The following is a 41,644-nucleotide window of genomic DNA, read 5'->3' on the forward strand; positions in this document are numbered from 1 at the left end:
CCGTCCCACCGCACCACCGCGCCCCACCGCACCACCGCGCCCCACCGCACCACCGCGCCCCACCGCACCCCCCCGCCCCCCCCCCCCCCCCCCCGCCCCCGCGCCCCCCCCCCCCCCCCCCCCCCCCCCCCCCCCACCCCGGTGTCACGTTGTCGGCGACGCCCGCCCAGAGGACACGATGCGTCAGGCCGGGGCGGCCGGGCAGCTCGCGCCGACCGGTGGCAGGACTCGATCGATGAGGTACCTGTCGACGTTCCCGCGGGTGCACTCCGTGCGTGGGTAGCTGGCGTGACCCGACCCCTCGTAGGTGAGGAGGCGGCCATGCGTGCCGAGTTGGCGCGCCACCCGCTGCGCCCCGTCGTACGGGGTGGCTGGATCGTGGCGACCGTTGAGCAGCAGCACCGGGGTGCTCGTCCGTACCCGCAGCTGATGTTGCGGGTTGACCGCCGTCCACCCCAGGCAGATCGCGGCGAAGCGGACGGCCAGCGGGGAGGCCCGCAGGTGCGGCGCCGCGTCGCGGGACACCTTCAGATACCGGTTCCACTCGGCGAAGTCGTCGACCGGCAGCGACCAGTCCTGGCAGAACGCGGGTAGGGCGTACTCGGTCAGGTCCTTCCCGCTGTCGACCGGGACCATCGGGGACGCGAGTGAGGCGGGCTCGCCCCGCTCCACGGCGAGAAGCATGGTGGCGAGGTCGGCCCAGGTCGCGTCGAAGAAGTTGACGAACGTCGCGAACCCCAGCTCGAACCAGGTGAGCGTCTCGCCGGTACCCGCCTCGACGAGCGTGCCGGCGTCGGCACGGCGCAGCAGGCTGTCGTACAGCGCCGGTACGTCGCGTCCGTGCAGCGCACAGCTCGGGGTCCGCTCGCACCAGCTCACGAACTCGTGGAACAGGGCCTCGTTACTGGCTGCCCCGCTGCGGAAGTAGCCCCGGACCCCCTGGCTGTGGTCCATCACGCTGTCCATGGCCAGTGCGCGGACGCGGTCGGGAAACAGCTCGGCGTAGGCCTGCCCGATCAGGGTGCCGTAGGACCACTCGTAGAAGCTGAGCTGCCGCTCGCCGAGTGCCGCCCGGATCGCGTCCGTGTCACGCGCGACGCTCACACTGTCGAGGTGGTCGAACAGGGGGCCACTCTGCGCGCGGCAGTCCTCGCGCAACTGGCGGTTGTAGGTGCGGAGTCGCTCGAACTCCGCCGCGGTGGTGGGTGTCAGGGAGGGGTGTTGGGCCAGCAACGCTGATGAGCAGCGCACCGGTGCGCTGCGCACCGTACCCCGGGGGTCGAAGCCGACGATGTCGAAGCGGCGCAGCACGTCCGGTCCGAGCTGGCTGGTCGCCGTCAGCGCCACGTCCACCCCGGACAGACCGGGACCACCGGGGTTGAAGACCAGGGCGCCGATGCGGGTGGCCGGGTCGGCGGCGGGGCGGCGGGCCAGGGCCAGCTCGAAGGTCTCCCCTCGCGGCCGAGCCCAGTCGACAGGCAGGCGCAGGGTGCCGCACCGCGTACCGGGATCGTCGGCCGGGTCCGCGCACGCCCGCCACTCGATGCGGCCGTTCCATCCGCCGGTGGTGTTTCCAACGGAACCGGTGGCCGGGCCGCTGCCGGCGGACGACGTCGGCGGAGTGACCGCGAGCGCCGGTGGGGCGTTCAGTGACAGGGCGACGAGGACCGCGACGGCGGCCGGAAGGTAACGGGCGAGCGACGGGCGTCGGCGGTCGAGCCCGCCGGCCCGCCGGAGAGTGGGTCTCTTCATGGTCAGCATGCGCCCAGCCTGCCGACGGCCGGTCCATGCCGGATCCATGCCGGTCCGGATGCGGCCCGCCGGGAACGCTCAGCGCGTGGTCGCCAACCGCTCGGACAGCTCACCGGCCAGCGGATGACCGATCCGGTCGAAGATCGCCAACGCCTGTCCCCAGAGGTCCTTCGACGTGTCGTGCTCGCCCACCGCGCGGTGGCTGTCCCCGAGCCGGACGAGTGTCTCGGCCCGTCCGCACTGGTCCTGAGCGTCGGAATACAGCGCGAGGGCGCGTCGATAGCAGTCCACCGCGGTCGGGTGCGCCCCGAGACCCTGATGGGCGAAGCCGAGACTGTCCCAGGTCTGGGCCTCGCCCACCCGGTTGTGGACCTCGGCATGGAGTGCCAGTGCCTGCTCACAGTAGGCGATGGCCCGGACGTGCTCGTCCAGGCGGGCGTGACCCCACCCGATCGCGTTGAGCGCGTCCGCCGCGCCGCGCGCGTCGTCGCTGCCGCGGAACAGTGCCAGCGCCGCCTCGGCGTGCGGCAGCGCTTCGCGCGGGTTGCCCTCGATGTCGTACACCCAGGCGAGATGCAGGTGGATGCTCGCCTGCCCCGGCCGGTCACCGATCGTCTCGTACCGCGCCATCGAGCTGCGCAGGTGGCGGCGGGCGGCACCGTACCGGCGGAGCTGGAGGTCTGCCAGCGCGAGGTCCCGATGGGCCACCGCCTCGGCCCCCGGCTCACCGCGGCGTTGGGCGACGGCGACCGCGACCGCCTGTACGGCGCTCAGGTCGTGCCACCGCGACATCCGGCTGAGCAGGGGGGTCAGGGCCTGGGCGAGCTGCCCGGCGTGGGCGTCGAAGCGGTGGGCGACGGCTTCGTCGACGGCGGCCAACAGCACCTCCTGCTCGACGGTGAACCAGGCCAGCGCCGACCGGTGGTCGGCGAACGTCGGCGGTGACGCGTCGGTGGGCGGGGGCAGCGGATCGGTCGGCTGGTGGCCGGCGTCGACAAGACCCGCCGCGGCCCGGACGGTCCGCAGATAGTGGTCGAACACGCGCTCGCGGGCGGCTCTCCGGGCGGCCGCGGAGTCGTGGGTGTCCGTCAGCTCCTCCCCGTAGGCCCGGAGCAGGTCGTGACAACGGAAGCGGCTGGGGGACTGCTCGGTCAGCAGGTTCGCCCGGGTCAACTCGTCGAGCGCCGGCCGGATCTGGTGCGGCGGTGCCCCGGCGAGACTGGCCGCCGCCGCCGCGCCGAGGTCGGCCGTCGGGTGCAGGCTGATCTGCCGGAACAGTCGGGCCGCGTCCGGACTGAGCAGACGGTACGACCAGGAGAGCACCGTCCGCAGGTCGGTGGCGGCGTCGTCGGTGGCCAGGGCCGCGAGCCCGCCCCGGGGCACGGCCAGATCGTCCGCGATGGCCTGGAGGGGGAACGCGGGTCGGGCGGCGGCCCGCGCCGCCACGATGGACAACGCGAGGGGCAACCGCGCGGTACGGCTGACCAGCTCGTCCACCGCGGCCGGCTGGGCGGCGGCCCGTGCACCGAGCCGGCGTACGAGCAACTGGCGTGCTTCGGCGGCGCTGGGCAGATCCAGTGCGACGGTGTGGGCGCCCTCGGCGGCGACCAGGCCCGGCAGCGTGTGGCGACTCGTCACGATCACGCCACAGCGGTGGGAGCCGGGAAGCAGCGGCCGGACCTGTTCGGCGTCGCGCGCGTTGTCGAGCAGCACGAGCAGCCGTCGGTCCGCGGTCAGGCTCCGGTACAGGGCGAACTGGGCCGCCGGTTCGGCGGGAATCTCCAGGGGTTTGACGCCCAGGGCGGGCAGCAGCGATCGCACGACGACGGCGGACGGTGCCGCCTCCCGTGTCGCCGTGCCGAAACCGCCCAGGTCGACGTGGAGCTGCCCGTCCGGATAGTGGTGCAGGCTGTCGTGTGCCCAGCGCAACGCCAGCCAGGTCTTTCCGACGCCGCCGGTGCCGGTGACGACGACGGTGCCGGCCGGTTCGGTGTCGTCGAGCAGCAGCGTCGTGAGTTGGGCCAGCTCGCTGGTCCGGCCGGTGAACAACGTCGGTGGGGCGGGCAACTGCCGGGGAACCATCCGTGCTGGCTGCCCCTCCGACGGCCGTGCTCTGGATGTCGACACCTCCCGGTCGGCCCGCAGGATGCTGGTGTGCAGCCGTTGCAGCTCGGCGCCGGGCTCGACCCCCACCTCCTCGGCCAGGACCCGACGCACCTGCCGGTACGTCGCCAGCGCGTCCGCCCGCCGTCCGGCCCGGGCCAGCGCCACCATGAGCTGCCCCCAGGGGCGCTCGCGCAGCGGATCCTCGTCGATCCGGGTCCGGAGCGGCTCGATCAGCTCGTTGTGCCGCCCGGCGCGGAGATGGAGGTCCGCGACCTCCTCCAGCAGACTCGACCGCTGCTCCTGGAACCTGGTCCGGACGGAGAGCAACACGCCCGCGCCGGGCAGGCCCGCGAACGGCTCGCCCCGCCACAGCGCCAGCGCCGCCTCGAACGCCCGCAGGGCATCCGCGTAGCGGTCCTGTCGCAACGCGTGATAGCCGCGCTGGGCCAGGTCGTCGAAGGCCACACTGTCCAGCGTCTGCCCATCGAGGACGAGACGATAACCGGTGGCTCCGGCGAGGATGGTGGGCTCCGGCGCGCCGGGGGACCGCAGCGCCCGGCGTAGCGCCCAGACGTAGGTCTTCACGTTGCCTGCTGCCGTCTTCGGCGGGCGTCCCTGCCACAGCTCGTCGACGAGCTGGTCGATGGACCACGCGCTGCCCGGCTGTGACAGCAGGACGGCCAGCAGGCGCACCTGCATCGGCGTGCCGAGCGTCAGCAACTCCCCGGCGGAGGAGCGAACCTCGACCGGCCCGAGCAGGTGGTACCGCATGGCTGACCTCCCCCGTGACCGCGGGCCATCACCCCACCGTACGGCCTGACGGCGGTCCATCGCCGGGCACCTCGATCGCGGCGATCCGGGCTGGCTCGCGGGTGGATTGTCCCCGGGGTGCGGCCCGCGGCTGGCGAGGTCGATGCGGTGCAGCAGATCGACACGTCGCTGCCCCAACGGAGGTGAAGCTCCTCATGTGCGGAGCAGTGGCGTGCTTAGCTGCATGGGTGATCACTCCCGTTTCCCTCGGCACGTGGCCGACACCGTTGGAGCCCGCGCCCCGGCTCGCGGCGCGGCTGGGGCTGGCCGAGCTCTGGTTCAAGCGCGACGACCTCAACGGCCTCGGCGGCGGCGGCAACAAGATCCGCAAGTTGGAGTACACCTGTGCCCAGGCGATCGCCGCCGGTGCCACCACGGTCATCACCTCGGGTGCGCCGCAGAGCAACCACGCCCGGCTCACCGCGGCCGCCGCCGCGCGGCTCGGTCTCGCCTGCGTGCTGGTGCTCGCCGGCCCGCCCGTGGCGAAGCGGCGTGGCAACCTGCTCCTCGACGGGCTTGCCGGCGCGGAGGTCGTCTGGGGCGGGGACGGCCCGCTCGCCGAGGTAATGGCGGCCGAGGCGGAGAGGCGATCCGCCTGGGTGATCCCGTTCGGCGGCACCTCGCCCGCGTCGGTACAGGGTTACGTGAACGGCGGCCGGGAGTTGCGGGCGCAGGTGCCGGACGTCGACGGGACCGACGTCGTGGTGGCGCTCGGCTCCGGTGGCACGATGGCCGGGCTGGTGCGGGAGTTGGGTGCCGCGCGGGTGATCGGCGTGGATGTCGGTGCCCTGCCGGACCCTCGTACGACAGTCGCCGGGCTGCTCGACGGCGAGGTCGAGCCGGACACGCTGCGGATCGACGGCTCCCAGGTGGGCACCGGGTACCGCACGCTGACCGACGGCGCCCGGACGGCGCTGGAGACGACCGCGCGCGAGGAGGGGATCTTCCTGGACCCGACGTACACCGGCCGGGCGATGGCGGGGCTGCTGGCCGGCAGCTTCCCGCACGGCGACAAGGTCGTCTTCCTGCACACCGGGGGACTGCCGGGACTCTTCGGTCACCCCGACCTGTAGGGCGCCGACTGGCGGAAGCCCCGCGCGGTGCCCTTCGGCCAGACCGCACCGAAGGGCACCGCTCGCCGGTCAGGCGTTGGCGAAGTGCGCGCGGTGGTCGTGGGCGAACTCGGCGAAGGTCCGCGGCTGCCGGCCGACGATCCGGGCGACGTGGTCGTTGGTGAAGTCGCCCCACCCGGAGCCGTAGGCGACCCGGTACTCGGTGAGAACCTCGGCCGACCACGTGTCGAGGCCCGCCTGGAGCAGACTGTCGCGCGTCTGTTCCGGGTTCTGCGGTACGTACGTGACGGGCTGTCCGAGGGTACGAGCGATGTCCTCGGCGGCCTGGTCCAGGGTGATGCTCTGCGGCCCGGTCGGCGTGTAGATCATGCCCTCGTGTCGCTGCGGGGCGGCGAGGATCGCTGCCCCCGCGGCGGCGATGTCCCGGGTGTCGATCATCCCGACCGGCGCGTCGCCGAAGAGCCCGTAGAGGTGCTCGCCGGCCTTGGCGCCGAGCAAATTCTGCATGAAGTAGCTCGGTCGCAGGATCGTCCAGGGGATCCCGGAGTCCTGCACCTCGGCGTCGGAGAGCGCGTGCAGTCGACCGTTGCGGGTGGGCGCATCGTGTGCGGCACCGATCGCGGAGAGTCGGACGATGTGCCGCACGCCGGCCTGGCGGGCGGCCCACACCGCGTTCATGCTCTGGCTCGGGGCCAAGGGACCCATCGGCGTCAGCAGCCACAGCGTCGTGACGCCCTCGAACGCCGGGGTCAGCGTGGTGGGGCGGTCCAGGTCGCCGACGACGTACTCGACACCGTCGAGGCGGGGTGCGCGCGAGACGTCCCGGACGAGGGCGCGTACCGGCTGGCTGCCGGCGAGTTCGCGCAGCACCTCCCTCGACACGGTGCCGTTTGCCCCGGTTAGCAGAATGGTCATGGTCGTCCTCTCGGTGGGGGCGAAACCGTGGTCGGGCCATCGGTCGCCGCCAGCGACGATATAGTCCAAAACATGTACCGTCCAATGATTGGACTACTTTATGAAACGCAGCACACTGAAGGAGCAGGACCCCGACCTCGGGATCCTGGCCGTGCAGCTCTCCGCACGGGTGCAGCGGGAGATCTTCCGACACTCGGCGGAGCACGGGTTCGACGACGTCCGCCCCCGCCACGGCGCGGTCCTCGCGTACCTGGACGCCGAGGGCACCCGACCCGGCGAGCTGGCCCGGCTGGCCGGCCGCAACAAGCAGACGATGGGCGCGATCCTCGACGAATTGGAGCGGCTGGGCTACGTCCGGCGTGCGCCCGACCCGGCGGACCGCCGGGCAAAGCTGATCGTGCCGACGGACCGGGGTCGCCGGTTGATGGAGATCTCCGACGGTTTCGTGCACCTGATCGAGCAGAAACTCGCCGACATGCTCGGTCCCGACCGGTACCGGGACTTCCGAGACGCGCTGGGCCATGCCGTGGCGAACCTGCCGGCGACCGGCCACGACACCGAGGGCTGAGCCGGCGGGTGACGGCGCTCGCCGGCTCGACCAGACGCCGCCCGGCGTCGTCCAACTCACGTCGCACGGTTCCGACTGTGCCGTGCGGTTCGCTGCCGGGCTCACGTCGGTGATGCCCGGCTCGGCCCTGACGTACCTGGTCGTGAGCTAGGCCGACGCGTGAGACCTGGCCGATCGATGATCTTCCCGTCTGGCGGGCGACCTGCCACCGGATGGCCGGTGCGGTGGCCCCGACCGTCGTCGGGATTCCACGCAGTGGGCGCTCCCTTGTGGATACCCCACTAAAGCTGTAGGAATAGTGGGTCATCCTGACCGGGAGAGGCCATGACTGTTGTGACCGCAGCGCAGACCGTGGGCTCCGAGGACGGTGCCCCACCACCGGCGCGTCCCCCGCGCGTGGCCGATCGGGCCGGTTGGTGGCGACGCATCGCGCTCCGCGGCGTCTCCCTGGTGGTCCTGCTGGCGATCTGGCAGATCCTCGCGCTGCTCACCGACAACCCCACGTTCATCCCGGCGCCGAGCGCCGTGTGGGACCGCCTGGTGCAGACCTCGACCACGCACGACGGGGTGCGGGGTTACAGCGGTCACCTGCTGATCGAGCACCTCGGTGTGAGTCTGCGTCGCATCCTCATCGGTTCGGTGGTGGGTGTGGCAGCCGGGTTGGTGCTCGGCCTGGTGATGGGCACGGTCACCTGGGTGCGGGTCGCGACCGAGCCGGTCGTCACCTTCGTCCGCGCGCTGCCGCCGCTGGCGTACTTCAGCCTGTTCATCATCTGGTTCGGCATCGACGAAACCCCGAAGCTGTGGCTGCTGTCCATCGCCGCGCTGCCCCCGGTCGCGGTCGCCACCGCCTCCGCCGTCCGGGCCGCGCCCACCACCCTCGTCGAGGCCGCCCGTGCCCTGGGCGGCGGCCGCTGGGCGGTCACCCGTGACGTGGTGCTGCCCCACGCGCTTCCGGAGATCTTCACCGGCATCCGGCTGGCCGTGGGCATCGCCTACTCGTCGGTGGTCGCCGCCGAGACCATCAACGGCGTACCGGGCATCGGCGGGATGGTCCGCGACGCGCAACGCTACTCGCAGACCGACGTGGTGGTGCTCGGCCTGTTCGCCATCGGCCTGTCCGGCCTCCTCATCGACGCACTGCTGCGAACGGCTGAGGACCGGCTCGTTCCCTGGCGCGGTCGAAGCTGACCCGCGCCCTCCCCACCTCGCAGAACGGACGTCCCGTGCGCAGACCACGTGTCGCAACCCTCCTCGCGGCCACCCTGCTCCTGGCCGCCGCCGTCCCCCTCGCCGGGTGCGGCAACGGCGCCGCCAGCGGTGGCGGCGACCCCCAGCGCAAGAGCATCCGGCTCGCCTATCAGGCGTTCCCGAGTGGCGATCTGATCGTGAAGAACCAGCGACTGCTGGAGGCGGCGCTGCCTGACTACACGATCACCTGGACCAAGTTCGACTCCGGCGCGAGCATCAACACCGCGTTCGCGGCCGGCAGCGTGGACATCGCCGCGATCGGCTCCAGCCCGGTCGCGCGCGGTCTGTCGGCGCCCCTGAACCTGCCCTACCGGGTGGCCTTCGTCCTCGACGTCGCCGGCGACAACGAGGCGTTGGTGGCCCGCAACGGCGCCAACGTCGCCAGCATCACCGACCTGAGGGGCAAGAAGATCGGCACACCGTTCGCCTCGACCGCGCACTTCAGCCTGCTCGCCGCACTGGAGCGCGCCGGAGTCAAGGAGAGCGAGGTGACCCTCGTCGACCTGGAGCCGCAGGACATCCTCGCCGCCTGGACCCGCGGTGACCTCGACGCCGCGTACTCCTGGTTGCCCTCGCTCGACGACCTCAAGAAGTCCGGCAAGGTGCTCGTCACGAGCCGCGAACTGGCCGCCGCCGGCAAGCCAACCCTGGACCTCGGGGTGGTCTCCAGCGCGTTCGCCGACGCGCACCCCGAGGCCGTCGACGCGTGGCGCAGGGCGGAGGCGAAGGCCCTCGACCTCATCGCCAGCGACCCCACCGCCGCAGCCACCGCCGTGGGTCGGGAACTGAATCTGGACGCCGCCGCGGCCCAGCACCAGTTGAGTCAGGGCGTGTTCCTCAAGCCCGCCGACCTGTCCAGCCCCGAGTGGCTGGGCTCGCCCGAGAAGGTCGGCGCGCTCGCCGACAACCTGTACAACGCGGCGGTCTTCCTCAAGGCGCAGAAGAAAATCGACGCGATTCCGGACCGGTCGGTGTTCGAAGCGGCCATCTACACCAAGGGCCTGCCGAGTGTCCTCCAACCCTGACGCCGCAGTCGAGGTCCGCGACGTCACCCACACGTACGGGACCGGGTCGGCGGCGATCACCGCCCTCGGCCCGGTGGACCTCCGCGTGCCGCCGGGCGCCTTCCTGGTCCTCGTGGGCGCCTCCGGGTGCGGCAAGACCACGCTCCTGCGGCTGGTCGCCGGCTTCGAACGGCCGACGACCGGTACGGTGACCGCCGCCGGCCGGCCGCCGGTGCCGGGCCGAAACGCCGGTCTGGTCTTCCAGCAACCGCGGCTGCTGCCGTGGCAGACGGTCGGCGGCAACGTCGGTCTCGCGCTGCGCTACGCCGGTGTGCCACGCTCCGAGCGGTCGCCCCGGGTGACCGCGCTGCTGGACCGGGTCGGCCTGCCGCAGGTCGCGCACCGTCGCACCTGGCAGCTCTCCGGCGGCCAGCAGCAGCGGGTGGCCATCGCGCGGGCGCTGGCCGTGGACAACCCGTTGCTGCTGCTCGACGAGCCGTTCGCGGCCCTCGACGCGCTCACGCGGGAGCGGTTGCAGGAAGACCTGCGCCGGGTCAGTGCCGAAACCGGCCGTACGTGTGTGTTCGTCACGCACAGCGTGGACGAGGCCGTCTTCCTGGGCAGTCGGGTGATCGTCCTGACCCGCCGACCCGGCCGGGTGGCCCTCGACGTGGACGTCGACCTTCCGCGCAGTGGTGTCGAACCCGACCAGTTGCGCGGCTCACCCGAGTACGCGGCCCTGCGCGCCACCATCGGCCACGCCGTGCGTGCCGCAGCCGCCTGATCGAAAGGGCACAGCCGTGACCGACACCCTCGTGAACCTGACGCTGGAACCACTCGGGCCGCACTTCGGCGCCGAGGTGCGTGGCCTCGACCTGCACGGCGCGACGAATGGTGAACTCGCGGCGGTGCGCGCCGCACTCGTCGACCGCAAGGTGCTGTTCTTCGCCGATCAGCGCCTCGACGACGACGGTCAGGTCCGCCTCGGCCGCCGGCTCGGCGAGCTGACCGCCTCCCATCCCGTGGTCGGCGGGGTGGACGAGAGCCATCCCGAGGTGTACGCGCTGGACAGCGCCGACAACGGCTTCGCCGACGTGTGGCACACCGACGTCACATTCGTTGCCCGTCCACCCCTCGGCTCGATCCTGCGCGCGGTGACGCTGCCGCCCAGCGGCGGCGACACGACCTGGGCGGACAGCCAGCTCGCGTACGACTCGCTCGCCGAGCCGGTGCGCCGTCTGGTCGACACCTTGGTGGCCGTGCACGACGGCAACCGCGAGTTCGGCTACTACCTCGCCCAACGCCGTGGTGGGCGGGGCAGCGTGTGGGACGGCGAGGTCATCACCCGGCTGGATCCCGTGGAGCACCCGGTGGTGCGCGTTCATCCGGAGACCGGACGCCGGGGCATCTTCGTCAACCCCGGCTTCACCTCGCACATAGTCGGAGTGTCGGAGGCCGAGAGCCGGGCCATCCTGGACCTGCTCTACGCGCACCTCACCAAGCCGGAGCACCTGGTGCGACACCGGTGGCGCCCCGGCGACGTGGCGATGTGGGACAACCGCAGCACCGCCCACTACGCCAACCGTGACTACGGGGGCGCCCGGCGGGTCGTCCATCGCATCACCCTGCGCGGCGACCGCCCCCGGGGGCCGGCCGATCCCTGGCGCGGCCCGGCCCGGTGACCGCAGGCGCGGCAGTGTGGCCCGCGAGTGCGCCGCTCAGCGCAGCCCGCGTACGAGGTTGTCGACGAGGGTGCGGGCGAACTCCTCGGTCAGCGGCTGGTCGGGGACCAGGAGCCGGTGGTAGCAGGCGCCCCAGAGCTGGTCGACGACGGATTGCGGGTCGATGTCGGCGCGGAGCTGCCCGCGGGCCACGGCTCTGGTTAGGGTCTCCACGGCGAGCGCGCGGCGGGGGCCGGAGTAGCGCTCCCGGTAGGCGGCGGCCAGCTCCGGGTCGGTCTGCGCCTGGCCGATGAGTTGGCTGATGACCCGCCCGGCGGGGGTGTCCCGCACGAGGTGGACGAAGGCGACGAGCTGGTCGGTCAGGTCGGCGACGATGTCGGCGGTGTCGGGGAAGGCCAGCGTGGGAGCGACGACGGTGAAGTAGCCGTCCAGGGCGAGCGCCCCCCGGGACGGCCACCACTTGTAGATCGTCATGCGGCTGGCCCCCGCCTGGGCCGCGACCTTCTCGATGGTGAAGCCGGCCATGCCCTCGGTCAGCAGGAGAGCGCCGGCTGCCGTGAGGATCTCCGCGCGTACCTGATCGGCGGGGCGACGGCCGCGACCACGGCGCGGCGGGGTGTGGGCGTCCGGCGTGAGCTGGGCCACTGGTCCTCCCGGTTATATGGACAGCGTGTCTACTGGATGATTATATGGACACAGCGTACACAGCGGTGCCCGATCTCGGAACGCGCCGCGACGCCGATCGAAGGAGACGAGGACCATGACGGCTCTACCACGACGACGGCTGGGTGCCTCCGGACCGGAGGTTTCGATCATCGGGCTGGGCGCGATGGGCATGTCGGACCTGTACGGCCCGTCCGACGAGGCGGAGAGCGTGGCGACGCTGCACGCGGCCATCGACGCCGGCGTGAACCTGGTCGACACCGGGGACTTCTACGGCTCCGGCCACAACGAGATGCTGATCGGTCGGGTGCTGCGTGAGCGACGTCGGGACGAGGTCGTGCTCAGCGTGAAGTTCGGTGCGCGCCGCACACCGGACGGCGCGTTCCAGGCAGCACCGTACGACGTGTCGGCGGCGGCGGTGAAGGACCGGTTGGCGTACTCGCTACGCCGGTTGGGCACCGACCACATCGACATCTACCGGCCCTCCCGGCTGAACCCGCAGGTGCCGGTCGAGGAGACCGTGGGCGCGCTGCTGGAGATGCGGCAGGCCGGCTACATCCGGCACATCGGGCTCTCCGAGGTGGGCGCGGACACCATCCGCCGGGCGGCGGCCGTCGCGCCGATCAGCGACGTCCAGATCGAGTACTCGCTGCTGTCCCGTGGCCCCGAGGCCGCGATCCTGCCGGCCCTGCGCGAGCTGGGCATCGGCCTGACCGCCTACGGGGTGCTGTCCCGTGGTCTGCTGAGCGGGCACTGGTCGGCGAACCGCGAGCTGACCGGCACGGACTTCCGGGCAAACAGCCCTCGCTTCCAGGGCGAGCACCTGGCCGCCAACCTGCGGCTGGTGGACGCGCTGAGCCGGGTCGCGCAGCGGCTGGGGGCCACCACGAGCCAGGTGGCGATCGCCTGGGTGGCGGCGCAGGGCGAGCAGATCGTGCCGCTTGTCGGCGCGCGGCGGCGAGACCGGCTGACCGAGTCGCTGGCCGCGGCCGACCTGGTGTTGGACCGGGAGGCGCTGGACGAGATCGAGCGCGCCGTGCCGGCCGGTGCCGCCTCCGGTCAGCGGTACGCGGCCCCGATGATGGACCTGCTCGACAGCGAGAAGTGACGGCCACGTCAGGGAGTTGACCGCCAGACCCAGTTGCGACGCTCGTAGAGCGGCACCAGCCCGGCCCGGCGCAGATTGTTCAGCGACGGGTTCTGCGTACCGGGTGCGGGCTTCCCGGTCTCGGCGAAGAGCCACCGGCATCCGGCCTCGGCCGCGGCTCGGGCGCGAGCGGCGATCAACGCCGACTGCGCGCCGAGGCCGCGGTGAGCGGGTGCCGTCGCGGCGGCGTTGAGCGAGGCGGCCTCGTCGTGCAGGAACAGGTTGCCGCCCGCCACGAGCTCCGCGTCGTCCCACGCGGCATGGGGTCTCCAGGCCGGTTCGCCCACGGTCGCCCTCAGCACGTCGGTGAGCCCACCGGCCGGCATGCCGAGACCGGCGAGCAGCACGTTCGCCCAGCGCTCCGCCTCGGCCGTCGGCACCGGGCCGACGCGCAGGCGGGTCGGGGTCGCGGCGACGTCACCCGGCCGAGCGGCGAGCTTGACCCAGGTGCTCCCCGCTTCGAGCCCGCGCGCCGCGGCGATCTCGTCGAAGCCCGCGGGCAGCGCCGACGGCACAAGCTGGAGGACGGCCCGAGCGACGCCCTGCTCCCGGTAGAAGTCCAGGACGTCGTCCAGGGTTCGCGCGTCGAACGGCTCGGTGATGCCGAACCCGAGCGCCTTGCTCCAGTACCCACCGGAGGGGTCGTTGCGCATCGCGAGGGCGACACCGCCGCCGATGCGCGTGGTCGTGATCCCGAGATCGGTGTACGCGGGCTCAGGCGCCCGCGACTCGTAGGAGTACATGAATTCGCACTCCACGCCCTCGGCGAGCGGCATCAGGTCGGCTGGTTCGATCATCAGCTGATCATCGACTTGTGTCGGTCCCAGGCCCGCACGAGCTGCATCCGGTTGTGGATACCCAGCTTGTGGTAGATGGACCGGAGTTGGGTGTCCACCGTGTGGAAGGAGACGAAGAGGTGCCCGGCCGCCTCCTTCTTGGTGGCGCCGGCGGCGATCATCTCGGCCACCCGCTCCTCCGCGGGTGTGAGCGCCTCGATGCCCGTGCGCGGCGGCTCATCGATCGACGACCGACGGCGCGGGGTGGCCGCGAGTTCGGCGCACCGGCGCTCGGCGGTCGCCTGATCGCCGGGCGCGCCGATGCGGGCGTAGAGGGCCGCCGCCTCGTGCGCGGCATCCCACGCCTGTGCCGGCCGAAGTCGGGGGCTGTCGGCGAGGTCGAGCAACGCGTCGGCCAGAGCCGGCCACGCGGTGGTGGTGCGCAGCCCGTCGACCGCGGACCGCAGTGCGCCGGGGTCGCGATCGAGCAGCCCTCTGGTCTGGTCCGCCAGAGCCTGCCACAGCGGGACCGGAGTCCGGGTGGCCACCAGTGCGACAAGTTCGGTGACCCGGCGAGCGGCCTGCGTGTCGCCAGCGGCCACCGCCGCGCGGACCAGACGGGGGCCGAACTGCGGCACCGGCAGGAGCGACCGCACCGACCGGTGCAGGTCGGCGACGATGCTGTCGAGGAGGTTCGCCGGCTCGCTGAGGGCGGGATCGCGGACGGCGACGCAGAGGGCGGGCGTCCACACCGTACTGTCCGGCCACCGTCTCCGGGTGAGGCAGGCGCGCAGGGCGGCGCGCGCCCTGTGGTGCTCGCCTCGGCGGTAGTGCACCTCCGCGAGGACCGTGACCAGTAGGGCACGTGTCTCCTGGCTGATGTCCATCGAGTCGGATCCGAGCCTGGTGGCCGCGAGGGCGGCGGCCTCGGGTAACTCGCCCACCGCGACCATGCGTAGGCAGTCCAGGGCGGTCAGGGTGCCGCTCAGCGGCGTACCGGTCGAGGTCGTGTCGTCGAAGGCCTGACCGGTCGCCGTCCGGGCGTCCTGGTGGCGGCCCAGACCGAGTTGCACCAGGATTGCTTCGGTCCGGACCGAGGTGGCGTCCCGTCGGGCCGTCCTGGCGTCGGGATCCAGTGCCGTCAGGACGGCGTGTGCGCCGGGTAGATCTCCGTGCGACAGCGCGCGGGCGGCTCGGCCGAGGGCGAGGTGGCGGGCGGATGACCGGTCACCCGATGTGGCGTGCGCGGTGCCCGCGTCGCGCAGCAGGGCGTCGGCGTCCGGATGTCCGGTGCGGGCGGCGACGGTGGCGATGACGGCGAGCAGCGTGGCTCGGCTCGGGGCGTCCAGTCGCTGGTTGAGCGACTCCCGGAGGCCCGCGAGGGCGACCGACGGTGGTTCCAGTGCCGCGATCTGTGCCAGGCGGCTCAGCAGCAGGGCGCGGTGTCGCGTACCGCGGCCATTCGCGGCGATCTCGACCGCCAGGACGCGCAGGGCCGCCTCGCCGCGCCCGGCGAGCCGGAGCTGGTCCGCCGCGGCGAACAGCCACCGTTGTCGTTGCTCGGCGTCGATGGCGATGTCGTCAGCCGGGATCGCCGTGGCGTTGAAGGATGATTCGGACAATGGCGTTCTCCCCGGTGGTTACCCGGCGCGTCTAAAGGCCGTCCTGCGACCGAGCCTATCCATGGCGGGAGAGGCGGGCGACCAGATCGACGAAGCGGCGGAATTGCGGCGTAAGGCCCACGACGTCCCGGAAATATCAGAAAGTAATGGCGCGATTACGTGATGTGACGGCACCGATTTGGCCCCGATCATCGAAGCATGGCCCACACGACGTCGTCGCCCCTTGATCGTTGGCTGCCGAGCAACGCGGCGGGTCGGCCCGACTGCTCCTCGACAGCCGACGACCGGGGCGAGCACCCGGATCGGACCAGCCTGCCCGGCGCGAACCGGCTCCGGGTCGTCCTGCTGGCTCTCGTCGTGTTCGCCAGCACCGGCGCGGGCGGCCACGCTCCGCCGTGGACCCGCCTGGTGGTGGTGGCGACCGCGGTGGCCGTACCCGTCACGATCGCGGTCCAGTACGGATGGCCCGCAATACGCACCCTGCTGGGGCTGCCGTCCGGGCCACGCCCGCGAGGCGGATCCGTGTCCCCGCCCGAGCCGGCCCAACCGACATAAGGAGATAGTGATCATGGCGAACAGCGATCCTCAGCCGCGCCGCGGCGACCAGGGGGCACCGCCCCTCGCGGGCCGCAACATCGAACTGGAGCGGCAGAACCCGGATCTGGTGGTGCCGCCGACGACCGACAGTCGACTGGTGCCCAACCTCAAGTTCTCGTTCTCCCAGGCGCACACCCGGGTGGAGAAGGGTGGCTGGACCCGCGAGGTCACCAGCCGGGACCTGCCGATCGCCACCCAGTTGGCCGGCGTCCAGTTCGGATTGGAGCCGGGCGGGTACCGCGAGATCCACTGGCACCAGCAGTCCGAATGGGCCTACATGCTCAGCGGCAGTTGCCGGATCAGCGCTGTCGACCATGAGGGACGCAACTTCATCGAGGACGTGAAGGAGGGCGACCTGTGGTTCTTTCCGCAGGGCGTACCGCACAACATCCAGGCGCTGGACGACGGCGCCCAGTTTCTGCTCGTCTTCAACGACGGCGCCTTCTCGGAGAACAACACGTTCCTGCTCAGCGACTTCTTCGCCCACACTCCCCGGCACGTCCTGGCCAAGAACTTCGGCTGGACGATGGAACAGATGGAGAACCTGCCCGAGCGGGAGAAGTACATCTTCCAGGGCGACGTCCCGCCGCCCCTGCAACAGGACCGGGTGGTCAGCCCCACCGGCGACATCCCGCGCAGCTTCAAACACCGGATGACCGCGCAGACCCCGCAACGCTTCCGCGGCGGGACGGTGCGGGTCACCGACTCGACCAACTTCGCCGCGTCCGTGACCACCGCCGCGGCTCTCGTCGAGGTCGAGCCCGGGGGAATGCGCGAGCTGCACTGGCATCCCACCACCGACGAGTGGCAGTACTACATCTCCGGCACCGGTCGGATGGGCGTCTTCGCGTCCCAGGCCGCCGCCCGGACGTTCGACTTCCAGGCCGGCGACGTGGGCTACGTGCCATTCGCCTACGGGCACTACATCGAGAACACCGGTGACGAACCGCTGGTGTTCCTGGAGATGTTCCGGCATCCACGCTTCGAGGACATCTCGGTGATGCAGTGGATGGCCAACACGCCCCACGAGATCATCGCGGACACGATAAACGTGCAGAAGTCGATGGTCGACGCCTTGCCGACCACCAAACAGGTGGTGATCTGACCACGGTGGCCGGCCCTCGCTGATCAGCTCCCGGCGGGTGCCGACGAGGTGGGCGCCTGGGCAGGTCGTCGGCGTCGGAACATCGCGCCGGCGACGACGTCGACGACGAGGAAGGCGAGCAGGGTGAGCCCGAACAGGGGCAGCGCCCAGCCGACCGCCACGACCACCGTTGCGCCGATCAGCAGGGCCGGTAGCGGCAGTCCGCGTACGACACCACGGGCCGGCCGGGTGCCGGCGAGGGCGCGTCGGTCGGTGCGGGTGGGTCGACGTTGCCACCACATGCGGTAGCCCCAGACGATGACGCAGAGCAGCCCGAGGACGAGCGCGGCCAGCAGGATCTGGTTGACCAGGCCGAAGAGCAGGCCCATGTGGGCCTGGACGCCGAGCCCGCTCAGTTGGGCCAGCAGGGGCCAGTCGGCGAAGTCGCTGCGCGCGGTGACCGTACTGGTGGCCGGGTCGACGGCGATGCGGTCCTTGGCGACCGGCCAGGTGTTGTCGATCTGCGTGACGGTCCAGGCGACGCCCGGCTCCGCCGCCGGATTGATCTCGACCGGCCCGGAGAGTCGCGCGTCGCGGGCGACTGTCAGCACCCGGTCGAAGGCCGCCGACTCGACCGTTGCGCCCTCCCCGGCGTCACCGTGGTGATGGCCGCCGCCCGGCTCGGCGGGGACCGCGCTGAGGCTCGTGGAGATCTCCGGCGTACGGGCATTGAGCGCGTCGAGGCCCGAGGCGAAGTTCGCGCCCGCGTAGCGGGACCAGGTCAGGCCGGTGGCCGAGAGGAAGAGCAGCCCGACGGTGAGCCAGACGCCCGTGGTGGCGTGCCAACTTCGGGTGCGGCGAACACCCCGGCCGGTGGACAGGTCCGGCACGAGCAGGTGCCGGGCGCTGGCTCGGGCGGCGCTGCGTCGACGCCACCAGAGGATGACCCCGCCGAGTGCCATCACCCACAGCCAGCTCGCGGCCAGTTCGGAGTAGTTCTCGCCCGCCGTGCCCAGGTGCAGGTGGCGGTGCAGGTCGTCCAGCCACGTCGCGGCCGGCGTCGAGCCGAACCAGGTGGTGAGCTGACCCTGGAACTCGCCGGTGTACGGGTTGATGTAGACGGTGTGCTGCTTCTCGCCGAGCTCCGGCAGGGAGAAGACCACCCTGGTGGTCCGGTCGCCGTCGCCGGGCTGCACGGCGGTGATGCTGCCGGTGGGGTGCGCGTTCCGCGCGGCCCCGACCTGCTCGGCCAACGGGAGCTGACGGTCACCCACCGGGGCGGCGGTCAACTGGTCGCCGTAGAGGAACGAGTCGAGTTGCGGGGTCGTGGTGTAGGCGAGCCCGGTCAACGCGGCGACCACCAGGAACGGGGCGACGAGGATGCCGGCGTAGAAGTGCAACCGCAGCAGCAGCGCGCCGAACGGCGACGGACGTCGGGCCGGCCGGGCGGGTTTCTCGGGTGCGGAGGGTTCCGGCGTCGCCGTCCCGGACAATTCGGTAAGAGACATGGTGATCCGATCGGAAGAGTCGGGAGGCACCCGAAGGCGTCTCCCGTACTGGTCTGGTCGCCCGGTGGTGTGTCGCGTCGGCTCTGTCTGGTAGTCGGCTGGCCGGCGTCGCCGGTTCCCGGCGACGTGGGGGCCGATTCGCCGAGGTCAGCGTCCGGCCGTGCGGCGCGGGTCACTGTCGCTGTCGGCGGCCGCGGCGAGGAACGCGTTGTAGCGGGCGAGGTCGTCCTCCGCTCCGGTGGCGTCGGCCCGGTCGGCCGCCCGGTTGAGGCGGCCCTGCTCACGTTTGTCGGCGTGGATCCACTGGCGAATCAGGATGATCATGACGACCACCGCGGGCAGCTCTCCGAACGCCCAGGCGATGCCCGCGCCGAGCCTCTGGTCGGCCAGCAGGGACGCCGCCCAGGTGGGGTGGACAGCCGTGTACCAGTCGGGGGCGAGGACGGTGGTCGTCTGCAGGAGGACCAGGCCGAAGAAGCCGTGCGCCATCATCGACGCCAGGTGAATGAGCACCAGCAGGGGGTGGGGGAGGCGCCGGCGGCCCGGGTCGATGCCGATGAGCACCCAGAACAGCAGGCAGCCCGCGACCACGAAGTGGGTGAGCATCGCGAGGTGACCGAGGTGGGAGCGCATCAGCACACCGAGCAGGTCACTGAAGTACAGGCCGAACAGGCTGACGGTGTAGATGCCCAGCGCGACGAGCGGGTGGGTGAGCACCCTGCTGACGCGGCTGTGCACCGCGATCAGCAACCACTCCCGGGCGCCGCGTACCTGTGGGTCGGCCGGTCGGCGTAGCGCGCGCAGGGCGAGGGTGACCGGTGCGCCGCTGACCAGCAGGATCGGCACCAGCATCGACAACACCATGTGCTGTGCCATGTGCGCGCTGAAGAGCACGTACGCGTAGCGGGCGACACCGAGGTCGGTGACCGCCGCCAACAGCAGCAACCCGCCCAGCCAACTCGCCGTGCGGGTGAGCGGCCAGTGGTCCCCTCGCACGCGCAGTCGTCGTACCCCGGCCAGGTAGCCGCCGACACCGAGGGCGCAGAGGGTCAGGAAGAACAGGTCCGGCAACGGCTGCCCGAGCAGGTGTTCCGCTGTCGGCGCGGCGGGCATCGGAAAGCCGAGCAGCTCGGTGATCGGATCGGCGTCGACGCCGTCGGTGGGAATGGGTGTGGGGCTGCGCGACAGCGCCACCGCCAGCCCCACCGTGGCGGCGAACACGGTCAACTCCCCGGCCGCCAACCGGCCGAACGCCCAATGCCTCCCGGCGCGCAACGCCGGCAGCGTACGGACGCGGTGCGCCGCGCCGAGCGCGCCGAGGATCAGCAGGGCAGCGAGCTTGCCGAGGACCAGCCAGCCGTAGCGGGACTGCCACAGGTGGTCGACAGCACCGAGGCGGACGGCGGCGTTGGCCAGCCCACTGACCGACACGGCCACGAAGCAGCCCAGGGCGAGGCGGCTGTACCGGGCGACGGCGTCCGGCAGCAGTCGGCTGCGCCGCACCATCAGCAGGGCGACGAGGCCACCGATCCACACCGCGGCGGCCAGGACGTGCAGGGCCAGGCTGGTGACGGCGACCTGGTGGTTGCCCGCCCCGGCGGAGTGGCCGGTGAAGGCCGGAGGGAGCACCGCCACCAGGGCCAGGATTGTGACGGTCGCGGCCAGCCCTCGGGAGACGCCGCTTCGGGACAGCACCGCGACGGTCAGCGCCAGCCCGGCCTGCACCGTGAGCGACTGCCCCTGCGAGATGGTGGTGGCGAAGCTGACGACAGTCGCGGGCCGGAGCGTCGCCAGCGGTTGCCCGAGCAGGTCCGACACCGTCAGCACCATCAGGGCCAGGGCCGTCACGGACCACCCGAGTGCGGCGACACCGGCTCGCCGCAGGAGCAGGTAGCCGTGCGGCGCGACGCTGCGGCCGTCCCCGGGCAGCAGGAACGCGGCCGTCACCAGCATGCCGACGGTGACGGTGGCGAGGCCGTCGGAGAGCAGGCGGACCACCGGCAGCGCCCGGGTCGTGATCGGCCCCGCGTCGGGGAGACCGGGCAGCGCGGTCGTGAGGGCGCCCCCGACCCGGAGGCCGAGCACCAGCAGGACGGCCCCGGAGAGGACGGCGGCGACCGGGACGGACCAGCTGACCACGGAGCCGCGGCGCCGAGCGGTGGCCGGGACCGACCCGGCGTACGCCTCGGTGGCCGTCGAGGTCCTGGTGACAGTGGACGTGGCGCTCGGATCGTCGTCGGCGAGCCGCGGAGAGTGTGTGTCGGACACGTGTTGCCCTTGCGGTGTGAGGTGATGGGGACGCGACCGCGCGAGAACGGGTCGGTCAGCGACGGGCGGCCCGCCGCCACAGCAACCCGGCCGCCACCACGACGAGAACGGCGAGCGCGGCACCCGCGACGAGCACCGCGGCACCCGGGCCGCCGGCGGTGTTCTTCGCGGCGGCGGACGCGGTGGCGGCCGACGTACCGGCCTCGGCGACCGGCGCGGCGCTGGACGCGGGGTCGGCAACGGTGAACGGGTACGACCCCTGAACGGGGTGCCCGTCGGCGGAGACGACCCGGTAGGCGACCGTGTACCTGCCGTTGGGCAGTGCGTCGGTGATCTGGACCGTGCTCGTCGCCCCGGTGACCACCGGCTCGCCGGTGGTGAGCTTCCGCTTGGCGGCGTCGGTTAGCACGATCGTGGTGAAGGTGGGGTCGAGCCGCTGCATGAATTCGAGGGCGACCTCGGTCGGCGCGCTCGACAGGGTCGTGTCCCGAGCCGGCGTCGACGACTTGAGCGAGTTGTGCGCGCAGGCCGGGGTGGCCGGGATGAGCAGCGCCACGAGGACGGCGAGCGCCGCCGCGCCGAGCCGGACGGCGGTGGGGCGGGATGGCGGCACGGTCCTGGTGACGTCTCCGGTTGGCGGGGTCATCCGAGCACCTGCTCGCCGATCCAGCCGTCCGGCATACACCCGGGTGGGATGGCGAAGACGGCGGAGCCGATCGGGGTGGTCCATTCGTTGAGCAGGTCCCGGTCGGCCAGTCGGCGTTGGATGGGCAGGTACTGCCGGGCGATGTCGGCCTGGTACGAGGTGAAGATCAACCCGCTGTCGGCGTGGCCCTCGGCTGTCGGCACACCGTCGTAGTTGTAGGGCCGGCGCAGGATCTTCAGCCGGTCGTCGGTTTCTCGGGCCCGGGTGAGGTGGGAGAAGTCGGGGATGACGGTGAGCCCGTCGGGGCCGGTGGCGGCGAAGTCGGGCTCGTCGTGTTCGGCGGTGCCGGTGAGGGGCGCGCCGGTGTCGAGCCGCCGTCCGATGGCGAGTTCGCGGTCGGTGCGGCCGAGCAGGTCCCAGGTCTCCATGTTCATGCTGATGCGCCGTAGCACAAGGGTGGTGCTGTCGCGAAGCCACGCCGGGCCGTCCGGCACCCACAGCGTGGTGTCCAGCGGAGTGCCGGGCCGGGGGTTGGCTGTGCCGTCGAGCTGGCCGAACAGGTTGCGCTGCGTGTGGCCGCCCGGTTCGACTCCGGGGCTGCGCCGGAAACCCTGCTGGACCCAGCGGACGACGGCGAAGGGCCGGCTGTCCTTGATCAGGACTCGTTGGGCGTGGGCGACGGTGACCGCGTCGTCCGCGCAGAGCTGCACCAGCAGGTCGCCGCCGGACCAGGCCGGCTGGAGTCGATCGACGCGGAACGAGGGCAGGTCGGTGACCGATGCCGGCCGCCGGTCGTCGACACCGGCGGCCCGGTACAGGCCGGGCCCGAAGCCGAACGTCACCGTCAGCCGTGCCGGCAGCAGCCCGAGTTCGGCCTCGGTGTCGGCAAGCGCGGGTTGGCCCTGGGTGAGCCGGGCGGCGTCGTCGGTGAGCAGCCGCAGCATCCGCCCCAGCGCGGCCCGGTCGGTGCCGGGTCGCAGGGTGAACGCGACGAATGCCGCGTGCGCCTGCGGTTCGGTGGCGACCCCGGCCTGCCGGGCGCCGTGGAACGGCTCGACCAGGGCGCCCACGCTCGCCGCCAGCGTCGTGTCGGCGATGGTCGCCGGCGGTGGTCCGGTCTGCCCGGCACGGGTCACGGCGATCGCGGTCCCGCCGGCCACGGCACCGCCGACGGCGAGAGCCCCGCCGGTGAGCAGGCCACGCCTGCTCACCGGCCGGACGGGTGACGTCTCGGTCACGATGCCGGGCTCATGCTCATCCCCGGCGTAGCGCTCAGGCCGGGCATGGGCTCGCCGTGCCCGGGTGCGTAGCTCTCCTGCGCGCCGGTGAACGGCTTGGCCACCGCGCGGAACTGCTGGGTCCGGCCGTCGGCGAAGGTCAGGGTGACTGTCAACTCGTCGCCGGCCCGGACCGGCTTGGTGAGGTCCATCAGCATCAGGTGATCGCCGCCGGGCTCCAACGCGTGCGTGCCCCTGGACTTGATCACGATGCCGCCCTGCTTCTGCCGCATGACCATCTTGCCGTCCTTCATGGCCATCTCGTGCAGCTCCATGGGCGACACCTCGGTCGTGGCGCTGGTCAGCGTGACATCGCTGTCGCCGTCGTTGACCAGGGTCCCGAAGGCCGCCGTCATTCCCTTGTCGGCCGCCTTCACCCACGGGTCACGAATGCCGAGCACACCGGCGTCCGGGTTGGCCGAGGCCGACGCGGACGACGTGGGCTGCGCCGCCGACGGAGAGTCGGACGAGCCGCAACCCGCGGCGCCCACCGCCAGGACGGCGGCGGCGAGGACGGTGGCCAAGCGGCGTGAACCGAGCGGGTTGGTGCTGCGCATGTGTTCTTCCTCCGATGATTGCTGCTGGCTGGATGGTCGGCCGCAGCGGGGAGAAAGTTCCGGCTCAGGGCACGTTGATCGTGTACTCGGCGGTGTGCACCTTGCCGGCGACCTGGAAGTCGAAGAACGCCCGGTACCGGCCCGAGCTCGGTGCGGTCAGCCAGAACTTGACCGACCCGTCGACCAGCTCCGGCTCGGGGTGGACGTGCACGTACCCGAGGTCGCCCTCGCGGACGACGACCAGGTGCCCGTACGCGCCCAGGTACGGCTCCAGCTGCACGGGCACGGTCGGGTCGGCGCTGACCTTGAAGTGCATCGGCGCCGTCACCCCCACCGTCGGGGTTCCGGTCATCGACACCGCGTACGGCCCGGCCTTCGCCTGGGCCTGTACCGGCGGCAACGCGGTCGGGGTGTGCGCGCCGGGCACGGTGTGGTCGACGCCCAGCACGAGCGGAATCTGCGTGTCGTTGGTCGCGGTGACGGAGAAGTCGGCGTAGACGCGGTAGCCGCCGGGCCGGGCCAGTGTCAGGGGTACGCTCCAGGTGCCGTCGGCCGCCATCGTCGGGTGCAGGTGCTGGTAGCCGGACAGGTCACGGCCGACCACGATCAGGTGCAACGGCTTGTCGTGGACGACCGCGAAGCGGGTCGCCGGTTGCCGGTCGGTCCCGACGATGCGGAACCGGTAGTCCGCGCGTACCCCGGGCGGTTGGGACCGCTCCAGTGGTTGCAGGGTGTAGCCGCCGGCGCTGACCGTCGTCCCGGTCGCCAGCGTCTCGCCCGTCGCGCCGTCACCCCGATGCGTGTGCGGCCCGGTGCCCGCCGGATGTTGGTGCCCGTCGTTCGCGGAGCCCACCTGCCCCGCGGCGGGCGGACCGCCAGCGGGCTGTCCGGCGGTGCGGCTCGCCGGGTTTCCGTCGCCGGTCCCGATGCGGGCCAGCCCGAAGCCGGCCAGTAGCGCGATCACCAGCCCGCCGACGAGCAGGGCCAGGTGGGTGTTGCTCAGCCGGGATCCGGGCGCCGCGGCGGTGAGGTCCGGGTCGGGTCCTGGTCCGGGCTCGACCGTCGGCTCGCCGTCCGTACCGGCGACGGTTTGATCGGTCGGCGTCGGATCGACCGCGACGCCCGTGCGGGCCGTGACGACCGCGTTGCCCTTGCCTGCCGCCGGCACGGTGGTGGCCCGCCGCTTGTCGCCCGGAGTCGGCGCGACGACGGTCTTGCGACCGTTGGCCTTGCCACCGCCGACGGTCTTGCCGCCGACGGCCTTGCCGCCGACGGCCGGGCCGGTGCCGGCCCTGTTCGTGGGACGGGCCCCACCGCCGCGTCGAGCGTAGCTCGCCGGCGAGGTACGGCCCCGGCCGGTGGGTTTGCGGGTGGACGCCGATCGGCGACGCCAGACGATGTACGCGGCCACCGCCCCGGCCGCCGCGACCGCCAGCGCCCAGCCGGCCCAGGCCAGTGCTCCGGGACCGCTGTCCCCGGTCGACCCGGTCGACGGTGCCGCTGCGGCCGGCGGGGTCGACGCGTCGTCCGCGGTGGTCGGCACCGCCGAGGCCGGCCCGGACGTGTTGTGCTGCTCGGTGGCGGCCACCAGCGCCGGGTCCGGCTGGGTCGACGGCGGGCTCCACCCCTTCGGCGCTGCGGCCACCCGCCCGTCGTAGCGGAAGGTCAGGGTGCCCCGCACGGTGTCGCCGTCCGAGGCGACCGACAGGTAGCTCACCGAATACTGGCCCTTCGCGGGCAGGTGGGCGACGGTCACCACCGCGGGGAACCCCGTCGTGTACTCCCGTGGCTCAAACTGCCCGTTGACCAGGAAGTACTCCCGTACCGGCTTCTTCAGCGGCTTCGGCTCGCCCTGCGACCAGCCGTCATCGACCCGGGTGCCGTCCGGGGCGGTGACCGTGAAGAACGCGTTGGCGGCGGCCTTCTCGGTGAAGTGGAGCCGCACCGCCGTGAACGGCTCGCGCACGGTGGAGCCGCCCGCCGGTGTGGACTCGGCGAGGGTCCCGTGAGCTGCGGCGGGTTGAGCGGACGCGAGCAGGGCGACCGCCGAGGCGAGGAGGAACGCGAGGAGGCCCGAGACCACCCGCCCGCAAGTCTGGGGGAGACGACGCATCTGGATATCCTCACCCTCGCGAGACTTTTTTCAAGAGGTGGCGATCTTCTTCCTCCAACGACAAAAGTTGAGGACGAGGTCGCGGGTCGCCGCAGCGGGACGCCCCGGGTGGACACATTCCCTGGCCAGCTATGCTGCCGACGGCGCTGGTTCGCCCCGTCGTGACCGGCTGGGCGTCCTAAGAGGGAACCCGGTGGAAATCCGGGGCTGCCCCGCAGCGGTGAGTGGGAACGACCGCCGTCATCAGCACTGGGCCAACGGCCTGGGAAGCGACGGCCAGTAGGGGACCGGCGCGACCGGTCAGGCCCGCGAGTCCGAAGACCTGCCGGCGCCGCGTACACAACCGTGTGCGCTGCCGTCGGCCTCGCGGGTGGGCTGAGCGGGTGACGGGCCGTGTGTGTGGCGCACGGCCAGGTCCTCGTCAGCGCGTGTCCGCGACCCGGCGGTGTGGTTTCCCGAGGGACGGACTACCGCTGTGCACGACACCACCACGATCGCCGGCCGAGCGCCGTCGGCGTCGCACCTGACCCTGTCGCAGATCATGGACCAGCACCACACCAACCTGATGGGTACGGTGCACGGCGGCCGGATCCTCAACCTCATCGACTCCGTCGCCGGTGTGGTCGCCGCCCGGCACTCCGACGGGCCGGCGGTGACCGCCGCCATCGACGAGACGGCGTTCCTGCGCGCGGTGCGGGTCGGTGACGTCGTACACGTCGACGCCCGGATCACCTGGGCCGGCCGCAGCTCGATGGAGGTCGCCGTCAAGGTGACCGCCGACCGGTGGGACCGGGCGGTGCCGCCCACCGACGTGGCCACCGCCCACCTGGTCATGGTCGCCATCGACGACGACGGTCAGCCTCGTACGGTGCCGCCGCTGCTACCGGAGACCGACGGGGACCGGCGACGGTACCGGGAGGCGGAGATCCGCCGGAAGCACCGGCTGGCGCTGCGGCGCGCGCTGCTCGACGACGGCTGACGCGCCCGTTGTGGCGGTGGCCTGGTCCGAGGAGCCCGCTCCACCGTCGCCGGCAGGCCGGGGCATGCCCGGATCACACGCGGGCATACCCCGGCCTCGTCGCATTGCTGCCGCTCGCCCTGGCGTCCGGTAGGCGTCACGGCGCTCTTGACGCCGGATTTGGTAGTGGCAGCCGGATACCCTGCTCGATAACCGACCGGGGAGAGCCAATGGGCCTGTCAAGCCGTGAGTGTCCAGACTGCAGACGACGGGTCAAGGAGCCGTTTCAAGAGACAATCACCGGCCGCAGGGTCTGCCCTGACTGCGCCAACGCCCTCTTCATGGGCTCTGCTGCCGGCGCAATCACGGGGAATGTCGGCTCCGGGTACGGCGTCTGGGCCATGCTCATGCGCAAGATCCGGCGTTCGTCTGAGCGGCGATCCGAGTGACGACCAGGACGACTGTGCCCGGACGTCCATGAACTCCGGTGGACCTCAAGGCAGCTCAATCGGTGGTTCCTGCGGGACGAAGGTGTCAAGCATCGCCAGCGATGCGCGCCGACGTCGAAGTTGGTCCACCGCAACTCACTTGACCGGTGTGATCCGCCCGCGGTGTGGTGGCGCCGTGAGCAAACTGTGGACCGCCCCCGAAAATGACCCCAGGACCTTCGGTCAGCCCGTCGGCGAGAAGGCGACCTACCGGGAGTACCTCGGCAACTACCGCCTGACCATAGAGATGAAGTGCGACGGACTGGACGCCGAGCAGCTCGGCCGACGCGCGGTACCGCCCAGCACCCTCAGCTTGCTCGGCCTGGTCCGCCATCTGGCGCAGATGGAGAACCAATGGTTCCAGCGTGTGCTGCAAGGGCGAACCGACGCACCGTGCCTTTACCAGCACGAGGACGACCCGGATTGGGACTTCGGGGGCGCGCTCCCCGACCCGGCCGTGGTGAAGGACGCCTTTGCAACCTGGAAGGTCGAGATCGCCAAGGCGGACGAATGGCTCGACGCCCTCGACGAGGCCGACCTGGGCCGCGAGGTGCTTGTCGACGGTGGCAGCCACGCCACGCGCGACGTGGTTGTCCACGTGATCGAGGAGTATGCGCGGCACGCTGGCCACGCCGACCTCCTGCGCGAGTGCATCGACGGGCGAACCGGCCTGTGACCCACCAGGACGGTGGGTCAGCATGAGGACCGCCGTCAGGATGCAACCTCACCGTGAGTTCAGCCGATGCTTCAGGGCAGTTCGGAGGGCCGTGTTGGTTGCCTTGGGGTCAAGGAGTCCGTGGCTTTGGCGATACGTCGGGCGCATCCATGTGGAAGACCGCCGATGGCTGGCTAGGTCGCCATCCCTCAGTCAGAGCCTTGCGGACGACTGCCGCGACCGTCGACGGTAGAACAGGGACGGGCGGGCCGCCGATCCAGTTGCTCGGATGGTCCTGAGGCATGCTGACCAGCAGCACGCCGCCCTTGCAGTCGGCTTGCTCGATGGCGAGGGTAAGGGGCCGCTCGCAAAGCCCTTGGGCGTAGGTTGGCTTCCCGCGCACTCGCCACCGGTAGACGATGTCGTCGACCGTGATGAGCCTTGCGCCCTTCTTGGTCAATGCCATATCAATCGCCTCGCGGTCAGCTTGTCGGGTGCCGGCAGCTAAACACGGTGCCTCGGGCCGTGGGGCGGGCACACAGGGGGCACAAGACACCGCGAAACGTCGTCAGCAGCGAACAACTATGGGAGCCTGAGACGCCTTCTCGGCAGGTGTCGGATAGCATCGCCGCTGGTAGCGCGGTAGCGGCCCTTAGTTCCGCTTCAACATCTGAGTCAGGAGTTCCTGGCTCGCACGAAGTCCGCGTAGTCCTCCCGGGCAACCCCGTGGTTGACCCAGCGATCCGGCGACGCCCCGGTCGTTCGCTGTGCTAATTCCAGCGCTTCGGCCGGGTCTTCAACGTGACCGATCAAGCGGCCAGGCCCGGGTCGTCCTCGCCGTCTGGGTCCAGCGACGGGAACACCGACAGGTCCCGGCGGTTCTCGTCGTCCAGGTCGACACGTTGTAGCCCTCTTGCCAGGGCCAGATGGACACCCAGCGGATGCCTTCGTCGCCCGCAACCACGACGGGTCCGAGGAACTGCTCGACCGCCTTCTTGCGGTGCAGCGCGCCAAGGAGGAACGACCTGCTGAGGTATCGCACCCTCGGAGGTTGACCGCGGACCGATCCGAACAGTGCGCTCAGAACTTGCAGGCGTGAGGTCGCCGCTGCGGCGGCTGGTTCTACGGAGAAATTCGCTCGGCGACGAAGACGCCAACGCCGGGAAGAGTCTCGGTCATCCCTTTGATCCGTAGTACCTGCATGGCGCGGTCGATCACCGGCTCGGTGACCCCGTAGTGCTCGATCAACTCGCGCCGACTGGGCAGCTTGGAGCCGGGCTGGAACTCGCCGGACTTGATGCGTTCGGCGAGGTCGTCGGCGATTTGCTCGTAGCGGTAACGCGGTGGCACGTGACTCTCCTCGGTTGGCAACACGAGTAGACCACTTCGGGCATCCACGCCTCCAGATTGCTCCGGCACAAGGAGACAGCAGTGCTCCCTTCGGCATGGGCAGGGCAGATCCTGGCGCGAGCGGGGGAGGCGAGCCGGTGAAGCGAGTGTCGTACGACGAGTACGTGCTGGCGGTGGCGCTGACTTTCGCTCGCCGTCACCGGCCCGTGTGGTCCTGGCGACACTGGCGGCGCATGTGTCGCTGCGGAGGCGAGCTGCCATGCCGAAGCCACCACCGCATTCCGATCGACCGCGGTCACTGGCCCAGCCAGGACGGCCCGCCGTGACCACTCACCACCCGATCAGGCCGGCCTGGACGTGTGGCGGCTGTGCGGGGGAGTGGCCATGCCAGACCCGGCGTCGAGAGTTACGAGCGGAGTACGACTGTGCCCCGGTGTCACTGGCCCTCTACCTGGCGGCTCAGCTCGTCGACGCGACCCAGGACCTGGCCCACGTTCCCGCCGGACACCTGCACTACCGATTCCTCGGCTGGACGCGGTGAGCATCCTGCGTCCGGGTGACGAGAAGTTCCACTACAGCGACGGCTCGCACAAATGGATCCCACCGGACCCGGACTACGACCAGGAGGTCTGGGACGAGCAGGTCCGCCAGCACAAGCACGGCCACCTCCGGAACGAGCGCCCGAAGGTCCGCCTCCAACGCCTCGTCTGACCCCAGCGATGCCGCAGTTACTCGCTCAAGGGCCGGGTGGCTGTGGCCGACTCAGGTGGCGTCGATGGCGTGTCCGGTACGACGACGAGGCTGACGACGCGGCGGGTCCGGCCGGCGCGGGTGTTGCCGGTCCGGCTGACGACGGCGTGTTCGATCTCGGCGACCATCGTGGCGAACTCTTCGTCGGTGAGCCAGACGGCGGCCTGTCGGTAGACCACGCCGTCGCGGTGGGGGTCGGCGTGTTCATGGGCGAGGTAGCGGTCGAAGTCGCCCAGCAGTGACGCCACGAACGTGGTGTAGGCGCGTCGGTGATCGTCGAGGGTCATCGCGGCCCGGGCGGCGGGGCTGACCGTGCCCTGGTCTTGGCGTACCCGGTAGCTGCGCTCCACCGTGCCGCGTACTCGCCGCTCGTCGACCACCTCCAGCACGCCCGCCTCGACCAACACGGCGATGTGCCGGTACATCGTCGCTGGAGGGACGTCGGGTAGGCGCTCGCGCAGCTGTGTGGTGGTCAGCGGGTCGGTGTCGAACAGCGTTTGCAGGATGCGCATCCGGACGGGGTGCAGGAGAAGGTCTGCGGTTGCCATGGACCCATCTTCCCACATACGATAATGTTCCCACGCCTGATAATGTTCGCAGGGCTGAGAATAATAGGAGGTCACGCATGACGGATGTCGACATGACGGCTATCGCGGACGACGGACTTCCCCTGGTCGGCACGCTGACTCTGCCCGTCGGCCCTGGACCGCACCCGGCTGTCCTGCTACTGCACGGCTCCGGGCGACTGGATCGCGACTCCAACACCGCGCGCCTCCGGATGGAGCTCGGACCACCACTGGCCAGCAGGCTGGCAGACGCCGGGATCGCCACGTTGCGTTACGACCGGCGCGGTGTCGGCGCCACGGGCGGCGATTGGCGCGCGACCGGATTCGCCGCCGGTCGGCACGACGCCGCCGCCGCGCTACGCGCCCTCGCTGCCCGACCCGATATCCGGACGGAGGCCGTTGGCGTGCTCGGGCACAGCGAGGGTGCCGTTCACGCCATGTCCCTCGGGGCACGCCCGGAGGTCGCGGCGGTGGTGCTGCTGGCCGGGTTCGCCCGCCCAGGGGAGGACGCCCTGCGCTGGCAGGCCGCGATGATCGCCCGCGACCTGCCCGCTCCCGTACGACCGCTGCTACCGATCCTGCGATCCCTGGCCAACCGGCAACTCGCCCGCATCAAGACGTCCAGCACGGACGTGGTGCGCGTCCTCGGGAGGCCAACCAACGCCCGGTGGCTGCGGGAGTTGCTCGACCACGACCCGCGCCCCGACCTGGCGAACATCAAGGCCCCCGTCCTGGCCATCACCGGCGGCGAGGACGTCCAGGTCGACCCGGCGGACCTGGACGAGATCCGCAGGCTGGTGCCCGGCGACGTCACGGTCCACCGGGTTCCCGACCTCACCCACGTGCTGCGTCGCGACTTCGGCCGTCCGTCGGTGCGCTCCTACCGGCACCTGCTCCGCCAACCGGTCGACCCCGACCTGCTCGCGCAGGTGGTTGGCTGGCTCGCCCACCGACTACACCGGGCGCCCGAAACGGTTCGTGTCGGGTAACCGCTGGCTCACCCCCACACGGAGCCAACCCCAACAACCCCTGTTCCTCACCCCGCGAAGGGAAATGTCGTGACCACCGCAACCCCCGCTCGCCACCATGACGGCCTCACCACCTTCTGGATCGTCACGTTTGCCTGGACCTTCGCCTTCTGGCTGTTTGCGATCACACTCGATGGACCGGCGATGACGTCCCCCACCCTCGTTCCGTACCTCCTCGGTGGATTCGGCCCGGTGATCGGCGCGATCGCCGTCCGGATACGGCGCTCTCGCCGTCGTCAACCGATCCCCGCCCATACGGTGCGACTTCGGCTGCGCCCACGGCTGTTCTGGGCGCTGCCCATGCTGGCCCTGGCATCGGGGACCGTGCTGGCAGCCGCACTGCTCGCGGAGTTCCTGGGCGGCCCCGCAATGAGCCTGACCGAAGGGCGCGAGTTGATCGCGACGGCGGGCGGAACCGTACCGTTCCTGATCAGCATGCTGGTGGGTGGTCCGTTGGCCGAGGAGCCCGGTTGGCGTGGCGCGGCCTACCCACGCCTGCGTGCGTCGATGAGCCGCCTGCGCGCCGGTCTGCTGCTGGGCGCCGCCTGGGCGGTGTGGCACCTGCCGCTGTTCTTCATCAACGGGACACTTCAGTCCGAGTTCGGCCTGGTCAGCTGGAGTGGCCTGTTGTTCACGCTCAGCGTCTTCCCGATGGCACTGCTCACCGGCTACGCCTACGAACTCGCCGGGGTCGCGGCATCGGTCGCGGTCCACTTCGGCGTGAACACCACCATCGCGCTGCTCACCCTCAAGGCACCCGCCACCCAGGCGCTCGTCCTGTCGGTACAGATCATCGTTGCGGCCGCGCTGCTCGCGGCACAACGCAACCGTGGCCAGGACCGACCGGCGCTGGACCACCGCGAAATGGCTGAGCTGCGGTGAACGGGTGGCTGGATCGTCAGCGACGCCCAGCGGTATAAGACAGGCCGTGGACGGTGCTGGTGCAGCACAACCTTCCTTGGGATGCGGTAGCGGTTGGCCGGTGCTAACGCAGGCGTGGACACCGCGCGTCCTGCCCGCGCCGGCCGGCCTGGCACGTCATGCCTCATCATTCCGGGCGTCATCACACTGTTTTGCTGGCCCAGTAGTCCCGCTCGGGCAGCAGAACCCATTGGTCGGCCGGGCCGGTGATGCATCGGGCGTCGATGGGACGCAGGCCGACGAACGCGCACGCGTATGCGGGAGCCTGCGACTTGTAGAGGTAGCTGAGCAGGACCATCTGGCTGGTGTCTGCGCTCCACGGGGCACCGCCGGGGTGCAGGTCCCAGCCGATCGTCTCCCCGTCGCGGTAAATGCTGCCCTGGTTGCCGCTTTTCGGGTTCGCGTACAGGGCGTAGGCGATGGTGCCGGCGGACAGCAGTCGACCGATCAGGGGTGTCCGAGGCTGGTATCCCCACGGCTGGGTGATCACGCAGCCGCCGGGCACGTCGGTGACGCCGACGAGCAGCAGATCGTTGATCTCCGAAAGCCAGACCCAGTCGTGCTCGTCGCCTGGTTCGGGATCCTCGTCGACATCGACGTCGTAGTGGGCGAGGAGGTCGTCCTCGGTCATCGGGGTGCCGTCGAGCCGCCGGATCGCCTCGGTCGCATCGATCCCCGCGACGCAGAGAAGCCCGGTCCCGTCGTAGTGGTCGACCTGCAAACGGTCGCCCAGCTCACCGGCCAACTCGACGGCTTCCCGCTCGGCCGGGCTCAGCTCGACGCCGGCTGGCGCGGCGCCGAACAGATCGGGCTCGGAGCCGGCGAGGCTCAGCCGACCGGGTGACCAACCGGCCATCATCGGCTGCCACGGGTCTGCACCGGCGGCCGCCAGCACCCGGGCGTTGTCGTGCCGCCGCGAGTGAACCGCCAGCCACAACGCGGATCGACCGTCGGACAGGCAGTCGACATCGCTCGCCGCCGCTGCCATCGCCGCCACGACTGCCGGCGACGAGTCCTCCGCCGCGACGTGCAGGGCCGAGTCAATCCCGAGTGGCATGCAGGGGTCGGCTCCCGCCGCCAGACGAGCCCGCACCTCATCCTCAGCGCCGCCGTTCCGCAACTGCACGCCATCCCAACCCGTCATGACCCGCCCTCCCGTCGCCTGTCAACATGAGCGACGCTAATCGGCGCATACGACACTGCCTGCGGGAGATTGCCGATAGCTCCAGCAGAGCAAGGGCACCGGAGAGCGAGGGGTCCGGAGTGCCGCTGCACCCCGGACCCCCCGGGCCTGCTCCGCCGGCGTGGTCCGGCGGAGAGGTCTCTCAGGTCACCCGCAGCGTTGACCGTTGAGGGTGAAGGCGGTCGGCGCCGGGTTGGTGCCGCTCCACGTGCCGTTGAAGCCAATGCTGGTGGACGCGCCGGGGGCAAGTTTGCCGTTCCAGCTCATGCTGTCCGCGGTAACGCTCGTGCCGTTCTGTTTCCAGGTGGCCGACCAACCCTGACCGACCTTCTGGCCGGTGGTGGGGAAGTCGAAGCCGAGTTTCCAGCCGTCGATCGCGGTGGTGCCGGTGTTCTTGATCGTCACGGACGCGGTGAAGCCGCCCGGCCAACTGTTCGCCGTGTAGCCGACCGTGCAACCGCCGGTCGGGGCGGTGGGCGCGGTCCGCACGGTCAGGCCGGGCGAGGCCGCCGAGACGTTGCCCGCCGCGTCGCGGGCGGTCACCACGAAGGTGTACGGGGTGTCCGGCGTCAGCCCGGTCACGGTGTAGGCGGTGCCGGTGGCGCTGCCCACCTTCACCGGGCCGGTGGTGTCGACCCGGTGCACGTCGTAGCCGGTGACGGCGGTGTCATCGGTGGACGGCGTCCAGGTCAGCGCGACGCTGTCGCCGGTGATCGTGCCGGCGGTCGGCCTGCCCGGGGCGGTCGGCGCCTGGGTGTCACCGGGCGTGGTGCCGCGCGGCAGCACCAGGTGGGTGATCGAGTTGGCCGGAAAGGTGGCCGTGAAGCCGCCGGCGGTCACCGGTTGGTCAGCCGCCCGGACGACGCCGGCGAGGTCCGCCGCGCTGTAACGGTAGACCTGCGCGGTGCTGGCGGAGGCGCCGGTGAGGGCGACCGGGCTGGTCAGGTCGTCGCCGGTCTTGTTGACGACGACCAGGGTGAGCGCTTTGTCGGCGCTGCGCTCGGCGGCGTACACGGCCAGCTTGCCCTGGTCGGCGCTTGTCGCCCGGACGGAGGTCTCGCCGAACGCGCCGCCCTTGCCGTCGTAGTTGCGGTAGACGCGGAAGGCGTTGGCCACCGGCTGGTCGGCCGTGGGTGCGGTCCAGAGGGTGGCCAGGTCGAGCCCTTCGCGGCCGAAGATGCCGAGGACGTCAGCCTGGGCGAGCGCGCCGTTGAGCGACCCGAAGGCGCCCCAGTTGTACTCGGTCATCGCGATCTTCGTGCCCGGGTAGTGCTTGTCGACCAGCTCGCGCAGGCGCGGGACGTACCGGACCGGACTGTTGATCCAGCTCTCGTCCACGTAGGTCGGGTCCCAGAGCTGGCGGGTCGAGCGCAGCCGCAGCGCCTGGGTGTTGGCGTCGCCGGCCGCCTCGCCCAACACGCCGGCCTGCTGCGGATAGAGGTGGACGTCGAAGTAGTCGAGGATGCGTGTGCCGTGCTGCTGCTCGTACTCACGCATCCGGTCCAGGTACCACGGGCCGAGGTCCTGGCCGCCGTGCGCGGCCTTGTCCGGCGGGTTCGACCAGCAGCCGGTACGCGAGCAGGTGTCCTGGTCGAGGCCCGAGAAGAGGATCGAGTTCAGGCCCCAGCCGACCGGACCGAGTGTCTTCGCGCCGGGGTCGGCGGCCTTGATCGCGGCGGCGTACTCGTAGGTGCGGTCGCGTAGCTCGTCGTAGCCCAGCCCGGTCGGGCGGACGTCGCGGTGGGTGGAGTGCCACAGGTCCGGTTCGTTGTCCAGGTTGTAGAACTGGACCCCGCCGTCGGCGGCAGCGCCGAACTGCCCCTTGAGATGGTTGACGAAGTCGGTGGCGTACTCCGCGCCGACGGCGACGCTGGTGTCCTCCGGGTCGTTGCCGGTGACCGGGGAGCCGTCCGGCTTGATGCCGTTGCCGCAGTCCGGTGCCCAGGTGTCGGTGGACTGCTGCGGGCCGTACTTGGCAACGCTGAAGCCACACGCCCGCGACCGGTCCTTGGCGATCCAGCCGAGCATCGGCATGGTCATGACCGTGGCCGCGCCGGTGGCCTCGTTCTGCTGCACGAACCGGTCGGTCTCCGAACCCTCCGGGAGGTCGTCCGGACTGGGGTTGTCGTTGGGGATGTTCTCGAAGTACCAGTCCGCGGCGCGGTTCGTGGTGTCGGCACGGAAGTTGTAGCGGGTGGTGGCGTTGCCGCCGTAGCGGTGCACCGGCAGGCGCAGGTCGCGGGCGAGGGCCTCGTCGGCGAAGTTCATGCCGTAGATGTACGGGCTGATCTGGTGGCGGGCGGCGGTGGTGTCGACGCTGAGCGCCGGGCCGGCCGCGGCCAGGGCGGGCTCCGGCAGGGCCAGACCGCCGAGGGCCGTGGCGAGCACGACCGGGAGTAGAACGGTGGTGGTGGGACGCACGAGCATTCCTTTCGCATAGGAGCTCGACGATGGGAGCGCTTCCACAGCGTTGCGCCTTCCCGGCTCCGAGTCAACGCCGCACCCCTCCCATACGATCGCCGGCATGCTTCGGGATGTGGCCGCGGCCCTACGAACTGTCGACCGAACCTGGCTACGCCGCCGCTTCGACGCGATCGACGGCAGCGACTACGACGGGGCGCGGGACGACGACGATTTCGAGTACGCCTGGAGCACCGTCGCTGATGTGCAGGCGTTCTACGACCGAGCCGCTAAGGCGGACCGCTCAGTGATCTTCACCGCCACCTGAGTCAAGTCGCCAAGCTACCGCGCAAACGCTCCCCCTCTCGTTGATCCTCCGGCCCCGGTACGGTCAGCGTCCGGAGGTGCGACATGCCCGAAGAACTGCTGTTCACAGTCGACGGCACGACCGCGGTGCCCGCGCAGACCATCACGCTGGCCGAGGCTGGTCTCCTGGAACGCAAGCATCTGCAGCAGTGGGTGATCGACCACCCGCAGCTGATTGGCGACGGCATCAAGGTCGTCACCTTCGAGTACGGCCGTTGGGCGTCCACGGCGGGCAGCACAGCGGACCGATTGGACGTGCTCGGTCTGGACCGGACCGGCCGACTGGTGGTGATTGAACTCAAACGTGACCGAGCTCCGGACACCATCACCATGCAGGCCATCAACTACGCCGCCATGGCCAGTCGATTCACCCTCGACCTGCTTGCCGAGGTGCACGCCGCTCACCTCGGCCCTGCCGTGACGAGCCAGCAGGCCCTGGCTGGCCTGGTGGAGTGGGCGGAAGGCCTGTCGGACGAGACGCTCGGGTTGCCGCGGATCGTCCTGATGGCGTCCGACTTCGGTCCCACCGTGACCAACACGGCGCTGTACCTGTATGAGGCGGGCATCGACATTCGGCTGGTGCGTTATCAGCTCTACCGGACCGCCGGTGGGGAGAAAGTGCTGTCCGTCGCGCAGTTGATCCCCGTACCCGATGCCGAGGAATTCATGGTCCGGCCCCGTTCCAGTAGCGGCACTCAGGCCGCCACCCGCGCAGCCGGGGAGCGGAAGGCCGCCGCCGTGCAGCGGCTCGTCGCGCACCACGCGATCGCGGACGGGACTCCGCTGACAATCGTTGTCCCTGACCTGGTCGATCAAGACCGGAACGCGATCCGAGCATGGCTTGACGAGGACCCGGATCGGGTTCGGGTGCGGTGGCGCAACGACGTCAATGGCCCGGTCGAGTGGACCGTCGATGGGCAATCCTACCGGCTGATCGAGCTCATCCGACGGATCATCGACGCGGCCACCGGACAGCCGCCACGAGCACAGCTCTGGGCGCAGAACTGGTACCGCGACAAGGACGGCCGCACCCTGCACCAACTCGCCGAACCTCTGCCCTAGTGCGAGTGCCCACGACGTTCGACGCACCCGCTTAGGCGCAATCTGTCCAATTTGTAGGAATTGTAATCGGGCCCTCTCGTGGACCGGAAATTGATTGTCGGATCGCTGACATATTTTCGATCCTATGGGGCGTTGGGTGTCGTTTTGACCGCTGGCTAGCCTCTATCTAATCTTTATCTGGGTGTTTCCGCTTGCTGGTCAGATGGTTCCTACCATTTTTCGGCGAAGGAGTCCGGGTGACGCAGACGGTTGCGGTGCGGGTGGGAGCGGTCGAGGTACTCGTCGAGGTCGTGCCCGTGGGTGGTTCCCAGCAGACGTCGGTAGGTGAACGCGTCGATCGGGTCGTGGACTATGCGGCGGGTGCGTTCGAGCGGGCGCAGTCGGCGGTGGAGGAAATCGCGGTGTCGACGGCGCGGATGGTCGGCCGGGTCACGCGCCGCGTCGGTAGCCCGGAGTCGGTGGAGGTCGAGTTCGGGCTGAAGGTGTCGGCCAAAGGTGACGTGATCGTCGCGGGCGCCTCGGGCGAGGCGTCACTCAAGGTGAAGATCATTTATGGCGCGACTGCTGACCGTGCGCTTCGAGGGCCGGGCGAAGCAGACCCGGGCGAAGTGGAACCGGGGGACGCCGACGCCGACGCCGAGGAAGCGCAGGACGGCGCGTCATGACCGTGCGGGTGGCCGGATACGACTATCTCGGCTGGGTCGCTGCTGACGATGCGGCGCCGGTCGGCACGTGTTTCCAGGTCGAGCCGGGTGTCCTGGTCACCGCCCAGCACGTTCTCGCGGAGATCAACGCGGCAGCGGCGGGATGCGTGGTGCGGGTCGGACCCGTCGGCGGCCGTGTTGGATGGGACGCCACGGTCCAACGCGTCGACGAGGTGCACGACCTGGCGGTCCTGCGTGCCGAGCAGCCGCTGTCGGGGTCTGTGTCGCAGGTGGTCGCCTCCGACGGGGTGCGGGACAACGAGCCGGTAACGACGGCCGGCTACCCGACGGTCGAGGACGACGGGCACGAGTACGAGCTGCTGACCGCGGGGGGCCACTGGCGTGGCCCGGCGCTGCGCGACGGCGTGTTGTGGTCGCGTCTGCAGGCGGACGCGGTCATGCCGGGGATGAGCGGTGCGCCGGTGCTGCGGTCGTCCGACCGGGCGGTGGTTGGCGTGGTCTCCGGCCGCTACAACTCACAGGACGGCTGGTTGGCCGGTGCGGTGTGGGTGTCCCGGGTCGAGGACCTGTCCGCGTTGTTGGACGGGGTGGCGTCGGTCGTCGTCGAGGAGACGGTGCCGGCGAATGGGCTGCTGGACCTGGTGCTGACGGTGTCGCAGTCGCAGGTGCGCCTGTCGGGGGGTGGGCAGGATGTGACGGCGGCGCATCGTGGTGTGTCCCCCGGCCTGGCCAACGCGTTACAGGACGTACGTCGGGAACGCGCCCGCCGGCGTGCGGTGACGCGTGACCTCGCGGCCGGCGACCAGACCGCCGGTGTGGTGTCGTTGCGGCGCGCCGGCGAGTTGTTGGCGGAATCGTTTCTGCCCGTCACGGTGGCGCAGGCGCTGGCCCGGGTGATCCGCCGGGCGCAGCTGGAGCATGTGTCGGTACGGGTGGGGGTGCAGGCGCCGGACTGGTGGTGGCTGCCGTGGGAGGCGTTGCCGGAGCCGGTGACCGGCCGTCCGATCGCGCTGCACGAGCTGGTGTCGGTGTATCGGAGGGTGGAGGCGGCCGGTTCGGGGTCGGCTGCGGCGCCGGGTCCCTTGCGGATCGTGGTGGCGATCGCCTCGCCGGAGTCTGGCGGGGGTCCGCTGTTGGACTACGAGCGCGAGTTGGGCAGTGTCCTGGACGCGGTGCACCGGGCGCACCGCAGTCGGGCGGTGGTGCGGATCCTGCCGTTCGCCACGACGGCGGCGATCCGTGCGGTGCTGGACGAGGACACCACCCACGTGCTGCACCTGTCCGCGCACGGTGCGCCGGGCCTCCTGCACCTCGAGGACGAGCAGGGTGGTCGCCGGTCGGTGGATCCGGAAACGCTGATAGCGGAGGCGATTCCGGAGGGACGAATGCCGCGGGTGATCTCACTTGCCGCCTGCTACACCGACGCCGACGGCGAGGACGGTGCGGGGTCGTTCGCCGCCAGGCTGGCCCGGCGGGGCGCGGGCGCGGTGATCGCGACGCAGACCTCGGTCACCGACGTGTACGCCACACGGTTGTTCGCCGCCGTGTACGCCGAGCTGGCGGCTTCGGCGCGGCCGGACGTGGTCGCGGCGGTGGCCCAGGCCCGCCGTCGCGTGCAACGGGACCTGGCCGCCGCCCCGGACCCGCTGACCCAGGCGGTCGCGGGCATGGACGAGTGGAGTGTGGTCAGCGTGCTGGCCGCCGCGCCGTCGGTGACCGTCGCGGACGGCGCCGCACCAGCGGAACCTCGCGCGGAGAACGTGCCGGACCTGGGCGGCCTACTCGCCCGGCCGGTCGGGCAGTTCGTCGGTCGCCGGCACGCCCAGCGCACCCTGCCCGGCCTCCTGACTGACGGCACCGGCACGGCGGTGCTGCTGCACGGTATCGGCGGGGTCGGGAAGACCACCCTGGCCGCCGAGGTGGTCCGCCGCCTGCTGGACACGTCGCCGGACTGGCGTCTGGTCACCGTGACCGGGCCGGTCACCGTCGACGGGCTGTTGGCCGCGGTCGGCGGTACGGCCCGTCGGGAGTTGGTGCTGCGGGAACAGTTCAGCGGCCCGCCAATGGTCGCGGTGCAGGCCGCCGGTCGGGTGGACCTGCCCGGGTCCGACCGATTCGCGCTGTTGCGTGATCAGGTCCTGGCCGGCATGAGGATCCTGGTGGTGTTGGACAACTTCGAGGACAACCTGATCCGGGACAGCGGCGTTGACGCCGGTTGGTCGGTCGGGGATCCCGGGTTGGCGGGGTTGCTGGCCACCTGGTTGACCAGCCCGGGCCGTAGCCGGCTGCTGATCACCAGCCGCTACCGGTTCGGACTACCCGACCCGGCCGCCGAACGGCTGCATCCTTATCAGGTGCCGCCGTTGAGCCTGGCCGAGACCCGCAAGCTGCTGTGGTCGCTGCCCCGCCTGGACCGGCACGCCGCCGACATCGACGCGCAGCAGCGGATCTGGCACACCGTCGGTGGGCACCCCAGGGCCTTGGAGTACCTCGACGCGCTGCTGCCCAGCAGCGGCGGCGACCCTGCGGGACAGGGCCGCTTCACCGACATCACCCGACGCCTGCGCCAGGCCGTCGAAACGCGGCTCGGTCCCGCCGGCACCGCCGCGTGGTTGGCCCAACACCGCACCTTGGACGCAGCACTGGCCGACACGGTCACGCTGGCCGCCGACGATGTCCTGCTCACCGAGCACCTGACCCGCCTCGACACCATCGAGGGCGCGGTCCGGCTGCTGGCCGGAATCAGCGTCTACCGCGAACCCGTCGACGTCAACGGGCTGCTGTTCCAGATCGGCGTCGCAAAGCCGGCTGCCGAATTGGAACAGCAGGCCGGGGGCAGGGCAGAGGCAGTCGGGCAGATCAGTGACCTGCTGTCGCGATACGCACTCGATCTGAACGGGCTGACGGAGGCGCTCGGGCAGGACAGTCCGCTGACCCCGGCAGACGGCGAACGTCTCGGCCGACTTCTTGAGCAGGCACGCCGACCGCCTCAGCCCCCGTTCGCCGTACCACCGGGCATGACGGAACTGGTCGGGCAACTCGCCACGACCAGCCTGATCGCCATCGTCGATGACGAGCGGGTGGTGATGCACCGCTGGACCGCCACCGAACTGCACCGCCACTGGAGCACCGACCACGGTCCGCACCACCGCCCCGGGCTGGTCACCGCTGCCCACCACGATGCCGCAACCTACTGGCGGTGGCGCGCCCGGACCTGGCCGCAGGATCGGTTTGACGGCATCCACGACCTCGACGAGGCCCGTCACCACCTGCTGGCCACCGGTGATCTGGAAACCGCCGGAGCCATCACCGAGGTTATCTGCAGCCAGCTCGACGGGTGGGGGGCATGGGACCGAGAAATCAGCCTCATCCACGACACCCTTGGCTGGCTGCCAGAGAATTCACCCCGCCGCCCGGCCTGGTACCACCAGCTCGGCATGCTCGCCCAGCGTCGGGGCGACTACGCCGAGGCTGAACGCCGCTACCAGCAGTCCCTGACCATCGACGAGGAGCTGGGCGACCGGGCCGGCATGTCGAGCAGCTACCACCAGCTCGGCATGCTCGCCCAGTTTCGGGGCGACTACGTCGAGGCTGATCGCCGCTATCAGCAAGCCCTGACCATCAAAGAGGAGCTGGGCGACCGGGCCAGCATGTCCAAAAGCTACCACCAGCTCGGCATAATCGCCCAGTTTCGGGGCGACTACGTCGAGGCCGAACGCCGTTACCAGCAAGCCCTGACCATCAAAGAGGAGCTGGGCGACCGGGCCAGCATGTCCAAAAGCTACCACCAGCTCGGCATGCTCGCCCAGTTTCGGGGCGACTACGTCGAGGCT

35 protein-coding genes and 1 riboswitch are annotated in these 41,644 nt (G+C 71.0%); of the genes, 18 read left to right on the plus strand and 17 right to left on the minus strand.

The annotated features are described in order from the left end of the window. Positions 1-183: 183 nt before the first annotated feature. Together ACFYPM_RS24820 and ACFYPM_RS24825 are read right to left on the minus strand one after the other, a co-directional pair. On the minus strand, positions 184-1,761 hold the full coding sequence (locus ACFYPM_RS24820) for an alpha/beta fold hydrolase (RefSeq protein WP_387201333.1): 1,578 nt from the start codon (positions 1,759-1,761) through the stop codon (positions 184-186). Positions 1,762-1,830: 69 nt separating this feature from the next. After that, positions 1,831-4,629 carry a BTAD domain-containing putative transcriptional regulator gene (locus ACFYPM_RS24825; RefSeq protein WP_387201336.1) on the minus strand — a complete coding sequence of 933 codons (2,799 nt, stop codon included), beginning with the start codon at positions 4,627-4,629 and terminating at the stop codon, positions 1,831-1,833. A gap of 227 nt (positions 4,630-4,856) precedes the next feature. Here ACFYPM_RS24825 and ACFYPM_RS24830 point away from each other — a divergent pair, with 227 nt between their 5' ends. Beyond that, positions 4,857-5,741: a pyridoxal-phosphate dependent enzyme gene (locus tag ACFYPM_RS24830; RefSeq protein ID WP_387201339.1), complete on the plus strand. Its 885-nt coding sequence runs from the start codon at positions 4,857-4,859 to the stop codon at positions 5,739-5,741. A 69-nt stretch (positions 5,742-5,810) separates the two neighbouring features. On the opposite strand, the gene ACFYPM_RS24835 is transcribed toward ACFYPM_RS24830, so the two are convergent. Further along, positions 5,811-6,656 (minus strand): NAD(P)H-binding protein, encoded by an 846-nt coding sequence (locus ACFYPM_RS24835; protein ID WP_387201342.1) that lies wholly within the window; start codon positions 6,654-6,656, stop codon positions 5,811-5,813. Between the two features lie 100 nt (positions 6,657-6,756). On the opposite strand from ACFYPM_RS24835, the gene ACFYPM_RS24840 reads away from it, so the two are divergent. The 5 genes from ACFYPM_RS24840 (at position 6,757) to ACFYPM_RS24860 (ending at position 11,161) form a co-directional block, all read left to right on the plus strand. Further along, entirely contained in the window at positions 6,757-7,224 is a 468-nt protein-coding gene (locus tag ACFYPM_RS24840; protein ID WP_387201345.1) for a MarR family winged helix-turn-helix transcriptional regulator, read from the plus strand. A gap of 324 nt (positions 7,225-7,548) precedes the next feature. Continuing rightward, the gene (locus tag ACFYPM_RS24845) at positions 7,549-8,415 is read left to right on the plus strand and encodes an ABC transporter permease (RefSeq protein WP_387201348.1); all 867 of its coding nucleotides are present in this window, start codon (positions 7,549-7,551) and stop codon (positions 8,413-8,415) included. Positions 8,416-8,450: 35 nt separating this feature from the next. Then, positions 8,451-9,500, plus strand: coding sequence for an ABC transporter substrate-binding protein (locus tag ACFYPM_RS24850; RefSeq protein WP_387201351.1), 1,050 nt, complete (start codon positions 8,451-8,453; stop codon positions 9,498-9,500). Further along, positions 9,484-10,263, plus strand: a complete 780-nt coding sequence (locus ACFYPM_RS24855; RefSeq protein ID WP_387201355.1) for an ABC transporter ATP-binding protein — start codon at positions 9,484-9,486, stop codon at positions 10,261-10,263. The genes ACFYPM_RS24850 and ACFYPM_RS24855 overlap by 17 nt, the downstream gene beginning before the upstream one ends. Positions 10,264-10,279: 16 nt before the next feature. Continuing rightward, positions 10,280-11,161 carry a TauD/TfdA dioxygenase family protein gene (locus ACFYPM_RS24860; RefSeq protein ID WP_387201358.1) on the plus strand — a complete coding sequence of 294 codons (882 nt, stop codon included), beginning with the start codon at positions 10,280-10,282 and terminating at the stop codon, positions 11,159-11,161. Positions 11,162-11,197: 36 nt separating this feature from the next. Here ACFYPM_RS24860 and ACFYPM_RS24865 read toward each other — a convergent pair whose 3' ends face one another. Continuing rightward, on the minus strand, positions 11,198-11,806 hold the full coding sequence (locus tag ACFYPM_RS24865) for a TetR/AcrR family transcriptional regulator C-terminal ligand-binding domain-containing protein (RefSeq protein WP_387201361.1): 609 nt from the start codon (positions 11,804-11,806) through the stop codon (positions 11,198-11,200). Positions 11,807-11,921: 115 nt separating this feature from the next. On the opposite strand from ACFYPM_RS24865, the gene ACFYPM_RS24870 reads away from it, so the two are divergent. Further along, on the plus strand, positions 11,922-12,932 hold the full coding sequence (locus ACFYPM_RS24870; protein WP_387201364.1) for an aldo/keto reductase: 1,011 nt from the start codon (positions 11,922-11,924) through the stop codon (positions 12,930-12,932). A gap of 8 nt (positions 12,933-12,940) precedes the next feature. Here ACFYPM_RS24870 and ACFYPM_RS24875 read toward each other — a convergent pair whose 3' ends face one another. Continuing rightward, positions 12,941-13,768: a GNAT family N-acetyltransferase gene (locus tag ACFYPM_RS24875; protein WP_387201367.1), complete on the minus strand. Its 828-nt coding sequence runs from the start codon at positions 13,766-13,768 to the stop codon at positions 12,941-12,943. Next, positions 13,768-15,369: a LuxR C-terminal-related transcriptional regulator gene (locus ACFYPM_RS24880; RefSeq protein ID WP_387201370.1), complete on the minus strand. Its 1,602-nt coding sequence runs from the start codon at positions 15,367-15,369 to the stop codon at positions 13,768-13,770. The genes ACFYPM_RS24875 and ACFYPM_RS24880 overlap by 1 nt, the downstream gene beginning before the upstream one ends. 198 nt (positions 15,370-15,567) lie before the next feature. Between ACFYPM_RS24880 and ACFYPM_RS24885 the strand changes: the two genes are divergently transcribed. After that, positions 15,568-15,924 (plus strand): hypothetical protein, encoded by a 357-nt coding sequence (locus tag ACFYPM_RS24885; RefSeq protein WP_387201373.1) that lies wholly within the window; start codon positions 15,568-15,570, stop codon positions 15,922-15,924. Between the two features lie 13 nt (positions 15,925-15,937). Beyond that, positions 15,938-17,071: a cupin domain-containing protein gene (locus ACFYPM_RS24890; RefSeq protein ID WP_365070077.1), complete on the plus strand. Its 1,134-nt coding sequence runs from the start codon at positions 15,938-15,940 to the stop codon at positions 17,069-17,071. Between the two features lie 23 nt (positions 17,072-17,094). Here the strand turns inward: ACFYPM_RS24890 and ACFYPM_RS24895 are convergent, their stop codons facing one another. The 6 genes from ACFYPM_RS24895 to ACFYPM_RS24920 all read right to left on the minus strand — a co-directional run bounded on the left by ACFYPM_RS24895 (position 17,095) and on the right by ACFYPM_RS24920 (position 25,419). Continuing rightward, positions 17,095-18,558: a PepSY-associated TM helix domain-containing protein gene (locus tag ACFYPM_RS24895; RefSeq protein WP_387201376.1), complete on the minus strand. Its 1,464-nt coding sequence runs from the start codon at positions 18,556-18,558 to the stop codon at positions 17,095-17,097. A gap of 147 nt (positions 18,559-18,705) precedes the next feature. Continuing rightward, positions 18,706-20,826: a cytochrome c oxidase assembly protein gene (locus tag ACFYPM_RS24900; RefSeq protein WP_387201379.1), complete on the minus strand. Its 2,121-nt coding sequence runs from the start codon at positions 20,824-20,826 to the stop codon at positions 18,706-18,708. Positions 20,827-20,881: 55 nt separating this feature from the next. Continuing rightward, positions 20,882-21,472 carry a copper resistance protein CopC gene (locus ACFYPM_RS24905; protein ID WP_387201382.1) on the minus strand — a complete coding sequence of 197 codons (591 nt, stop codon included), beginning with the start codon at positions 21,470-21,472 and terminating at the stop codon, positions 20,882-20,884. After that, complete coding sequence (locus ACFYPM_RS24910) at positions 21,469-22,683, minus strand: Dyp-type peroxidase (protein WP_387201824.1); 1,215 nt, start codon at positions 22,681-22,683, stop codon at positions 21,469-21,471. The genes ACFYPM_RS24905 and ACFYPM_RS24910 overlap by 4 nt, the downstream gene beginning before the upstream one ends. A 23-nt stretch (positions 22,684-22,706) precedes the next feature. Continuing rightward, a complete protein-coding gene (locus tag ACFYPM_RS24915; protein WP_387201385.1) occupies positions 22,707-23,306 on the minus strand; it encodes a copper chaperone PCu(A)C in 600 nt (199 codons plus the stop codon). A gap of 64 nt (positions 23,307-23,370) precedes the next feature. Continuing rightward, the gene (locus ACFYPM_RS24920; protein WP_387201388.1) at positions 23,371-25,419 is read right to left on the minus strand and encodes a copper resistance protein CopC; all 2,049 of its coding nucleotides are present in this window, start codon (positions 25,417-25,419) and stop codon (positions 23,371-23,373) included. A 130-nt stretch (positions 25,420-25,549) separates the two neighbouring features. Beyond that, positions 25,550-25,764: riboswitch (cobalamin riboswitch) on the plus strand. 196 nt (positions 25,765-25,960) lie between these two features. Between ACFYPM_RS24920 and ACFYPM_RS24925 the strand changes: the two genes are divergently transcribed. Both ACFYPM_RS24925 and ACFYPM_RS24930 read left to right on the plus strand, forming a co-directional pair. Then, complete coding sequence (locus ACFYPM_RS24925) at positions 25,961-26,398, plus strand: acyl-CoA thioesterase (RefSeq protein WP_387201826.1); 438 nt, start codon at positions 25,961-25,963, stop codon at positions 26,396-26,398. Positions 26,399-27,001: 603 nt separating this feature from the next. Beyond that, positions 27,002-27,541, plus strand: coding sequence for a DinB family protein (locus ACFYPM_RS24930; protein ID WP_387201390.1), 540 nt, complete (start codon positions 27,002-27,004; stop codon positions 27,539-27,541). A 109-nt stretch (positions 27,542-27,650) separates the two neighbouring features. On the opposite strand, the gene ACFYPM_RS24935 is transcribed toward ACFYPM_RS24930, so the two are convergent. Then, on the minus strand, positions 27,651-27,986 hold the full coding sequence (locus ACFYPM_RS24935; protein WP_387201393.1) for a hypothetical protein: 336 nt from the start codon (positions 27,984-27,986) through the stop codon (positions 27,651-27,653). A 656-nt stretch (positions 27,987-28,642) separates the two neighbouring features. Continuing rightward, positions 28,643-28,870, minus strand: a complete 228-nt coding sequence (locus ACFYPM_RS24940; protein ID WP_387201396.1) for a winged helix-turn-helix domain-containing protein — start codon at positions 28,868-28,870, stop codon at positions 28,643-28,645. A 537-nt stretch (positions 28,871-29,407) separates the two neighbouring features. Between ACFYPM_RS24940 and ACFYPM_RS24945 the strand changes: the two genes are divergently transcribed. Beyond that, positions 29,408-29,581, plus strand: coding sequence for a hypothetical protein (locus ACFYPM_RS24945; protein WP_358002641.1), 174 nt, complete (start codon positions 29,408-29,410; stop codon positions 29,579-29,581). Between the two features lie 17 nt (positions 29,582-29,598). On the opposite strand, the gene ACFYPM_RS24950 is transcribed toward ACFYPM_RS24945, so the two are convergent. Then, positions 29,599-30,168: a helix-turn-helix domain-containing protein gene (locus ACFYPM_RS24950; protein WP_387201399.1), complete on the minus strand. Its 570-nt coding sequence runs from the start codon at positions 30,166-30,168 to the stop codon at positions 29,599-29,601. Positions 30,169-30,245: 77 nt separating this feature from the next. Between ACFYPM_RS24950 and ACFYPM_RS24955 the strand changes: the two genes are divergently transcribed. Continuing rightward, complete coding sequence (locus ACFYPM_RS24955) at positions 30,246-31,175, plus strand: alpha/beta hydrolase (RefSeq protein ID WP_387201402.1); 930 nt, start codon at positions 30,246-30,248, stop codon at positions 31,173-31,175. 69 nt (positions 31,176-31,244) lie between these two features. After that, a complete protein-coding gene (locus tag ACFYPM_RS24960; protein WP_387201405.1) occupies positions 31,245-32,096 on the plus strand; it encodes a CPBP family intramembrane glutamic endopeptidase in 852 nt (283 codons plus the stop codon). Between the two features lie 181 nt (positions 32,097-32,277). Here the strand turns inward: ACFYPM_RS24960 and ACFYPM_RS24965 are convergent, their stop codons facing one another. Both ACFYPM_RS24965 and ACFYPM_RS24970 read right to left on the minus strand, forming a co-directional pair. Then, on the minus strand, positions 32,278-33,192 hold the full coding sequence (locus ACFYPM_RS24965) for a hypothetical protein (protein ID WP_387201408.1): 915 nt from the start codon (positions 33,190-33,192) through the stop codon (positions 32,278-32,280). Between the two features lie 273 nt (positions 33,193-33,465). Further along, positions 33,466-35,739 (minus strand): glycoside hydrolase family 44 protein, encoded by a 2,274-nt coding sequence (locus tag ACFYPM_RS24970; protein WP_387201411.1) that lies wholly within the window; start codon positions 35,737-35,739, stop codon positions 33,466-33,468. A gap of 103 nt (positions 35,740-35,842) precedes the next feature. On the opposite strand from ACFYPM_RS24970, the gene ACFYPM_RS24975 reads away from it, so the two are divergent. The 4 genes from ACFYPM_RS24975 to ACFYPM_RS24990 all read left to right on the plus strand — a co-directional run. Further along, positions 35,843-36,046: a DUF1877 family protein gene (locus tag ACFYPM_RS24975; RefSeq protein WP_387201414.1), complete on the plus strand. Its 204-nt coding sequence runs from the start codon at positions 35,843-35,845 to the stop codon at positions 36,044-36,046. Between the two features lie 125 nt (positions 36,047-36,171). After that, complete coding sequence (locus ACFYPM_RS24980) at positions 36,172-37,146, plus strand: endonuclease NucS domain-containing protein (RefSeq protein ID WP_387201417.1); 975 nt, start codon at positions 36,172-36,174, stop codon at positions 37,144-37,146. A 236-nt stretch (positions 37,147-37,382) separates the two neighbouring features. Then, positions 37,383-37,811, plus strand: a complete 429-nt coding sequence (locus ACFYPM_RS24985) for a CU044_2847 family protein (RefSeq protein ID WP_387201420.1) — start codon at positions 37,383-37,385, stop codon at positions 37,809-37,811. Next, positions 37,808-41,644 (plus strand): tetratricopeptide repeat protein (locus tag ACFYPM_RS24990; RefSeq protein ID WP_387201423.1); only part of this gene is annotated, 3,837 nt, incomplete at its 3' end. The genes ACFYPM_RS24985 and ACFYPM_RS24990, both read left to right, overlap by 4 nt.

The sequence above is a fragment of the Micromonospora sp. NPDC005203 genome (assembly GCF_042872705.1).
Taxonomy (GTDB): domain Bacteria; phylum Actinomycetota; class Actinomycetes; order Mycobacteriales; family Micromonosporaceae; genus Micromonospora.

What these genes read in the sequence shown, in the direction of transcription:
- ACFYPM_RS24840 (WP_387201345.1), top strand. Translation starts at nt 6,757, where the DNA reads ATGAAACGCAGCACACTGAAGGAGCAGGACCCCGACCTCGGGATCCTG.
- ACFYPM_RS24895 (WP_387201376.1), bottom strand. Translation starts at nt 18,558, where the DNA reads ATGTCTCTTACCGAATTGTCCGGGACGGCGACGCCGGAACCCTCCGCA.
- ACFYPM_RS24925 (WP_387201826.1), top strand. Translation starts at nt 25,961, where the DNA reads ATGGACCAGCACCACACCAACCTGATGGGTACGGTGCACGGCGGCCGG.
- ACFYPM_RS24950 (WP_387201399.1), bottom strand. Translation starts at nt 30,168, where the DNA reads ATGGCAACCGCAGACCTTCTCCTGCACCCCGTCCGGATGCGCATCCTG.
- ACFYPM_RS24885 (WP_387201373.1), top strand. Translation starts at nt 15,568, where the DNA reads ATGGCCCACACGACGTCGTCGCCCCTTGATCGTTGGCTGCCGAGCAAC.
- ACFYPM_RS24955 (WP_387201402.1), top strand. Translation starts at nt 30,246, where the DNA reads ATGACGGATGTCGACATGACGGCTATCGCGGACGACGGACTTCCCCTG.
- ACFYPM_RS24845 (WP_387201348.1), top strand. Translation starts at nt 7,549, where the DNA reads ATGACTGTTGTGACCGCAGCGCAGACCGTGGGCTCCGAGGACGGTGCC.
- ACFYPM_RS24820 (WP_387201333.1), bottom strand. Translation starts at nt 1,761, where the DNA reads ATGCTGACCATGAAGAGACCCACTCTCCGGCGGGCCGGCGGGCTCGAC.
- ACFYPM_RS24935 (WP_387201393.1), bottom strand. Translation starts at nt 27,986, where the DNA reads ATGGCATTGACCAAGAAGGGCGCAAGGCTCATCACGGTCGACGACATC.
- ACFYPM_RS24975 (WP_387201414.1), top strand. Translation starts at nt 35,843, where the DNA reads ATGCTTCGGGATGTGGCCGCGGCCCTACGAACTGTCGACCGAACCTGG.
- ACFYPM_RS24905 (WP_387201382.1), bottom strand. Translation starts at nt 21,472, where the DNA reads ATGACCCCGCCAACCGGAGACGTCACCAGGACCGTGCCGCCATCCCGC.
- ACFYPM_RS24835 (WP_387201342.1), bottom strand. Translation starts at nt 6,656, where the DNA reads ATGACCATTCTGCTAACCGGGGCAAACGGCACCGTGTCGAGGGAGGTG.
- ACFYPM_RS24870 (WP_387201364.1), top strand. Translation starts at nt 11,922, where the DNA reads ATGACGGCTCTACCACGACGACGGCTGGGTGCCTCCGGACCGGAGGTT.
- ACFYPM_RS24915 (WP_387201385.1), bottom strand. Translation starts at nt 23,306, where the DNA reads ATGCGCAGCACCAACCCGCTCGGTTCACGCCGCTTGGCCACCGTCCTC.
- ACFYPM_RS24890 (WP_365070077.1), top strand. Translation starts at nt 15,938, where the DNA reads ATGGCGAACAGCGATCCTCAGCCGCGCCGCGGCGACCAGGGGGCACCG.
- ACFYPM_RS24875 (WP_387201367.1), bottom strand. Translation starts at nt 13,768, where the DNA reads ATGATCGAACCAGCCGACCTGATGCCGCTCGCCGAGGGCGTGGAGTGC.
- ACFYPM_RS24825 (WP_387201336.1), bottom strand. Translation starts at nt 4,629, where the DNA reads ATGCGGTACCACCTGCTCGGGCCGGTCGAGGTTCGCTCCTCCGCCGGG.
- ACFYPM_RS24920 (WP_387201388.1), bottom strand. Translation starts at nt 25,419, where the DNA reads ATGCGTCGTCTCCCCCAGACTTGCGGGCGGGTGGTCTCGGGCCTCCTC.
- ACFYPM_RS24965 (WP_387201408.1), bottom strand. Translation starts at nt 33,192, where the DNA reads ATGCCACTCGGGATTGACTCGGCCCTGCACGTCGCGGCGGAGGACTCG.